Annotated in this window: 51 protein-coding genes, 1 tRNA gene, 1 pseudogene and 1 riboswitch (2 of these 54 running past the window's edge); of the genes and pseudogenes, 27 read left to right on the forward strand and 26 right to left on the reverse strand. The window is 68.3% G+C overall.

The window, feature by feature from the left end; all coding sequences use genetic code 11:
- Together C9E82_RS13945 and C9E82_RS13950 are read left to right on the forward strand one after the other, a co-directional pair.
- On the forward strand, positions 1-878 hold the 3' portion of the coding sequence (locus C9E82_RS13945) for a BMP family ABC transporter substrate-binding protein (RefSeq protein WP_170162013.1). The gene continues 205 nt to the left of window position 1, outside the view; only the last 878 of its 1,083 coding nucleotides appear in the window; its start codon lies beyond the left edge, outside the window; its stop codon occupies positions 876-878.
- 36 nt (positions 879-914) lie between these two features.
- Positions 915-1,220, forward strand: a complete 306-nt coding sequence (locus tag C9E82_RS13950; RefSeq protein ID WP_119897123.1) for an acylphosphatase — start codon at positions 915-917, stop codon at positions 1,218-1,220.
- Between the two features lie 22 nt (positions 1,221-1,242).
- Here the strand turns inward: C9E82_RS13950 and C9E82_RS13955 are convergent, their stop codons facing one another.
- The gene (locus C9E82_RS13955; RefSeq protein ID WP_119897168.1) at positions 1,243-1,932 is read right to left on the reverse strand and encodes an FMN-dependent NADH-azoreductase; all 690 of its coding nucleotides are present in this window, start codon (positions 1,930-1,932) and stop codon (positions 1,243-1,245) included.
- 149 nt (positions 1,933-2,081) lie between these two features.
- On the opposite strand from C9E82_RS13955, the gene C9E82_RS13960 reads away from it, so the two are divergent.
- On the forward strand, positions 2,082-2,957 hold the full coding sequence (locus C9E82_RS13960) for a LysR substrate-binding domain-containing protein (protein ID WP_244936029.1): 876 nt from the start codon (positions 2,082-2,084) through the stop codon (positions 2,955-2,957).
- A 30-nt stretch (positions 2,958-2,987) separates the two neighbouring features.
- On the opposite strand, the gene C9E82_RS13965 is transcribed toward C9E82_RS13960, so the two are convergent.
- Both C9E82_RS13965 and C9E82_RS13970 read right to left on the reverse strand, forming a co-directional pair.
- A complete protein-coding gene (locus tag C9E82_RS13965; RefSeq protein WP_119897169.1) occupies positions 2,988-3,680 on the reverse strand; it encodes a DUF1989 domain-containing protein in 693 nt (230 codons plus the stop codon).
- A gap of 219 nt (positions 3,681-3,899) precedes the next feature.
- On the reverse strand, positions 3,900-5,042 hold the full coding sequence (locus C9E82_RS13970) for an FAD-dependent monooxygenase (RefSeq protein ID WP_119897125.1): 1,143 nt from the start codon (positions 5,040-5,042) through the stop codon (positions 3,900-3,902).
- 161 nt (positions 5,043-5,203) lie between these two features.
- Here C9E82_RS13970 and C9E82_RS13975 point away from each other — a divergent pair, with 161 nt between their 5' ends.
- Positions 5,204-5,641, forward strand: coding sequence for a MarR family winged helix-turn-helix transcriptional regulator (locus C9E82_RS13975; protein ID WP_119897126.1), 438 nt, complete (start codon positions 5,204-5,206; stop codon positions 5,639-5,641).
- 56 nt (positions 5,642-5,697) lie between these two features.
- Here the strand turns inward: C9E82_RS13975 and C9E82_RS13980 are convergent.
- The 5 genes from C9E82_RS13980 to C9E82_RS14000 form a co-directional block, all read right to left on the reverse strand.
- A tRNA-Arg gene (locus C9E82_RS13980) sits at positions 5,698-5,774 on the reverse strand.
- A gap of 50 nt (positions 5,775-5,824) precedes the next feature.
- Positions 5,825-6,679: a metal ABC transporter permease gene (locus C9E82_RS13985; RefSeq protein ID WP_119897127.1), complete on the reverse strand. Its 855-nt coding sequence runs from the start codon at positions 6,677-6,679 to the stop codon at positions 5,825-5,827.
- Complete coding sequence (locus C9E82_RS13990; protein ID WP_119897128.1) at positions 6,676-7,536, reverse strand: metal ABC transporter permease; 861 nt, start codon at positions 7,534-7,536, stop codon at positions 6,676-6,678. Before C9E82_RS13990 ends, C9E82_RS13985 begins: the two co-directional genes overlap by 4 nt.
- Entirely contained in the window at positions 7,533-8,450 is a 918-nt protein-coding gene (locus C9E82_RS13995) for a manganese/iron ABC transporter ATP-binding protein (RefSeq protein WP_240643451.1), read from the reverse strand. The genes C9E82_RS13990 and C9E82_RS13995 overlap by 4 nt, the downstream gene beginning before the upstream one ends.
- Positions 8,451-8,469: 19 nt before the next feature.
- Positions 8,470-9,297, reverse strand: a complete 828-nt coding sequence (locus C9E82_RS14000; RefSeq protein WP_240643450.1) for a metal ABC transporter substrate-binding protein — start codon at positions 9,295-9,297, stop codon at positions 8,470-8,472.
- Between the two features lie 310 nt (positions 9,298-9,607).
- On the opposite strand from C9E82_RS14000, the gene carB reads away from it, so the two are divergent.
- Positions 9,608-12,940, forward strand: coding sequence for a carbamoyl-phosphate synthase large subunit (gene carB, locus C9E82_RS14005; protein ID WP_119897131.1), 3,333 nt, complete (start codon positions 9,608-9,610; stop codon positions 12,938-12,940).
- 131 nt (positions 12,941-13,071) lie between these two features.
- Positions 13,072-14,358 carry a CAP domain-containing protein gene (locus C9E82_RS14010; RefSeq protein WP_119897132.1) on the forward strand — a complete coding sequence of 429 codons (1,287 nt, stop codon included), beginning with the start codon at positions 13,072-13,074 and terminating at the stop codon, positions 14,356-14,358.
- A gap of 32 nt (positions 14,359-14,390) precedes the next feature.
- Here the strand turns inward: C9E82_RS14010 and C9E82_RS14015 are convergent, their stop codons facing one another.
- The 3 genes from C9E82_RS14015 to C9E82_RS14025 are packed head-to-tail and all read right to left on the reverse strand — an operon-like array spanning position 14,391 to position 17,588.
- Positions 14,391-15,083 (reverse strand): thiamine ABC transporter ATP-binding protein, encoded by a 693-nt coding sequence (locus tag C9E82_RS14015; protein ID WP_119897133.1) that lies wholly within the window; start codon positions 15,081-15,083, stop codon positions 14,391-14,393.
- On the reverse strand, positions 15,076-16,617 hold the full coding sequence (locus C9E82_RS14020) for an ABC transporter permease family protein (RefSeq protein WP_119897134.1): 1,542 nt from the start codon (positions 16,615-16,617) through the stop codon (positions 15,076-15,078). Before C9E82_RS14020 ends, C9E82_RS14015 begins: the two co-directional genes overlap by 8 nt.
- Positions 16,593-17,588: a thiamine ABC transporter substrate-binding protein gene (locus C9E82_RS14025; RefSeq protein ID WP_119897135.1), complete on the reverse strand. Its 996-nt coding sequence runs from the start codon at positions 17,586-17,588 to the stop codon at positions 16,593-16,595. Before C9E82_RS14025 ends, C9E82_RS14020 begins: the two co-directional genes overlap by 25 nt.
- Positions 17,589-17,618: 30 nt before the next feature.
- Positions 17,619-17,718, reverse strand: a riboswitch (TPP riboswitch).
- Between the two features lie 69 nt (positions 17,719-17,787).
- Here C9E82_RS14025 and mutS point away from each other — a divergent pair.
- The 8 genes from mutS to phoB all read left to right on the forward strand — a co-directional run bounded on the left by mutS (position 17,788) and on the right by phoB (position 27,630).
- Positions 17,788-20,424, forward strand: coding sequence for a DNA mismatch repair protein MutS (gene mutS, locus C9E82_RS14030; protein WP_119897136.1), 2,637 nt, complete (start codon positions 17,788-17,790; stop codon positions 20,422-20,424).
- Positions 20,421-21,530 (forward strand): chorismate synthase, encoded by a 1,110-nt coding sequence (gene aroC, locus C9E82_RS14035; protein WP_119897137.1) that lies wholly within the window; start codon positions 20,421-20,423, stop codon positions 21,528-21,530. Before mutS ends, aroC begins: the two co-directional genes overlap by 4 nt.
- Before the next feature lie 164 nt (positions 21,531-21,694).
- Positions 21,695-22,720: a substrate-binding domain-containing protein gene (locus C9E82_RS14040; protein WP_119897138.1), complete on the forward strand. Its 1,026-nt coding sequence runs from the start codon at positions 21,695-21,697 to the stop codon at positions 22,718-22,720.
- Positions 22,721-22,801: 81 nt separating this feature from the next.
- Entirely contained in the window at positions 22,802-24,007 is a 1,206-nt protein-coding gene (gene pstC, locus C9E82_RS14045) for a phosphate ABC transporter permease subunit PstC (RefSeq protein WP_119897139.1), read from the forward strand.
- Positions 24,004-25,365 (forward strand): phosphate ABC transporter permease PstA, encoded by a 1,362-nt coding sequence (gene pstA / locus C9E82_RS14050; protein WP_119897140.1) that lies wholly within the window; start codon positions 24,004-24,006, stop codon positions 25,363-25,365. The genes pstC and pstA overlap by 4 nt, the downstream gene beginning before the upstream one ends.
- Before the next feature lie 20 nt (positions 25,366-25,385).
- A complete protein-coding gene (gene pstB / locus C9E82_RS14055) occupies positions 25,386-26,183 on the forward strand; it encodes a phosphate ABC transporter ATP-binding protein PstB (protein ID WP_119897141.1) in 798 nt (265 codons plus the stop codon).
- Between the two features lie 22 nt (positions 26,184-26,205).
- Positions 26,206-26,934: a phosphate signaling complex protein PhoU gene (gene phoU / locus C9E82_RS14060; protein WP_119897142.1), complete on the forward strand. Its 729-nt coding sequence runs from the start codon at positions 26,206-26,208 to the stop codon at positions 26,932-26,934.
- Positions 26,935-26,937: 3 nt separating this feature from the next.
- The gene (phoB, locus tag C9E82_RS14065; protein WP_119897143.1) at positions 26,938-27,630 is read left to right on the forward strand and encodes a phosphate regulon transcriptional regulator PhoB; all 693 of its coding nucleotides are present in this window, start codon (positions 26,938-26,940) and stop codon (positions 27,628-27,630) included.
- Here phoB and C9E82_RS14070 read toward each other — a convergent pair.
- From C9E82_RS14070 to C9E82_RS14105, 8 genes and pseudogenes are all read right to left on the reverse strand, one after another.
- Complete coding sequence (locus tag C9E82_RS14070) at positions 27,627-28,511, reverse strand: ribokinase (protein WP_119897144.1); 885 nt, start codon at positions 28,509-28,511, stop codon at positions 27,627-27,629. The genes phoB and C9E82_RS14070 overlap by 4 nt on opposite strands.
- A gap of 120 nt (positions 28,512-28,631) precedes the next feature.
- Positions 28,632-29,363 (reverse strand): annotated as a pseudogene (locus tag C9E82_RS25375) (cytochrome c1); the annotation flags it as partial.
- Between the two features lie 582 nt (positions 29,364-29,945).
- Positions 29,946-31,265 carry a cytochrome b gene (gene petB / locus C9E82_RS14080; RefSeq protein ID WP_119897146.1) on the reverse strand — a complete coding sequence of 440 codons (1,320 nt, stop codon included), beginning with the start codon at positions 31,263-31,265 and terminating at the stop codon, positions 29,946-29,948.
- A gap of 10 nt (positions 31,266-31,275) precedes the next feature.
- Positions 31,276-31,836 (reverse strand): ubiquinol-cytochrome c reductase iron-sulfur subunit, encoded by a 561-nt coding sequence (petA, locus tag C9E82_RS14085; RefSeq protein ID WP_119897147.1) that lies wholly within the window; start codon positions 31,834-31,836, stop codon positions 31,276-31,278.
- A gap of 236 nt (positions 31,837-32,072) precedes the next feature.
- Positions 32,073-32,870 (reverse strand): RadC family protein, encoded by a 798-nt coding sequence (radC, locus tag C9E82_RS14090; protein WP_119897148.1) that lies wholly within the window; start codon positions 32,868-32,870, stop codon positions 32,073-32,075.
- Positions 32,871-32,940: 70 nt separating this feature from the next.
- The gene (gene dnaJ, locus C9E82_RS14095; RefSeq protein ID WP_119897149.1) at positions 32,941-34,101 is read right to left on the reverse strand and encodes a molecular chaperone DnaJ; all 1,161 of its coding nucleotides are present in this window, start codon (positions 34,099-34,101) and stop codon (positions 32,941-32,943) included.
- 74 nt (positions 34,102-34,175) lie between these two features.
- A complete protein-coding gene (gene dnaK, locus C9E82_RS14100) occupies positions 34,176-36,095 on the reverse strand; it encodes a molecular chaperone DnaK (protein WP_119897150.1) in 1,920 nt (639 codons plus the stop codon).
- Between the two features lie 225 nt (positions 36,096-36,320).
- Positions 36,321-37,115: an ABC transporter permease gene (locus tag C9E82_RS14105; protein ID WP_119897170.1), complete on the reverse strand. Its 795-nt coding sequence runs from the start codon at positions 37,113-37,115 to the stop codon at positions 36,321-36,323.
- 218 nt (positions 37,116-37,333) lie between these two features.
- On the opposite strand from C9E82_RS14105, the gene cysQ reads away from it, so the two are divergent.
- The 8 genes from cysQ (at position 37,334) to C9E82_RS14145 (ending at position 46,283) form a co-directional block, all read left to right on the forward strand.
- Entirely contained in the window at positions 37,334-38,131 is a 798-nt protein-coding gene (gene cysQ / locus C9E82_RS14110; protein WP_170162014.1) for a 3'(2'),5'-bisphosphate nucleotidase CysQ, read from the forward strand.
- A gap of 3 nt (positions 38,132-38,134) precedes the next feature.
- Complete coding sequence (locus C9E82_RS14115; RefSeq protein WP_119897151.1) at positions 38,135-38,935, forward strand: 3-deoxy-manno-octulosonate cytidylyltransferase; 801 nt, start codon at positions 38,135-38,137, stop codon at positions 38,933-38,935.
- A gap of 188 nt (positions 38,936-39,123) precedes the next feature.
- Positions 39,124-40,020 carry a UTP--glucose-1-phosphate uridylyltransferase gene (locus C9E82_RS14120; RefSeq protein WP_119897152.1) on the forward strand — a complete coding sequence of 299 codons (897 nt, stop codon included), beginning with the start codon at positions 39,124-39,126 and terminating at the stop codon, positions 40,018-40,020.
- A gap of 2 nt (positions 40,021-40,022) precedes the next feature.
- A complete protein-coding gene (galE, locus tag C9E82_RS14125) occupies positions 40,023-41,009 on the forward strand; it encodes a UDP-glucose 4-epimerase GalE (protein ID WP_119897153.1) in 987 nt (328 codons plus the stop codon).
- Positions 41,006-42,082 carry a glycosyltransferase family 2 protein gene (locus C9E82_RS14130; protein ID WP_119897154.1) on the forward strand — a complete coding sequence of 359 codons (1,077 nt, stop codon included), beginning with the start codon at positions 41,006-41,008 and terminating at the stop codon, positions 42,080-42,082. The genes galE and C9E82_RS14130 overlap by 4 nt, the downstream gene beginning before the upstream one ends.
- 69 nt (positions 42,083-42,151) lie before the next feature.
- Positions 42,152-43,171: a glycosyltransferase family 2 protein gene (locus tag C9E82_RS14135; RefSeq protein ID WP_420849804.1), complete on the forward strand. Its 1,020-nt coding sequence runs from the start codon at positions 42,152-42,154 to the stop codon at positions 43,169-43,171.
- Positions 43,168-44,889, forward strand: a complete 1,722-nt coding sequence (locus C9E82_RS14140; protein ID WP_119897156.1) for a DUF5927 domain-containing protein — start codon at positions 43,168-43,170, stop codon at positions 44,887-44,889. Before C9E82_RS14135 ends, C9E82_RS14140 begins: the two co-directional genes overlap by 4 nt.
- On the forward strand, positions 44,886-46,283 hold the full coding sequence (locus C9E82_RS14145) for a hypothetical protein (protein ID WP_119897157.1): 1,398 nt from the start codon (positions 44,886-44,888) through the stop codon (positions 46,281-46,283). Before C9E82_RS14140 ends, C9E82_RS14145 begins: the two co-directional genes overlap by 4 nt.
- A 97-nt stretch (positions 46,284-46,380) precedes the next feature.
- Here C9E82_RS14145 and C9E82_RS14150 read toward each other — a convergent pair whose 3' ends face one another.
- The gene (locus tag C9E82_RS14150; protein WP_119897158.1) at positions 46,381-47,772 is read right to left on the reverse strand and encodes a phosphohexomutase domain-containing protein; all 1,392 of its coding nucleotides are present in this window, start codon (positions 47,770-47,772) and stop codon (positions 46,381-46,383) included.
- 191 nt (positions 47,773-47,963) lie between these two features.
- On the opposite strand from C9E82_RS14150, the gene C9E82_RS14155 reads away from it, so the two are divergent.
- The 3 genes from C9E82_RS14155 to C9E82_RS14165 are packed head-to-tail and all read left to right on the forward strand — an operon-like array spanning position 47,964 to position 49,809.
- Entirely contained in the window at positions 47,964-48,365 is a 402-nt protein-coding gene (locus C9E82_RS14155) for a ketosteroid isomerase-related protein (protein WP_119897159.1), read from the forward strand.
- On the forward strand, positions 48,362-48,946 hold the full coding sequence (locus tag C9E82_RS14160) for a GNAT family N-acetyltransferase (RefSeq protein WP_119897160.1): 585 nt from the start codon (positions 48,362-48,364) through the stop codon (positions 48,944-48,946). Before C9E82_RS14155 ends, C9E82_RS14160 begins: the two co-directional genes overlap by 4 nt.
- Before the next feature lie 8 nt (positions 48,947-48,954).
- Positions 48,955-49,809, forward strand: coding sequence for a carbon-nitrogen hydrolase family protein (locus C9E82_RS14165; protein ID WP_119897172.1), 855 nt, complete (start codon positions 48,955-48,957; stop codon positions 49,807-49,809).
- 22 nt (positions 49,810-49,831) lie between these two features.
- On the opposite strand, the gene C9E82_RS14170 is transcribed toward C9E82_RS14165, so the two are convergent.
- The 5 genes from C9E82_RS14170 to C9E82_RS14190 all read right to left on the reverse strand — a co-directional run bounded on the left by C9E82_RS14170 (position 49,832) and on the right by C9E82_RS14190 (position 54,728).
- Positions 49,832-50,155, reverse strand: coding sequence for an antibiotic biosynthesis monooxygenase family protein (locus C9E82_RS14170; RefSeq protein ID WP_119897161.1), 324 nt, complete (start codon positions 50,153-50,155; stop codon positions 49,832-49,834).
- A 103-nt stretch (positions 50,156-50,258) separates the two neighbouring features.
- Positions 50,259-51,449 (reverse strand): glycosyltransferase, encoded by a 1,191-nt coding sequence (locus C9E82_RS14175; RefSeq protein WP_119897162.1) that lies wholly within the window; start codon positions 51,447-51,449, stop codon positions 50,259-50,261.
- Positions 51,450-51,454: 5 nt separating this feature from the next.
- Positions 51,455-52,345, reverse strand: coding sequence for a glycosyltransferase family 2 protein (locus tag C9E82_RS14180; protein ID WP_119897163.1), 891 nt, complete (start codon positions 52,343-52,345; stop codon positions 51,455-51,457).
- On the reverse strand, positions 52,342-53,388 hold the full coding sequence (locus C9E82_RS14185; RefSeq protein WP_119897164.1) for a glycosyltransferase family 2 protein: 1,047 nt from the start codon (positions 53,386-53,388) through the stop codon (positions 52,342-52,344). Before C9E82_RS14185 ends, C9E82_RS14180 begins: the two co-directional genes overlap by 4 nt.
- Positions 53,385-54,728 carry a polysaccharide biosynthesis protein gene (locus tag C9E82_RS14190; protein ID WP_183154084.1) on the reverse strand — a complete coding sequence of 448 codons (1,344 nt, stop codon included), beginning with the start codon at positions 54,726-54,728 and terminating at the stop codon, positions 53,385-53,387. Before C9E82_RS14190 ends, C9E82_RS14185 begins: the two co-directional genes overlap by 4 nt.
- Positions 54,729-54,854: 126 nt before the next feature.
- Here C9E82_RS14190 and C9E82_RS24525 point away from each other — a divergent pair, with 126 nt between their 5' ends.
- The gene (locus C9E82_RS24525) at positions 54,855-55,019 is read left to right on the forward strand and encodes a hypothetical protein (protein WP_170162015.1); all 165 of its coding nucleotides are present in this window, start codon (positions 54,855-54,857) and stop codon (positions 55,017-55,019) included.
- 15 nt (positions 55,020-55,034) lie between these two features.
- On the opposite strand, the gene C9E82_RS14195 is transcribed toward C9E82_RS24525, so the two are convergent.
- The gene (locus tag C9E82_RS14195; RefSeq protein WP_244936030.1) at positions 55,035-55,700 is read right to left on the reverse strand and encodes a sugar transferase; all 666 of its coding nucleotides are present in this window, start codon (positions 55,698-55,700) and stop codon (positions 55,035-55,037) included.
- A gap of 532 nt (positions 55,701-56,232) precedes the next feature.
- On the opposite strand from C9E82_RS14195, the gene C9E82_RS14200 reads away from it, so the two are divergent.
- Positions 56,233-56,559, forward strand: the beginning of a protein-coding gene (locus C9E82_RS14200; protein WP_119897167.1) for a PIG-L deacetylase family protein. 348 nt of this gene lie beyond the right edge of the window; the window shows 327 of its 675 coding nt (coding positions 1-327); it begins with the start codon at positions 56,233-56,235; its stop codon lies off the right edge, out of view.

Here is a 56,559-nt window from a genome sequence, read left to right on the forward strand (position 1 = left end):
AGAACATCCCCGAGGGGCCGGATGCCGGCCGGGTGATGAACCAGCTTGTCGCGGATGGCGCGGATTTCGTGATGCTGGGCTCTTTCGGCTACATGAACGACGGATTGCGGCTGGCGCAGCGCAGCCCGGACGTGGATTTCATCCATGCCAGCGGCTTTCGCCAGGCCGAGAATTTCGGCACCTTCACCGCGCGCGGCTATGAAGGGTTCTATCTGACCGGGCTGGCCGCGGGCATGGTCACCGAAAGCAACACCATCGGCATCGTCGCGGCCTTCGCCATCCCCGAGGTGATCGCCGAGGTCAATGCCGTCACCCTGGCCGCCCGCAAGGAAAACCCCGACGTCAACATCCGCATCGTCTGGGTGAATACCTGGTTCGATCCGGCCCGCGAGCAAGAGGCGGCGCGGGCGCTGATCTCTCAGGGGGCGGACGTGATCTTCTCGCTGCACCAGGACACGCCGTCGGTGGTCAACGTGGCGCAGTCCGAGGGGGTCTATGTGGTCAATACCGGCTCGGACATGAGCGCGCATGGACCCGACGCGGTGCTGGGTTCGGTGGTGACTGACTGGACCGACTATTTCGTCGAGGCCGTCGGCGCCTCGCTGGAGGGCACCTTCACCGGCCATGACGAACGCGGCGGGCTGGCCTCGGGGATGGTGTCGGTCGCGGCCTGGAACGACGTGCTGACCGAAGAGCAGATGGCCCGGATCAACGAGGTCGAGGCGGCGCTGATCAGCGGCGAGGCGCATGTCTTCGCCGGCCCGCTGAACGACCAGCGCGGCACCGAGCGCGTGGCCGAGGGCGAGGTTCTGCCCGATCCCGAGATTTTCGGGATGGACTGGCTGGTGGAAGGCCTGACCGGATCGCTGCCGCAATAGGCGCCCGGCGCGCCACGGCCCGAAAGGAGGCGGAGAGTGGACTATGAAAGCGGCGAATTCGGGCGTGGCGGGCAGAACCTCTGCGCGGTCGAGCTGACCTATCGCGGCACCCTGGGCGAGCCTTTCGTGGCCTTCGCCATCGACCGCGCCCGCCGGCTCAGCCTGAACGGCTGGATCAGCCCCGGCCCCGATGGCGTCAGGATCGCGGCGCAGGGGCCGCAGGCGATGGTCGACGCGTTCGAGATCGTCTGCAGCCTGGGCCCGATCCAGGCTGATGTGCGGGAATGGTGCCGCAGCGACCTGCAGCCCGGCCTGAACCGCGACGGGTTCGAGCGCAGATAGGCCGGCGCGCCAGGCCCCATGGTCAGCTGGCGGCGGCTTCCACGGGCTGCTGGCCGGTGGATGAACTTGCCAGCAGACGCGCCAGATGCCTGGCGCGCCCTTCGGCCCGGGCGATCGATCGAACGTGGCGGGCATCCTTGAATTCCTGGTATTCGATCGCCACGGTTTCGATATCGCCGCCCGCGACGCCCAGATAATGCGCACAGGCCGCGATGCCGGGATCGAGCGCGTTCATGTGGCCGCGCAGCCCGTCCGGCTGGAAGCCGAACTCGCCGCGCGATGACAGCACGACCAGCTTCTTGCCGCCCAGGATCGGCCGGATCGGGAAATCGCCGCGGGCCAGGTCGAACGAGAAGGTGCGCCCGATCCGCGAGACGTGATCGATCCATGCCTTCAATGTCGAGGGCATGCCGTAGTTGTACATGGGTGCGCCCAGCAGGATCACGTCGGCGGCTTCCACCTCGTCGATCAATCGGTCCGACAGCGCCAGCCGCTCGATCATCCACGGCTCTCGCTGCGCGGGCGGCGTGAAGGCGGCGTGGATGAAGCGATGATCGATGGGCGGCAGCGGGTCCTTGCCGACATCGCGGCTCACGACGCGGGCCTCGGGGTTGGCCTCGAGAAACTCGGCGGTGAAGAGCGCCGTCAGCCGTCGCGTCAGCGAGCGGTCTTCCAGTTGGGCGCTTGAATCGATTCGCAACAGGGTCGTCATGTCCATCTCCTGATTCCGGTGGATAAAACCTTGCTGCCCATCGAATTATCCAGTGCGCCGCCAGATTGCCAAATCGAATGTCTCAGGCATAAGATGAATCAGATTCATGCTGATGCGCGCACCCCCGACCGGAGATCCCATTGCGCAGGTTGCCCCCGCTCCACGCCCTGCGCGCCTTCGAGGCCGCCGCACGGCACCTGCATTTCGCCCATGCCGCCGATGAGCTGGGCCTGACGCCGACCGCGATCAGCCACCAGGTGCGCCAGCTCGAGCAGATCCTGGGGGTCGAGCTTTTCCACCGCTATCCGCGGCCGGTGCGCCTGACCGCCGAGGGAGAGAAGCTGTATCCGGTGCTGCGGGAGTCGCTGGACCGGATCGCCGGGACGATCGCCGGGCTTGGCGCCGGGAAAGGCGACGAACCGCTGCGCCTGTCGGTGACGGTCGCCTTTGCAAGCCGCTGGCTGATGCCGCGGCTGCCGCAGCTTCGCCGGCAGACCGGCCTGTCGGTCGCGGTCGAGGCGGATGATGTCGCCGTGGATCTGCATGCCTCGGGCATCGACATCGCCATCCGCTATGCCGAGCAGCCCGGCGCGGAGGCGGAATGGCATCGCCTGTTTCCCGACCGGGTGATCGCCGTTGCCGCCCCCGGCCTTGTCGCGGGACGCGCGGCATTGTCGGGACGCGAGATCATGGACCTGCCGTTGCTGCACTATCGATGGAAGACCCGATCCGGCAAGGCTCCTGACTGGCAACGCTGGCAAGGCCTGGCGGGCCTTGCCGCAGAGGTCCCCGAGATCGCGCAGAATTTCTCGGAAGAGATCCACGCCATCGATGCGGCCGTGGCCGGACATGGCGTCGTTCTGGCGTCCGAGGTCCTGGTGGCGGACCTGCTGCGCAGCCGGCAGCTGGTCGCGCTTTCGGATATCGCCCTGCCGGCGCCGAGCTACTGGGCGGTGTTCCTGCCCGGCAATCCGCTGAGGACGCGGCTGCAGCTGCTGGTGGACTGGATCCGGCGGCAATCGTGATCCCGCTGCGGGCAGGCCGGGGGGCGGGTCTCAGGGCAGGACCGTGACCGACAGGCTGCGGGGAACCGCATCCGCGCCGTTGATCGGCAGCAGGTCCATCGGGCAGGCCGAGATCACCGCCACCAGGTCCATCTCGGCGCGGAAGGTGACATGATCGCCCGGACGCGAGACCGGGGGCAGCCAGGCCATCTCGCCATTCTCGCGCGGCGGCGTGTTCATCCACAGGTTCAGCGGGCAGGGCACCGCCGGCAGGGGGATGCCAAGCGCCGACAGGGCCATCCGCAGGTTGTCGGTGCAGTTGTCGTGATACCCTTCGTGGCCCAGCTGGTGATAGCGGTGGATGTCGCAGGAGGCGACCAGCGTGTCATGCACGCCGGGCGAGCTGTCCTCGACCAGCGTCAGGATCGCCCGGCGGCGGTTCGTCACCAGCGCGTCACCCGGCTCCGGCCTCAGCTTGCGCAGGTCGGGGCGCAGGTGTTCCATCGACAGATGCTCGCCCGGATCCGTCTCGGCGAAGGCCCAGAAGTCGCCGACCTGGCTGCCATGCGTGTTGACGACCCGCAGCCGCTCGCCGCGCCGCAGCCGGATGGCGCGGCCCTGCCGGGCGGGGATCTCGTGGAGGCTTCCCGGTTCCAGGCGCCCGTCATGTCCCAGGACCTCGCGTGCCGAAGCGTTGGTGCCGTCGGGACGGCCGGCGGCGAAGGGGCGGGAGAAATCGATCATCGCTGGAAGCCTTTCATCACTGCCCCGATGCACGGGGATCTCGGTCCACGCGCCGCCGCTGCCCGACGGGATATGCGGCATGTCATCGGCCATCATCGGGAAAGCATAGGTCAGCCCGTGCCGTATGGCGAGGTCGATCGCCCCTGGCGGGAGGTTCTGGACCGGGGCGCGGCGGTCGCGTGGGGGCCGGCCGGCCTTCGCCGCCGCATCCGCCCGCCCTCACTCGGCCCCGGCCAAGAGGCGCGCGACGCGGCGGCGCAGCGCCGGGACCGACGATGCCGCGCGGATGGCCAGGTTGCGCAGCAGGCGCAGCGGCGGCGCGCGCAGGGTCGCCACCGCCGTCAGCCGGTCGGTCATGCGCAGCACCTCGCGGGCCGCCGCCATTCGCGCCGCGGCATGATCGTCCAGCGCGCCTTCCCGCCCCTCGCGCAGCGCGGCGGTCAGGGCCTCGGCCAGCGCGGCGGCGTCGCGCAGGCCCAGGTTCATGCCCTGGCCGCCCGCCGGCGAATGCACATGCGCCGCATCGCCGATCAGCAACACCGGCCCGGCGCGGAAACGCTCGGCCAGCCGATGATGCACGCGAAAGCGCGAGCCCCACAGGACCTGCCGCACCCTCGCGCCGTGCCGGGGGCCGCGCGCGTCGATCACCGCCTGCACATCGGCGACCGAGGGCCGGGGCGGCGCCTCGGGGCATTGCGCGACGACGCGATAACGGTCCTGCGACATCGGCGCGACCACCAGCGTGCCGCCGGCCGAGAAGAACAGCGTCACCTCGTCCTTCGGGATCGGCCAGTCCATGCGCAGATCGGCCAGCATGAACGAGCCATGGGTCTTGCCCGGAAAGTCGATGCCGGCCTGGCGGCGGACCGTGCTGTCCTGGCCATCCGCGCCGACGACGTAGCGGGCGGCGATCCGGCGCCCGTCCGCCAGGGTCACGACGGCCCCCTCTGACACGGTCTCGATCCGTTCCGCCGCGAGGGGGCGCAGCACGGCATGGCCCAGGCCGGCCAGGCGCCGGGTCAGGATCGCCTCGGTCTCGTCCTGCGGGATCATCAGCGCGAAGGGCGGCGCATGGCGCAGCGCGCGGAAATCGGCCCGCAGCAGCACCCGGTCTCGGTCGCGGACCCGAAAGCCGGTCACGCGAAGCCCCTGCGCGATCAGCGGCCCGGCCAGGTCCAGGGGCTCCAGCGCCTTCAGCGTGCCGGCATGGATCACCGCCGCGCGCGAGGTGTTCTGCGCCTCGGGCAGGGCATCGAGGATCACGAAATCCACCCCCCGCCGCGCCAGCCCGATGGCCAGCGCCAGCCCCGCCGGCCCGGCGCCGACGATCGCGACCTCGGTCCGTTCGGGAAATGCGCTCATCGGCCGGCTCGGATGGTTGCCTTGGCCCGTCTGGCGCCGCCTTGCCGGCCCGTGGTGCCGTTTCGCATTTGACCTGTTCCGCCTGTTGCCGGTAGGGATGCTTCGTGTGCGAATGAATTTAGTTCTTATGCGAAGCAGTTTCAACCCCGGAGAAGATCTCGATGACTGAACCCGCCCCGCCCCGGCTGATCTACCTGCTGACCACGGCGCAACGCCGGCTGGAGGCGGCGATCGAGCGCGAGGGAAAAGGCGGGCTGACCCTCTCGCGGATCGGCTTGCTGCTGGCGCTGCCGCCCGAGGGCGGGGTGCCGATGTCCGCGCTTGCCCGCGCGCTGGACCTGCGCGCCCCGGCATTGTCGGGGCTGGTGGACCGGATGGCGAAATCGGGTCTGGTGCGGCGGCTGCCCGATCCGGCCGATGGCCGCGCCTCGCTGGTCGCGCTGACCGGAGAGGGTCGGGTCCTGCGCAGCGAGGCCGTCGCCCGCACGAAACAGGTGAATGCGGCGCTTTGCGAGGGCTTCAGCGCCGACGAGATCGCCGTGGTGGAACGCTGGCTGGAAGCGGTGCGGCAGCGCCAGGCGCCGCCCCCGGCCCGATGAGCTGGCGCCCGGCCCCGGGACCCTCGGGCATGGCAGGGAAGGCCTGGGCGGAGGAATGGCGACCCCGGTAGGACTTGAACCCACAACCTCGGACTTAGAAGGTCCTTGCTCTATCCAGTTGAGCTACGGGGCCGCGAAGGCGCGGCTGGCGCAGATCGCTCTTAGAGGATGGCGCGGGTGAAATCAAAACCCTTCTTGCGCATCAACGCCCTGCAATTCGCGGCGGCGGGTCAGGGCCGTGCGGCGCAGGAAGGCCAGCACGAAGATCGCGGTCAGGATCAGCACGATGGTCGGGGCCGGGGCGCTGTCCAGAAAGAAGCTGGCATAGACGCCGCCCAGCATGGCCAGCAGGCAGACCGCGCAGGCGACGGCCAGCATCCGCCCGAAGCTGCGCACCATCAGGAAGGCGATGGCGCCCGGCGCGATCAACAGGCCCACCGCCAGGATCAGCCCGGTCGCCGACAGCGTCGCCACCACGGTCAGCGACAGGATCGACAGCAGCCCGTAATGCAGCAGGCCCACCGGCAGGCCCGAGGCGCGGGCCTGGGCCGGGTCGAAGGCGTGCAGCATCAGGTCCTTCCATTTCAGCAGCAGCGCCGCGCTGACGAAGATCCCGATCAGCCCGGCGGTCCACAGGTCCTGCGCGCCCACGCCCAGCATGTTGCCGAACAGGATATGGTCCAGGTGGACGTCCGAGCTGATCGAGGTATAGATCACGATCCCCAGCGCGAACATGCCCGAAAACACCACGCCCATGACGGTGTCCTGCTTCACGCGGCTGTTCTGGGCCAGGTAGCCGGTCGCGATCGCCGTCACCATGCCCGCGGCGAAGGCGCCCAGGATCAGCGGAAAGCCCATGACATAGGCCAGCACGATCCCCGGCAGCACCGCATGGCTGACCGCGTCGCCCATCAGCGCCCAGCCCTTCAGGACCAGGAAGCAGGACAGAAGCGCGGTCGGGATCGCGACGATGGCCGCGATCCAGAAGGCGTTCTGCATGAAGGTGAACTGGAAGGGCAGCAGCAGGGTCTCGGTCATGGCGCCACCTCGTCGCGCAGGGCAAGGGCGGCGCGGCGGCGGGCGGCCAGCAGCCCGTGCTTCGGCGCCCAGGCGAAGGCGGCAAGGAAGATCAGCGTCTGCAGGCAGACGATGATGCCGCCCGTCGCCCCGTCGAGGAAATAGCTGGCATAGGCGCCAAGGAAGCTGGTCAGGGTGCCGATCGCCACCGACAGCGCGATCAGCCGCGGGAAGCGGTCGCACAGAAGATAGGCCGTCGCCCCCGGCGTCACCACCATGGCGATGACCAGGAAGGCGCCCACGGTCTGCATCGCCGCCACCACGCAGGCCGACAGCAGCACGAAGAACACCGCCTTCAGCAGGCCCGGCCGCAGCCCGATGGAGCGCGCATGGCTTTCGTCGAAGAACACCACCATCAGGTCCTTCCATTTCAGCGCCAGCACCGTCAGCGACACGAAGCCGATGATCGCCAGCTGGGCGGTGTCCTCGGGCGTGATGGCCAGGATGTTGCCCATGGTGATGGTCTGGACCGAGATCGCCATCGGGTTCAGCGAGACCATGAACAGCCCCAGCCCGAAGAAGCTGGTGAAGATCAGCCCGATCACCACATCGACCTTCAGCCCGGAACGGTCCGACAGGAACAGCATCGCCGCCGCCGCCAGCCCGCCCGACAGGAAGGCGCCAAGTGCGAAGGGCAGGCCCAGGATATAGGCGCCGGCGACGCCGGGCACGACCGAATGGGCCAGCGCGTCGCCGATCAGCGACCAGCCCTTCAGCATCAGATAGGCCGACAGGAACGCGCAGACCCCGCCGACCAGGGCCGAGACCCACATCGCATTGGTCATGTAGCCATAGGTGAAGGGCTCCAGCAGGATCATGCGCCGCCCTCGCCGTCCGGATCGCGTCCGCTTTCGTCGCGCGTATGGGTGCGGCCCGCATATTGGACCAGGGGGCGTTCGTCGTCGGTCAGGATCGAGATGCGGCGCGGGTCGTCATCGTCATGCAGCGCCTCGCCGCCCAGGGTGAAATGGCGCAGCACGCCCCCGAAGGCGCGTTCGAGGTTCTCGCGCGTGAAGGTGGTCTCGGTCAGGCCATGGGCCAGCACCGTGCCCTTGACCAGCACCACCCGGTCGCAGAATTCCGGCACCGAGCCCAGGTTGTGGGTCGAGACCAGCATCACCCGCCCCTCGGCCCGAAGCTCGCGCAGCAGGGCGATGATCTGTTCCTCGGTCTGCACGTCGACGCCGGTGAAGGGCTCGTCCAGCAGGATCACCTGGCCCTCCTGCGCCAGGGCGCGGGCCAGGAAGACGCGCTTCTTCTGGCCGCCCGACAGCTCGCCGATCTGGCGGTTGCGGAAATCCTGCATGTTCACGCGTTCCAGCGCCTGGTCCACCGCCGCGCGGTCGCGGGCCGAGGGGCGGCGCAGGAAGCCCATATGGCCATAGCGGCCCATCATCACCACGTCCTCGACCAGCACCGGGAAGGTCCAGTCCACCTCCTCGGCCTGGGGGACATAGGCGACCAGGTTGCGCTTCAGCGCCTCGCGCACGGTCATGCCCAGCAGCCGGATCTCGCCCGCCGCTGCCGGCACGAAGCCCATGATCGCCTTGAACAGCGTCGACTTGCCCGAGCCGTTCACGCCGACCAGCGCCGTCACCGTGCCGCGCGGGATGGCGAAGCTGGCATGGCGCAGGGCGGTGTGGCCGTTGCGATAGGTCACGGTCACGTCGCGGGCCAGGATGCCGTTCTCCTGCCCCGCCGCGCCCGCTGGAATGGTCTGGCTGTCGCGCATCATGCCCTTTCCGCTGTCATCAGCTGCCGCTTTCCCCGGCGCCCAGCCCGTCGGCGATGGTCTGGGCGGTGACCTTCAGCAGGTCCAGATAGCTTGGCACCCGCCCGTCCGGTTCGGACAGGCTGTCCACATACAGCACGCCGCCATATTGCGCGCCAGTCTCGCGGGCGATCTGCCGGGCGGGGGCGTCGTTCACGGTGCTTTCGCAGAAGACCGCCGGGATCTCATGCGCGCGCACCCCGTCGATCACGCCGCGCACCTGTTGCGGGGTGCCCATCTGGTCGGAATTCATCGGCCACAGATACAGCTCCTTCATGCCGAAGTCGCGGGTCAGGTAACTGAAGGCGCCCTCGCAGCTGACCAGCCAGCGCTGCGCCTCGGGGATGGCGGCGATGCGCTCGCGCAAGGGCTCGATCGTCGCGCGCAGCTGGTCCTTGTAGCTTTCGGCGTTGCTGGCATAAGTCGCGGCATTGTCCGGGTCGTGCTCGGCAAAGGCCGTGGCGATATTGTCGATATAGATCAGCGCATTGTCCAGACCCATCCAGGCATGGGGATTGGGCTTGCCGTCATATTCCCCGCCCGAGACCGGGATCGGCTCGATCCCCTCGGTCAGCGTGACCGAGGGCACGTCGCCCAGATTGGCCAGGAATTGCTGGAACCACAATTCCAGGTTCAGCCCGTTCCACAGGATCAGGTCGGCATCCTGCGCCCCCACGATGTCGCGCGGCGTCGGCTCGTATCCGTGGATCTCGGCCCCCGGCTTGGTGATCGACACCACCTCGGCCGCATCGCCCGCCACGTTCTGCGCCATGTCGGCCAGCACGGTGAAGGTGGTGACGACCTTCATCCGCTCTTCGGCCAGGGCGGCACCGGAAAGCACTGCCGAAACCGACGTGAAAGCAACGAGTTGTGCAATCCTTGGGCGCATGGGCCGATCCTTCCGCTGTTGTTCCGGGTTCAGATGTAGTTGCTATTCATTCGCAAGTGAAGCCCAAATGAGAAACGTTCTCAAAATTGTTCCCGCCGCATCCAGGCGATGGTTGCGGTCGCCCGTGGCGGGCGAAGGGAAGAATGGTCCAGAGTCACCTTGCGCCCCGGCTGCGCATGGCTATAACCCCGGACGATTTAACCGCCGCCAGCCGCCCGAGGACCGCATCATGCCCAAAAGAACCGATATCAAATCGATCCTGATCATCGGCGCGGGACCCATCGTCATCGGCCAGGCCTGCGAGTTCGACTATTCCGGCGCCCAGGCATGCAAGGCGCTGCGCGAAGAGGGCTACCGGGTGATCCTGGTGAACTCGAACCCGGCGACGATCATGACCGACCCGGAAATGGCCGATGCGACCTATATCGAGCCGATCACCCCGGAAATCGTCGAGAAGATCATCGCCAAGGAACGTCCCGACGCGCTGCTGCCGACCATGGGCGGGCAGACCGGGCTGAACACCGCGCTGGCCCTGGCCGATGCGGGCGTGCTGAACCGCTACGGGGTGGAGCTGATCGGCGCGCAGCGCAGCGCCATCGAGATGGCCGAGGACCGCAAGCTGTTCCGCGAGGCGATGGACAGGATCGGGCTGGAAAACCCCAAGGCGACGATCATCGCCGCGCCGAAGCTGGCCAGCGGCAAATACGATGTCTCGGCCGGCGTGGCGCAGGCCATGGAGGCGCTGGAGGAGATCGGCCTGCCCGCCATCATCCGCCCCGCCTTCACCCTGGGCGGAACCGGGGGCGGCGTGGCCTATAACCGCGACGATTACGAACGCATCGTGCGCTCCGGCCTCGACGCCTCGCCCGTCGCGCAGGTGCTGATCGACGAGAGCCTGCTGGGCTGGAAGGAATACGAGATGGAGGTCGTGCGGGACCGCAACGACAATGCCATCATCGTCTGTTCCATCGAGAACGTGGACCCGATGGGCGTCCATACCGGCGATTCGATCACCGTCGCCCCGGCGCTGACCCTGACCGACCGCGAATACCAGATCATGCGCAATGGCTCGATCGCCGTGCTGCGCGAGATCGGGGTCGAGACCGGCGGCTCCAACGTGCAATGGGCGATCAACCCGGCGGATGGCCGCATGGTGGTGATCGAGATGAACCCGCGCGTCAGCCGTTCCTCGGCGCTGGCCTCGAAGGCGACGGGCTTCCCGATTGCGAAGATCGCCGCGAAGCTGGCCGTCGGCTATACGCTGGACGAACTGGACAACGACATCACCAAGGTCACGCCCGCGTCGTTTGAACCCTCGATCGACTATGTCGTTACCAAGATCCCGCGCTTCGCCTTCGAGAAATTCCCCGGATCGAAGCCCGAACTGACCACCGCCATGAAATCGGTGGGCGAGGTCATGGCCATCGGCCGCAGCTTCCACGAATCGCTGCAGAAGGCGCTGGCCTCGATGGAGAACGGGTTGACCGGGCTTGACGAGATCGCCATCCCCGGCGCGCCCGAGAAATCGGCGATCATCAAGGCGATCAGCGCCCAGACCCCCGACCGGCTGCGGCTGATCGCCCAGGCGATGCGCCACGGGCTGAGCGACGACGAGATCCGCGCCGCCACCGCCTTCGACCCCTGGTTCCTGTCGCGCCTGCGCGAGATCGTCGAGGCCGAGGACAGGGTGCGCGAAAACGGCCTGCCCGCCGATGCCGAGGGGTTGCGCGCGCTGAAGATGATGGGTTTCACCGATGCCCGCCTTGCCGCGCTGACCGGCCGCGAGGAAACCGAGATCCGCCGCGCCCGCGCCTCGCTGGAGATCCGCCCGGTCTTCAAGCGCATCGACACCTGCGCCGCCGAATTCGAGGCCCAGACCCCCTACATGTATTCCACCTACGAGGTCCCGGCGATGGGCGACGTGGAATGCGAATCGCGTCCCACGGATGCGAAGAAGGTCGTCATCCTGGGCGGCGGTCCGAACCGGATCGGGCAGGGGATCGAGTTCGACTATTGCTGCTGCCACGCCTGTTTCGCGCTGACCGATGCGGGCTATGAGACCATCATGGTCAACTGCAACCCGGAAACCGTCAGCACCGACTACGACACCTCGGACCGGCTGTATTTCGAGCCGCTGACGCTGGAGCACGTGCTGGAGATCCTGCGGGTCGAGCAGGAAAACGGCACGCTTCACGGCGTCATCGTGCAGTTCGGCGGCCAGACGCCGCTGAAACTGGCCAATGCGCTGGAGGAGGAGGGCATCCCGATCCTGGGCACCACCCCCGACGCCATCGACCTGGCCGAGGATCGCGAGCGGTTCCAGAAGCTGCTGAACGACCTGGGCCTGCGCCAGCCGATCAACGGCATCGCCCATTCCGACGACCAGGCCATCGAGATCGCCGAGCGCATCGGCTTCCCGCTGGTCATCCGCCCCTCCTATGTCCTGGGCGGCCGCGCGATGGAGATCGTGCGCGACATGGACCACCTGAAACGCTACATCACCGAGGCGGTGACGGTCTCCGGCAAGAACCCGGTGCTGCTGGACAGCTATCTGTCGGGCGCCATCGAGGTCGACGTGGACGCGCTGTCGGATGGCGAGAACGTCCATGTCGCGGGCATCATGGAACATATCGAGGAAGCCGGCGTGCATTCCGGCGACAGCGCCTGTTCGCTGCCGCCGCATACGCTGGACGCCGCCACCATCGACGAATTGAAGCGCCAGACCGTCGCCATGGCCCGCGCGCTGCGCGTGGTCGGGCTGATGAACGTGCAATTCGCGCTGAAGAACGGCGACATCTTCGTGCTGGAGGTCAATCCCCGCGCCTCGCGCACCGTGCCCTTCGTCGCCAAGGCCACCGACAGCGCCATCGCCTCGATCGCCGCGCGGCTGATGGCGGGCGAGCCGATGTCGAACTTCCCCGCCCGCGCGCCCTATCCCGAAGGCGTCGGCCCCGAGGACGACCTGCCCTTCGCCGATCCGCTGACGCTGGCCGACCCGATCACCCCCTGGTATTCGGTCAAGGAGGCGGTGCTGCCCTTCGCCCGCTTCCCCGGCGTCGATACGCTGCTGGGGCCGGAAATGCGCTCGACCGGCGAGGTGATGGGCTGGGACCGCAACTTCCCGCGCGCCTTCCTGAAGGCGCAGCTGGGCGCGGGGACCGTGCTGCCGACCACGGGGCGGATCTTCGTCTCGATCAAGGATGCCGACAAGACCGAGGCGCTGGCCGGGGCGGCGCGCGACCTGACCGCGATGGGCTTCACGCTGACAGCCACCCGCGGCACCGCCGATTTCCTGGCCGCCGCCGGGGTCGAGACCGAGCTGGTCAACAAGGTCTACGAGGGGCGTCCGAACATCGTCGACCGCCTGAAGAACGGCGAGATCGCGATGGTGCTGAACACCACCGAGGGCGCCCAGGCCATCGCCGATTCGCGCGAGATCCGCGCCGTCGCGCTCTATGACAAGATCCCCTATTTCACCACCGCCGCCGGCAGCATCGCCGCCGTGGCCGCGATCAGATCGCGCGAGGAAGGCGAGGTCGGCGTCAGAAGCCTGCAGGCCTGATCGCCCATCCCTGAATTGGCCCGGATGCGCGTAACTTCGCGCATTTTGGTAAAATTCGTGCGACTACGCACACAACTCGCGCTCCGGTTGCGTTAACCTGGCTGCAACCTCAACCGCGTGGAGCCCCTCTGATGTCCATCGCCACCCCGGCCGAACGCCATTTCCTGTCCCTGGTGAACCAGGCGCGGGCCAGTGAAGGCCTGGCCCCGCTGCAGCTGGAAACGCATCTGAACGCCTCCTCCGACGCGCATTCGCGATGGATGCTGGCGACGGATACCTTCTCGCATACCGGGCGGGGCGGCAGCAGCGCGACGGATCGGATGCGCGATGCGGGCTTCGATCTGTCGAATGGCTGGCGGACGGCGGAAAACATCGCCTATGTCAGCACCAACAACAATGGCAGCCTGCTGGACGAGGTCGAGCAGCTTCATCGCGGCCTGATGAACAGCCCCGGCCACCGCGCCAACATCATGAACCCGGCCCTGGAAATGATCGGGATCGGGCTGCAGCAGGGCAGCTTCACGGTCGATGGCCGCGCCTATGACGTGCTGATGGCGACGCAGAACTTCGCCACGACCGACGGCCATGTCCGCATCGATGCCGCGCCGGGGATCACCATCGCCACCACCGATTTCGCCACGCTTCCGGTGCAGGCCCCGGCCCGCGCCGTCTGGGAGCCGCTGTTCAACGGCGAGGTCTTCACCTCGTCCCAGCCGGGCACGGTGCTGCGCGGTACGGCGCGGGCCGACGACATCCGGCTGGGCGCGCGCGCCGACACGGTCGAGGGCGGCGCGGGCCATGACTGGATCGCCGGCGGGGCGGGCGCGGACGTGCTGCGCGGCGGCAAGGGCAACGATTTCATCCTGGGGCAGGCGGGCAACGACCGGCTGTTCGGCGGCGAAGGCAACGACCGCATCTCGGGCGGGCAGGGCAATGACACGATCATGGGCGGGCCGGGCAATGACAGCCTGCGCGGCGATGCCGGCAACGACCTGATCGAGGGGCAGGCGGGTCATGACCGCATCTCGGGCGGTGCGGGGGCCGATACGCTGCGCGGCGGGGCCGGCAACGACTGGCTGCAGGGCGATGCCGGCCATGACGTGCTGAACGGTGGCGCGGGGGCCGACACGCTGATCGGCGGCGCCGGCAACGACACGCTGCGCGGCGGCGCGGGGGCCGATACCTTCGTCTTCCGCCCCGGACCGGGCATCGACCGCGTGGCCGACTATCAGCCCGGCATCGACCGGGTGATGATCGCGGAATCGATGATGCGGGGCGACGTGACGGGCTTCGTCCAGAACAACATCCGCGAAACCGCGAATGGCGTCGTGGTCGAGTTCAGCGCGGGCAACCGCATCATCTTCGAGGGGCCGAACCTGACCGTCGAGGACATCGCCGACGACATCTTCCTGTTCTGACGCATCGGCGGGGCCGGGCCCAGGCGGCTGCCTCAGCCCAGATAGGCGCGCAGGCCCGGCGGCGGATCGTCCAGCAGCGGCCCGGTCGGCTGCGGCGGCTGGGCGCGGCCGTCCTCGATCAGGATCGTCTGGGGCGCGAAACGCCGCGCATCGCCGGGATCGTGGCTGACCATCAGCACCGTCGCGCCGGTTTCCTCGGCGATCCGGGCCAGCAGGTCCAGCATCTCGGCCTTCAACGCCGGGCCGAGCGCGGCGAAGGGTTCGTCCAGCAGCAGGACCGGCCGCGCGCGCAGCAGCACGCGGGCCAGCGCGACGCGGCCTTGCTGGCCGCCCGACAGGTCGGCGGGCTTGCGGTCCTCCATCCCGGCCAGCCCGACCTCTTCCAGGACCTGGCCGACCCGGACCCGCTGCGGCGAGGACAGGCGCAGGTCGGGGCGCAGGCCAAGCCCAACATTTTGTGCTGCCGTCAGGTGTGGAAACAAGTTCTGGTCCTGAAACAGCACCGAGACCGGCCGCTTGCCCGGCGGCGTGGCGGTGATGTCGCGCCCCTCCCACAGGATCCGGCCCCGATCGGGCACCAAGAAGCCCGCGATCAGCGACAGCAGCGTCGACTTGCCGGATCCCGAGGCGCCGATCACCGCCACGCGGGCGCCAGGCTCGATGGCAAGGTCGGCGGCCAGGGTGAAGCTGCCGCGGGTCACGGAGAGGTTCTGCAGCTCAAGCAAGGCGGCCTCCGCGGTCGAACAGCCAGAACAGGGCGAAGCTGATCGCCATCAGCAGCACCGCGCAGGCCGAGGCATCGGCCATGCGATAGGAATTCATCAGCTGATACAGCTTCAGCGGCAGGGTCGGCTGGTCGGTGGCGAACAGCGTGATCACCCCCAGGTCGCCCATCGCCAGCGCGGCCGCCAGCCCCCCGGCAAAGCCCAGGGGCCGGGCGAGGCGCGGCAGGACCAGCAGCCGCAGCCGCGCCAGCCCGCGCATGTCCAGCGAATCGGCCAGCCTGCCGAAATCGCCTTCCAGGTCGCGCGCCGCCGGGATCAGCGCCCGCAGCCCGAAGGGCAGCGCCATGATCGCGTTGATCGCGACCGTGACCGGCAGCGCCATCGCCTGCGGAGACGCCACGCCGCGCAGCAGGATGAACAGCCCCGTGCCCAGCACCAGCGGCGAGGCGACCAGCGGCAGCATCCCCGCGGTCTCGATCCAGCGCGCCCCGCCGCGCGCGATGGCCAGCGCCAGCGCCAGCGACAGAAGGATCGCCAGCGTGGCCGAGATCAGCGCCATGACCACCGACCGGACGGCGGCGTCCCAGACCTCGGGCGGCAGCAGGGGGATGCGCGGCAGCCCGCGCAGGGTCACGGCCAGGATCGGCCACAGCAGGAAGGCGGCGGCCAGCGTGATGGCCAGCCCGTCCGCCAGGCGCCGCCAGCCGCCTAGCCCGCGCAGCTGCGAGGGCATGTCCAGCCCCGCGCCGAAGGCCGCCGGGATCGCGATCCAGCGCGCCAGCGCCATCGCCGCCACGCAAAGCGCGATCTGCACCAGCCCCAGCATTGCCGCCCGGCCCAGATCGAAATCGAAGCGGAACGCCTGGTAGATCGCCAGCTCGACCGTGGTGGCGCGCGGGCCGCCCCCCAGGGCCAGCGCGACGGTGAAGCTGGTCAGGCAGACCAGGAACACCGCCAGCCAGACGCCGGGCAGCACCGCGCGCAGCATCGGGCGTTCCAGGTGGCGGGCGATGTCGCGCGGCGCGAAGCCCAGGCTTTCGGCCAGCCGGAATCGTTCCGCCGGGATCGCCTGCCAGCCCTGCAGGATCAGCCGCACCGACAGCGGCAGGTTGAAGAACACATGCGCAAGGATCACCCCCTGCCAGCCATAGATCGAGATCTCGGGCAGGCCGGCCGCGCGAAGCGCGTCGTTCAGCACCCCGCCGCGCCCGAAGACCGAGATCAGCCCCATGATCGCCACGATCACCGGCAGGATGAAGGGCGCGCCCAGCAGCGTGACCAGCACCGCCCGGCCGGCAAAGCGCCGCCGCGCCAGCGCGCGGGCCACCGGGATCGCCAGGATGGCCGAGACCGAGGCCGAGACCACCGCCTGCCAGATCGTGAACCAGACCGCGCGCCAGTCCCAGGGCCCCAGCGCCGACAGCCCGCGCGCCTGCCATGCGACCGCGGCCAAGGTGCCGAGGACCAGCGCGGCCAGCGCGGCGGCGATCGCCGCCCCGCCCGGCTGCCTTATCGGGAAAACGCCCGCAGCCATTCGTCCAGCGCCGGCTGGCGCAGCGCCTCGGCCTCTGCTTCGTCATAGAACAGCGTCTTTTCGGGGCGGGGCAGATCGCGCATGACCTCGGGCCAGTCGTCCTGCGGCAGCTTGGCGGGCAGCGACCAGTTGGCCAGCGGGATGGTCGCCTGGAATTCCGGCGTCAGGATCCAGTCCATGAATTGCTGCGCCAGCTCCGGCTGGTCGGTCGAGGCGAGTTGCGCGGCCAGCTCGGTCATGAAGTAATGGCCCTCGGGGAAGATCGCGGCCTTCTTGGTCAGGTCCTCCTCGGCGGCGATGTGATAGGCGGGCGAGGTGGTGTAGGACAGCACCATGTCGGCCTCGCCCTCGGTGAACATGCCGTAGGATTCGGACCAGCCGCGCGTCACCGTCAGCACCTTGGGCGCCAGCTTCGCCCAGGCGTCCGGCGCGTCCTCGCCATAGATCCCCTTGACCCACAAGAGCAGCGCCAGCCCGGAAATCGAGGCGCGCGGGTCCTGGATGACGATCTTCAGGTCGTCGGGGGCCTCCAGCAGTTCGGCGAAGCTGGCGGGGGGATTTTCCAGCCGCGTTTCGTCATAGATGAAGGCGGTCTCGCCCCAGTTGTAGGGCAGGAAGATCGGGTCGGTCCATTCGACCGGCAGCGACATGTCGGACGTGTCCTGCCCATGCGGCGCGAACAGCCCGGATGAGCGGGCGCGCGCGGTCACGTCGGTGTTCAGGCCGAAGACGATATCGGCCTGGGTGCCCTCGCCCTCCATCAGGATGCGGGGCAGGATGTCGCCGGTCACGAAGCGCAGCTCGCAGTCGCAGAAGGCCTCGAACCCCGCCTTGATCTGCGGCCCCGGCCCCCATTCGCTGGCGACGTAATCGCCGGCATAGACGGTCAGCACCGGGCGGTCCTGCGCGGCGGCGGGGGCGACGGCCAGCAGCGAGGGGACGATCATCGCGGCGATCAGGCGGGATTTCATCGCTGTTCCTCCTTCGGTTCGTGTCGAAAGAAAGGGCAGCGATACCTTCCCTCCGCCGGTATGAGCCGGATCAGGTTCAACGGGTCCGCGTCATGCGTCTCAGCCCGGCCGGGCTCCCCGAGGTCGTGAATGAATGTAGTGGTTTCGCAGCCCGGCGCAAGCGGCTAGAAACGCGCCAGACCACAGGCGAAGGACATCCATGAGCGACCAGCCCACACCGATGATGGCGCAGTATCTGGCGATCCGCGAGGCCAATCCCGGCGCGCTGCTGTTCTATCGCATGGGCGACTTCTACGAGATGTTCTTCGAGGATGCCGTGGCGGCCGCGGCGGCGCTGGACATCGCGCTGACCAGGCGCGGCACCCATCTGGGCGAGCCGATCCCGATGTGCGGCGTGCCGGTCCATGCCGCCGAATCCTACCTGCTGACGCTGATCCGCAAGGGTTTCCGCGTCGCCATCGCCGAGCAGATGGAGGACCCGGCCGAGGCGAAGAAGCGCGGCTCGAAATCCGTGGTCGCGCGCGACGTGGTGCGGCTGGTCACGCCCGGCACGCTGACCGAGGAATCGCTGCTGGAGGCGCGGCGGCACAATTTCCTGGCCGCCTTCGCCCAGGTGCGCGAGGAGGCGGCGCTGGCCTGGGTGGATATTTCCACGGGCGCCTTCCAGGTGATGGACTGCCCGCCGGCGCGCCTGTCGCCGGAACTGGCGCGCCTGGCGCCGCGCGAGCTGCTGGCCGTGGACGGGTCGGGCCTTGACGAGCTGGCCGCCGATGCCGGCGCGGCGCTGACCGACCTGCATGCCAGCGCCTTCGACAGCGGCGCGGGCGCGCGGCGGCTCTGCGCGCTCTACGGGGTCGAGACGCTGGACGGATTCGGCGCCTTCAGCCGGGCCGAGCTGTCGGCCATGGGCGCCATCGTCGACTATCTGGAGCTGACGCAGAAGGGCAAGCTGCCGCTGCTGCGTCCGCCGGTCCGCGAACGCGCGGGCGGCGCGATGCAGATCGACGCCGCCACCCGCCGCAACCTGGAGTTGACCCAGGCCCTGTCGGGCGGGCGCGAGGGATCGCTGCTGGCCGCCATCGACCGCAGCGTGACGGCGGCGGGGGCGCGGCTGCTGGAACGCCGGATCAGCGCGCCGTCGCGCGATCTGGCGCTGATCCATGCCCGCCATGACGCGGTGGCGCAACTGGTCGACGATCCGCGCCTGGCGGCCGATCTGCGCGCGGCCTTGGCCCGCGTGCCGGACATGGACCGCGCGCTGTCGCGGCTGGCGCTGGAACGCGGCGGCCCGCGCGATCTGGCCGCGATCCGCGCCGGGCTGACGCAGGGCGCGGCCATCGCCGCCCGCCTGCCCGACGATGCCGCCCCGGTCCTGCGCGAGGCCGCGCGCGACCTGACCGGCCATGACCCGCTGACCGGCCTGCTGGACCGGGCGCTTGTGGCCGAGCCGCCGCTGCTGACTCGCGACGGCGGTTTTGTGGCGCCGGAATACGACCCCGACCTGGACCAGACCCGCCGCTTGCGCGACGAGGGGCGCGGCGTCATCGCCGGGATGCAGGCGGATTACGCCGCCCTGGCCGGGGTGCAGAGCCTGAAGATCAAGCACAACAACGTGCTGGGCTATTTCATCGAGACCACCACCACCCATGCCGAGCGGATGCTGGCCCCGCCGCTGTCCGAGACCTTCATCCACCGCCAGACCACCGCGAACCAGATCCGCTTCACCACGGTCGAGCTGTCGGAGCTGGAGACCCGCATCCTGAACGCCCGCGACCGCGCGCTGGAGATCGAGCGCGGCATCTTCGAGCAGCTGCGCGCCGCCGTCCTGGACCGCGCGCCGCAGATCGGCCAGGCGGCCCGCGCCCTGGCCGAGATCGACCTTGCCGCCGCCTTCGCCGACATCGCCTCGGGCGAGGGCTGGGTGCGGCCGCGCGTCGACGACAGCCGCGCCTTTGCCATCGAGGGCGGCCGCCACCCGGTCGTGGAACGCGCGCTGAAGCGCAAGTCGGAAAGCTTCGTCGCCAATGACTGCGACCTGACCACGGGCGCCACCCCGGCGATCTGGCTGCTGACCGGGCCGAACATGGCCGGGAAATCCACCTTCCTGCGCCAGAATGCGCTGATCGCCGTGCTGGCCCAGGCCGGGGCCTTCGTGCCCGCGTGCCGCGCCCATATCGGTCTGGTCAGCCAGCTGTTCAGCCGCGTCGGTGCCGCCGACGACCTGGCGCGCGGGCGCTCGACCTTCATGGTCGAGATGGTGGAAACCGCGGCGATCCTGAACCAGGCCGACGACCATGCGCTGGTGATCCTGGACGAGATCGGCCGCGGCACGGCGACCTGGGACGGGCTGTCCATCGCCTGGGCGGTGATGGAGCATCTGCACGAGGTCAACCGCTGCCGCGCGCTGTTCGCCACCCATTACCACGAGATGACCGCGCTGTCGGCGCGTCTGGACGGGGTGGAAAACGCCACCGTCAGCGTGCGCGAATGGGAGGGCGAGGTGATCTTCCTGCACGAGGTCAGGAAGGGCGCCGCCGATCGCAGCTATGGCGTGCAGGTCGCCCGGCTGGCGGGCCTTCCGGCCAGCGTCGTGGACCGCGCGCGCGAGGTGCTGGACGCGCTGGAATCGGGCGAGCGCGAGGGTGCGGCCCGCCCCGCCGCGCTGATCGACGACCTGCCGCTGTTCCGCGCAGCACCCCCCGCGCCTGCGCCCGCGAAGGCCAGGGAAAGCGCGCTGGACGCGCGGATGAAACAGGTGCATCCCGACGCGATGACCCCGCGCGAGGCGCTGGACCTGATCTATGAACTGAAAGCCCTCAGCGGAGAAACGGCATGAGCTACAACACCTTCGGCCGCGAATTCCGGTTCACCACCTGGGGCGAAAGCCACGGCCCCGCCCTTGGCGCGACCGTCGACGGCACGCCCCCCGGCGTGGCCCTGGACGAGGCGTTCATCCAGCAATTCCTGGACCGCCGCCGCCCCGGCACCAGCAAGCACACCACCCAGCGCAAGGAACCCGACCAGGTCCGCATCCTGTCGGGCGTCTTCGAGGGCCGCACCACCGGCACGCCGATCCAGCTGATGATCGAGAATACCGACCAGCGCAGCAAGGATTACGGAGAGATCGCCCACAGCTTCCGGCCCGGCCATGCCGATATCGCCTATCACCTGAAATACGGGATCCGCGACTATCGCGGCGGCGGGCGCTCCTCGGCGCGCGAAACGGCGGCGCGGGTGGCGGCGGGGGCCGTGGCGCAGGCGGCGCTGCGGCATCTGCTGCCCGATCTGAAGATCACCGGCTACATGGTGCAGATGGGCGCGCTGCACCTGGACCGCGCGAATTTCGACAGCAGCGCCATTTCCGAAAACCCGTTCTTCCTGCCCGATCCGGGCGCGGTGCAGGCATGGTCGGATTACCTGGACGGCATCCGCAAGGACCAGAACAGCGTCGGCGCCGCGATCGAGCTGCTGATCGAGGGCTGCCCGCCCGGCCTGGGCGCGCCGGTCTATGCCAAGTTGGACACCGACCTGGCCGCCGCGATGATGTCGATCAATGCCGTCAAGGGCGTCGAGATCGGCGAGGGCCTGGGCGCCGCCGGGCTGACCGGCACCGACAATGCCGACGAGATCCGCATGGGCAATGACGGCCCGTTCTTTTTGTCGAACCACGCTGGCGGCATTCTTGGCGGGATCAGCACCGGGCAGGACATCGTGCTGCGCTTCTCGGTCAAGCCGACCAGTTCCATCACCACCCCCCGCCGCACGATCAACCGCCACGGCGAGGAGATCGAGCTGATCACCAAGGGCCGCCACGATCCCTGCGTGGGCATCCGCGCCGTGCCGGTGGCCGAGGCCATGGCGGCCTGCGTGATTCTGGACCACCTGCTGATGGACCGCGCCCAGACCGGCGGCATCCGCGGCCGGATCGGCCCCGAGGACTGATCGCGCGGACTGATCGCGGGGCAAAGCCGGCGGATTCCGGCGCCTGGAACGGGGCCGCGGGGGCGTTGTCGCAAAACCGTCACATTATGTTCGCATAAGTGTCGCGCGCGACGTTTAGGTCACGCACATGCCCCCCTCGGGCCATTTTGATTCAGGAGTGATCCATGAAAACCGCGAAATTCACCGTCTCGGCGCTGGCCATCGTTGCGGCTTCGGCCGTTGCCGCTCAGGCGCGCGAGCAGATCCAGATCTCTGGTTCCTCGACCGTGCTGCCCTATGCCACCATCGTCGCCGAAGCCTTCGGCGAGAACACCGACTACCGCACCCCGGTCATCGAATCGGGCGGCACCGGCGCCGGGCTGCAGAAATTCTGCGAAGGCGTGGGCACCAACACCATCGACATCGCCAATGCCAGCCGCCAGATCCGCGAGGGCGAGCTTGCCGCCTGCCAGGGCAATGGCGTGACCGAGATCATGGAAGTCCGCATCGGCTATGACGGGATCGTCTTCGCCAGCTCGGCCAACGGGCCGGATTTCGCCTTCACCCCGGCCGATTGGTTCAACGCCCTGTCCGCCAAGGTCGTCGTGGACGGCGCCGTCGCCGACAACAGCGCGACCAACTGGAGCCAGGTGAACCCCGATCTGCCCGACCAGGAAATCCTGGCCTTCGTGCCCGGCACCAAGCACGGCACCCGCGAAGTCTTCGAGGAAAAGGTGATCCTGGCCGGCTGCGAGGAATCGGGCGCGCTGGAGGTCTTCACCGCTGAGCTGGGCGAGGATGCCGCCCATGAGGCCTGCATGACGCTGCGCACCGACGGCCGCGCGGTCGACATCGACGGCGACTATACCGAGACGCTGGCCCGCATCGACAGCTCGCCCAACGGCATCGGCGTCTTCGGCCTGGCCTTCTACGAGAACAACACCGACAAGCTGTCGGTCGGCACCATCTCGGGTGTCACCCCCTCGACCGAGACCATCGCCTCGGGCGAATATCCTGTGTCGCGCCCGCTGTTCATCTATGTGAAGAAGGCGCATTTCGAGCAGGTCGACGGGCTGAAGGAATTCGTCGAGTTCTTCGTCTCGGACGACCTGGCCGGTCCCGACGGCCCGCTGGCCGAATACGGGCTGGTCTCGGATCCCGAGCTGGCCGACATCCAGGCCGCCGTCGCCGACGAAACCGTGATGCAGTGACGAAAAGGACGGGCGGCGCGAAATAAGGCGCCGCCCGTCTGCGTTCTCTGTCCAGATCGTTCCTACGCAAGGAAAGCGCCTATGCCGTTATCCTGGGCCCTGATCGCCAGTTTCATGCTGGCCATCGCCGGATATTTCGTCGGCCGCCAGCGGATCTACGCCTCGGCCGGTCCCGACATCCGCCTGTTGCACAGCCGGCCGGTCTATCACGGGGCAAGCGTGGCGCTGACCACGCTGATCCTGCCGCTGGCGGTCTTGGCCATCGCCAGCTTCATGCGCATGGGCGGCGTGATCGGGGCCAGCGCCGGCCCGGTCGCCGGGCTTGTCGCCCTGGGGGCCGCCGTCCTGGGCCTGGGCTGGGGCGTCAGCCGCGTCGGCCAGGGCTTCCAGGCCCGCAACGCGGTCGAGAAGATCGTGCTGGGCATCCTGATCCTGTGTTCGGTCATCGCCATCGCCACGACCGCGGCCATCGTGCTGTCGCTGCTGTTCGAGACCGGGCATTTCCTGCAGCTCTACGACTGGAAGACCTTCTTCTTCGGCACCGAATGGACGCCGCGCTTCCAGGGGAATTCGCAGCTGGGCGTCCTGCCGCTGCTGTGGGGGACGCTCTATGTCTCGCTGATCGCGCTGCTGGTGGCGGTGCCCATCGGGCTGTTCGCCGCGATCTACATGTCGGAATATGCCTCCAAGCGCGTGCGCGGCATCGCCAAGCCGGCGATCGAGGTCCTGGCCGGCATCCCGACCATCGTCTACGGCCTCTTCGCGCTGATCACCGTCGGGCCGATGCTGCGCGACTATTTCGCCCAGCCGATGGGGCTGGGGAATTCGGCCTCCTCGGTGCTGACCGCCGGCCTGGTCATGGGCATCATGCTGATCCCCTTCGTCAGCTCGCTGTCCGACGACATCATCAACGCCGTGCCGCAAAGCCTGCGCGACGGCGCGCTCGGCCTCGGCTCGACCCCGTCCGAGACGATCCGCCAGGTGGTGCTGCCCGCCGCCCTGCCGGGCATCGTCGGCGCGGTTCTGCTGGCCGCCAGCCGCGCCATCGGCGAGACGATGATCGTCGTCCTCGGCGCCGGGGCCGCCGCCAGGATGAGCCTGAACCCCTTCGAGGCGATGACCACCATCACCGTCAAGATCGTCAGCCAGCTGACCGGCGACAACGACTTCAGCTCGCCCGAGACGCTGGTTGCCTTCGCCCTCGGGCTGACGCTGTTCGTCATCACGCTGGGGCTCAACATCGTCGCGCTTTATATCGTGCGCAAATATCGCGAGCAGTACGAATGACCGATCTTCCGATGCCGCAGAACCCCGCCGCCGCGCAGCCCGCGCAGAAATCCTCGCTGCTGTCGCAGGACGACCGGACCCGCCGCCGCAACGCCGCCGAGAAACGCTTCCGTTCCTATGGCGCCGCGGCGATCGGGCTGGCCCTTGCCGCGCTGGTGGTGCTGATGATCACCATCATCAGCGCCGGATCGGGCGCCTTCCGGCAGACCTATCTGTCGATCCCGGTGGCGCTGAATGCCGAACAGCTGGACCCCGAGGGCAATCGCGACCCGGCCGAGATGTCGAAGGTGCTGACCCTGCGCTATGGCAGCGTGCTGGACAGCGCGCTGGCGGCCGCGGTCGAGAATACCGGCATCCAGATCGAGGGGCTGAGCGACCGGGAAATCAAGGGCCTGATCTCGCGCGAGGCGGCGGCGCAGGTGCGCAACCGGGTGCTGGCGGACCCCGAGCTGGTCGGCCAGACGATCGAGCTGGACGTGCTGGTGAACGGCCGCGTCGACGGCTATTTCAAGGGCCGCGTCACCATGGCCAGCGCCGCGCGGGACGCCAATACCTCGCCCGAGCAGCTGATGCTGGCCGATGCGCTGGCCGAACGCGGGATGCTGGTCACGCGCTTCAACTGGAACTTCGTGACCAATCCCGACGCCTCGGACCAGCGGCCCGAAGCCGCCGGGGTGGGCGTGGCGATCCTGGGCTCGCTCTACATGATGCTGGTGGTGCTGTTCCTGGCGGTGCCCATCGGCGTCGCGGCCAGCATCTATCTTGAGGAATTCGCCCCCAAGAACCGCTGGACCGACATCATCGAGGTCAATATCTCGAACCTGGCCGCGGTGCCCTCGATCGTCTTCGGGATCCTGGGCCTGGCCGCCTTCATCAACTTCGCCGGGTTGCCGCAATCGGCGCCCATCGTCGGCGGGCTGGTGCTGACGCTGATGACGCTGCCGACGATCATCATCTCGACCCGCGCGGCGCTGAAGGCGGTGCCGCCCTCGATCCGCGACGCGGCGCTTGGCGTCGGCGCCTCAAGGATGCAGTCGGTCTTCCACCACGTCCTGCCGCTGGCCATGCCGGGCATCCTGACCGGCACCATCATCGGCCTCGCGCAGGCCCTGGGCGAGACCGCACCGCTGCTGCTGATCGGCATGGTGGCCTTCGTGCGCGAATTCCCCGGCGCCCCGCCCGAGGGGCTGTTCGATCCCGCCTCGGCCCTGCCGGTGCAGGTCTACAACTGGACGCAGCGCGCCGACCCGGCCTTCATCGAGCGGGCCTCGGGGGCGATCATCGTGCTGCTGGTCTTCCTTCTGTGCATGAACCTGCTGGCCATCTGGCTGCGCCGCCGGTTCGAGCGCCGTTGGTAATGCGGCCCAAGGAGGCTTACATGAACGACATGAGTGTTTTGGAGAGAGCCGTGAGTCAGCAGGACATCAAGATCTCGGCGCGGAAGGTGCAGGTCTATTACGGCGACAAGCACGCGCTGAAGGATGTCGACGTGGACATCCTGGACAAGACCGTGACCGCCTTCATCGGCCCCTCGGGCTGCGGGAAATCGACCTTCCTGCGCTGCATCAACCGGATGAACGACACCATCCCGGCGGCGCGGGTCGAGGGCGAGATCCGGCTGGACGGCGAGGATGTGTATGACCGCCGCGTCGATCCGGTGCAGCTGCGCGCCAAGGTCGGCATGGTGTTCCAGAAGCCGAACCCCTTCCCGAAGTCGATCTATGACAACGTGGCCTACGGCCCGCGCATCCACGGGCTGGCCCGCAACCGCGCCGAGCTGGACGAGATCGTGGAGAAATCCCTGCGCGGCGCCGCGCTGTGGAACGAGGTCAAGGACCGCCTGGGCGAACCCGGCACCGGCCTGTCGGGCGGCCAGCAGCAGCGTCTGTGCATCGCCCGCGCCGTCGCCACCAGCCCCGAAGTGCTGCTGATGGACGAGCCCTGCAGCGCGCTGGACCCGATCGCGACCGCGCAGGTCGAGGAACTGATCGACGAGCTGCGCTCGCGCTTCTCGGTCGTGATCGTCACCCATTCGATGCAGCAGGCCGCGCGGGTCAGCCAGAAGACCGCCTTCTTCCACCTGGGCAACCTGGTGGAATATGGCGAGACCGACGACATTTTCACCAAACCGCAGGACAGCCGGACCGAGGCCTATATCTCGGGCCGGATCGGCTGACGGGGCAGGGAGACAGCCCGACATGAATCGCGAAAAGCATATTTCCTCGGCCTTCGACCGCGACCTGGAAACGATCCAGGCGCAGGTCGTGCGCATGGGCGGCATGGTCGAGGCGGCCATCTCGGACGCCGCCGCCGCGCTGGAATCCCGCGACGAGGAACTGGCCGAAGAGGTCCGGCGCCGCGACAAGGGGATCGACGCGCTGGAGGCCCAGATCAACGAGGAATCGGCCCGCCTGATCGCCCTGCGCGCGCCCACCGCCACCGACCTGCGCATGGTCCTGGCGGTGATGAAGATCGCCGCCTCGCTGGAGCGCGTCGGCGATTATGCCAAGAACATGGCCAAGCGCACCCATGTGCTGTCGCAGCTGCCCGCCATCGAGGGCGCGGGCATGGCGCTGCGGCGGATGTCCTCGGCGGTGGACAAGATGCTTCAGGACGCGCTGGACAGCTATATCCGCCGCGACGCGGACCTGGCCGAGGACGTGCGCCAGCGCGACCTGGAGGTGGACCAGATGTATAACGCGCTGTTCCGCGAATTCCTGACCCACATGATGGAGGATCCGCGCAACATCACCCCCTGCATGCACCTGCATTTCATCGCCAAGAACGTCGAGCGGATGGGCGATCACGCCACCGCCATCGCCGAGCAGGTGATCTATCTGGTCACGGGCGAGCTTCCCGACGATGCCCGCCCGAAAAGCAACAGCGTGCCGGCCGATCCCGTGCCGGCCCCCGAAGGCGAGGGATAAGCAATGGCGTCACGTCAGGCCCCCTGTGTTCTGGTCGTCGAGGACGAGGGTGCGCAGCGCGAAGTGCTGCAGTACAACCTCGAGGCCGAGGGTTTCGATGTGGTGGTTGCCGATAACGGCGAGGATGCGCTTCTTCTGGTCCAGGAAGAGCAGCCCGATCTTCTGGTTCTGGACTGGATGCTGCCCAAGGTCAGCGGGATCGAGGTCTGCCGCCAGGTCAAGGCCGATCCCGCGACCCGCGGCATCCCGATCATCATGCTCTCGGCCCGCAGCGAGGAAACCGATCGCGTGCGCGGGCTGGAGACCGGCGCCGACGACTATGTGGTGAAGCCCTATTCCGTGGTCGAGCTGATGGCCCGGCTGCGCACCCAGCTGCGCCGCACCCGCCCGGCGACGATGGGCGAAAGGCTCAGCTTCGCCGACATCATCCTGGATGCGGCCGAGCATCGCGTCTTCCGCGCCGGCCAGCCGCTGCATCTGGGCCCGACCGAGTTCCGGCTGCTGTCCACGCTGATGGAAAAGCCCGGCCGGGTCTGGACGCGCGAGCAGCTTCTGGACCGGGTCTGGGGGCGCGACATCTATGTCGACACCCGCACCATCGACGTCCATGTCGGACGGCTGCGCAAGGCGCTGATGCAGAATGGCGGCGACAACCCGGTCCGCACCGTGCGCGGCACCGGCTATTCGCTGGGTTAGGCGGGATCGGGTCGGTCCTTCAGGAACGCCTCGACCTCGGCCCGCGTGGGCATCGCGTCGCCGGCACCGCTGCGCGTGACCTGCAGGGCGGCGGCCGCCGCCGCCAGGCGCAGGGCCTGCGCCACTGATTCGCCGCCATCCAGCGCGGCGGCGAAATAGCCCGCGAAACAGTCCCCCGCCCCGGTCGTATCGACGGGCGTGACCGGGAAGGCCGGCTGATGCAGCGATTCGCCGCTGCGCAGGTCGCGGAATTCGGCACCCTTCGCCCCACGCGTGATCAGCATCTGCGCGACCGGCAGGGCGCCGGGCATGGCCGCGAACAGCTGCTCGGCCTCGCCCTCGTTCAGCGCCAGGATCGAGACATGCGGCAGCACCTCGCGCAGCGCGTCCAGATCGAAGGGGGCGGCGGAATAGATGACCCGCGCGCCCGCCTCCTGCGCCAGCCGCGCGGCCTCGGCCTGCAGGCTGGTCTCGTTCTGGATCAGCAGGGTGTCGCCCGCCGCGATCCCGGCGCAGGCCCCGCGCAGCCAGTCCGGGTCCAGCGCGCGATTGGCGCCGGCATGGATGACGATGGCGTTTTCCGCATCCGCGTCGACCATGATGATGGCGTGGCCGCTGGAGCTGTCGGGCAGGATGCGGATGCCTTCGGTCGCGACGCCGCTGGCCTGCAGCCGGGCGATCACCCAATCCGCGCCCGGCCCCAGCGCGCCCAGATGCCGCACCGTCGCGCCGGCGCGCGCGGCGGCGACCGACTGGTTCGCGCCCTTGCCGCCCAGCCCCTGGTCGTGGCCCGTTGCGGCCAGCGTCTCGCCCGGTCGGGGCAGGTGGTCCAGCCGGTAGACATGGTCGATATTGATCGAGCCCAGATTCCAGACGGTCATCGCATCCCTCCGCTTCGCGCCCATCAGAGCCGCCTTGCCGCCGCTTGTCCAGCGCCTGCCACTGCTACGAAAAACGCGCCCCCGAAGGGGCGCGTTCCGTTCGCTTCGACCGATCCGGGATCAGTCCTCTTTCTTCGGCAGCTTGCCCTTGTGGGGCGCCCAGAGCCGCTTGTTGGTCAGGTAGAGCAGCGCGCTGAGCAGGACCAGGAACAGCACCGAGACGAGGCCGACCTGCTTGCGGTCCATCATCTTCGGCTCGGCCGTCCACATCAGGAAGGCCGAGACGTCCATCGACATCTGGTCCACCGTCGCCGGGGTGCCGTCGGCATAGCTCACCATGTCGTCCGACAGCGGCTCGGGCATGCTGATCATGCCGCCGGGGAAGGCGGTGTTCTCATACAGCGTCGTGCCGGCCTGTTCCGAGGTCTCGCCGGTATAGCCGGTCAGGACCGCGTGGATGTATTCCGGCCCGCCGATGCCGCGGAACAGCTGGCTGATGCCGGTGCCGTAGGGGCCGTGGAAGCCCGCGCGGGCCTTGGCCATCAGCGACAGGTCCGGCCCCATGCCCATGCCCGAAACTTCCGGGAAATGGTCGGTGGGCAGGCGGTCGCGCTCTTCCTCGGTCTCGGGATCCAGCACCGGGTTCAGGCCCGCCGCATAGGCGCGCACCTGGTCCTCGGGCAGGCCGGGGCCGCCCGGATCCGCCAGCGTGCGGATCGGCACGAACTTCATGCCGTGGCAGGCCGCGCAGACCTCGGTATAGACCTGCAACCCGCGCTGCAGCTGGAACTGGTCGTATTTGCCGAAGGGTCCCTCGAAGCTGAACGAGACGTCCTCGATATGACCCGCGCCATGGCTGTCGCCGCCGGCATGGTCATCCTCGGCGTGATCCTCGCCGGCCGGTTCCTCGGCTTCGGCGGCGGGGTCTTCCGCGGCGGCCGGTTCCTCTGCCGCGGCGTCCTCGGCAGGCGCTTCGGCCTCATCCGCCGCCGGTTCTTCCGCCGATTCCTCGGCAGGTGCTTCCGCGTCGGCGGCCGCATCGGCATCCGTAGCTGCCTCTGCCGGCTCCTCGGCGGCGGGTTCCTCGGCGGCCTCGTCGGTCGCCGCATCCTCTGCCGCCGGCTCTTCGGCGGCAGGCTCCTCGGCGGGGGCCTCCTCGGTCACGGTCTCCTCGGGCGCGGCCTCTTCGGCATCAGCTCCCTCGGCGGCGGGCGCTTCGCCCTCCGCTTCGGTGGCCTCGGCCTCGCCGGCCTCTTCCGTCCCGGTCGCGGCCGGGGCGGTGTCGTTTTCGGGCGTGGCCTGCGTCTCGGTCGCGGGCTGGTCGGCCGGGACAGCGGTGTCGCTGTCCTGCGCAAGCGCGAAGCCGGCCGCAGAGATCGTCAGGGCCACGACGGCCGTGAGCGTCTTGGTTCTCAGGGTCATGTCTGGCTCTCCTTACTCGGCCGGTTGCGCGGGTTTGTAGTGATGGTCGAAGTCCTCCTCGATGGTCGAGGGCATCGGATCGGGCTTCTCGATCACGCCAAGCAGCGGCAGAATGACAAGGAAATAGGCGAACCAGTAGGCCGCGCCGGCCAGCGCGATATAGGGATAGATCCCCTCGGCCGGCATCGCCCCGGCCCACATCAGGACCACGAAATCGACGACCAGCAGCCAGAACCACCACTTGAACAGCGGCCGGTAACGGCCCGAGCGCACGCGGCTGGTGTCAAGCCAGGGCACCAGCGCCATGACCAGGATCGCGCCGAACATCGCCAGGACGCCGAAGAACTTGGCGTCGATGATGCGGAAGGACAGGAAGCTGACCAGCTGGACCAGCCAGACATCGCCGTCGAAGGCCCGCAGGATCGCGTAGAAGGGCAGGAAATACCATTCCGGCACGATATGGGCCGGCGTCATCAGCGGGTCGGCCTCGATATAGTTGTCGGGATGGCCCAGATAGTTCGGCATGAAGCCGATCACCGCGAAGAAGACCACCAGGATCACGGCCAGCGCGAACAGGTCCTTGATCACGAAATAGGGCCAGAAGGGCAGGGTGTCCTTCTCGGCTTCCTCTTTCGAGCCGCGCCGCACCTCGACACCCGTCGGGTTGTTATTGCCGGTGGTGTGGAAGGCCCAGATATGGACGATCACCAGCGCCGCGATCACGAAGGGCAGCAGGTAATGCAGCGAGAAGAAGCGGTTCAGCGTGGCATTGTCCACCGCGGGTCCGCCCAGCAGCCAGGTCTGGATCGGCTCGCCGATGCCGGGGATCGCGCCGAACAGGCCGGTGATCACCGTGGCGCCCCAGAAGGACATCTGCCCCCAGGGCAGCACGTAGCCCATGAAGGCGGTGGCCATCATCAGCAGGTAGATCAGCATGCCGACGATCCAGGTCACCTCGCGCGGGGCCTTGTAGCTGCCGTAATAGAGGCCGCGGAAGATGTGGATATAGACCGCGAAGAAGAACAGCGAGGCGCCGTTGGCGTGCAGGTAGCGCAGCATGTAGCCGCCGTTCACGTTGCGCATGATATGCTCGACGCTGGCGAAGGCCAGGTCCACATGCGGCGTGTAATGCATCACCAGCACGATGCCGGTCACGATCTGCAGCGCCAGGCAGAAGGCCAGGACGATGCCCCAGATCCACCACCAGTTCAGGTTCTTGGGGGTGGGGATCATCAGCGTGTCATAGACAAGGCTGACCACCGGCAGACGGCGATGCAGCCACTTCTCGAAGCCCGATTTGGGCTCGTAATGGTCGTGCGGAATTCCGGCCATGATGCCCTCCTCAGCCCAGTTGGATGGTGGTGTCGTTGATGAACGCCGCGACCGGGATCGGCAGGTTCTTCGGGGCGGGGCCCCGGCGGATGCGCCCGGAAGTGTCGTAGTGAGAGCCGTGGCAGGGGCAGAACCAGCCGCCGAAATCGCCGGCGCCGTCGCCGATCGGCACGCAGCCCAGATGGGTGCAGACGCCGATCTGCACCAGCCATTCGCCGGCCTCGTCCAGGGTGCGGTTCTCGTCCAGGGCGGGTTCGCCGGGCCTGTTGGCGTTCTCGGCGCCCTGGTCGATCAGCTCGTTCAGCTGGACGGCGCGGGCGGCTTCGATCTCTTCGGGGGTCCGGCGGCGGATGAACACGGGCTTGCCCAGCCACTTCACCGTCAGCTGAGAGCCGACGGTGACGCCGCTGACATCGACCTGGATCGAGGCCAGAGCCTGGACATCGGCCGAAGGGTTCATCTGGTTCACAAGCGTCCAGGCGGCGGCTCCTGCAGCCACCGTACCTGCGCCCGCCGTGGCATAGTAGAGGAAATCCCTACGGGTGCCTACGTGGTCATCTGCGTGGGACACGGGTAATTCTCCAATTCGGGCCATGGAATTGGCCGATACGACAATCCGGGCCACGTTTGATCGCAGCCTTCGCGAGGGCGGTTCTAGCGTTCAATTCCTTGTCAGTCCAGCGTGTAAGCCTGCGGCGAAAGGCGCAAAAGGCGGCAGCTGTTGGAAATCTGCACCCATCGTCTTACGCCGCGCGCCGCCTGGACCGTCGCCTTCGGCAAACTGTTGCCGGCTGATTCCGTCGCGGGCTACAGCAAACCTTCCGCGCGGAAGCTCAGCTCGCGGGATTTGCCGATGATCAGGTGGTCATGGACGGTGATTCCCATGCTGTCGGCCGCCTGCGCGATGCGCGCGGTCATGGTAATGTCGGAATCCGAGGGCGTGGGATCGCCCGAGGGATGGTTGTGGACCAGAATCAGCGCCGAGGCGTTCAGTTCCAGCGCGCGGCGGATGATCTCGCGCGGATAGACCGGGACGTGATCGACGGTGCCCTGCGCCTGTTCCTCGTCCGCGATCAGGACGTTCTTGCGGTCCAGGTAGAGGACGCGGAACTGTTCGGTTTCGCGATGGGCCATGCTGGTATGGCAATAGTCCAGCAGCACCTGCCAGCCCGACAGGACCGGGCGATGCAGCACGCGGGCGCGGGCCAGGCGCTGCGCGGCGGCCTCGACGATCTTCAACTCGGTGACGACGGCGGGGCCGACGCCCTCCACCTCGGCCAGCCGGGCGGGATGGGCCGAGAGGACCCGGTTGAAATCGCCGAACCGCTCGATCAGGCGGCGGGCCAGCGGCTTCACGTCCTGCCGGGGAATGGCGCGGAACAGGACCAGCTCCAGCATCTCGTAATCGGGCAGGGCGGCGGCACCGCCCTGCATGAAGCGTTCGCGCAGCCGGGCGCGGTGATCGGCCAGATATGACGGCGCGGCCTTGCCGGCCCCGGACGATCTGCGGCCTGGCGGCGGCGCGCCGGCTGGCAGCAGCACGTCGTCGGGGGCGGGATCAAAGAGGGGCATCGGCATTTCGCCGAAAGTGCGATTCGGGTCCATGGCGCCAGCATGGGCCCGATCGGTGAAGAAGGCGTTAACGCGGAAGCGCCAGGATGTCTTGCGGCACGCCTCAGCGCGTCATGTCGTCCCAGAAGCCCTTGACCTTGTTGAAGAAGCTGTCCGATTGCGGGCTGTTGTCGGCCTTCTCGGCCTCGAATTCCCGCAGCAGCTCCTTCTGCCGCGCGGTCAGGTTGACCGGGGTTTCGACCAGCAGTTCGATCAGCATGTCGCCGGGATCGCCCGCCGCGCCGGGGCCGTGGCGCAGGGGCGGCATGCCCTTGCCGCGCAGGCGCATCTGGCGGCCCGACTGGCTGCCGGCCGGAACCTTCACGCGCGAACGGCCGCCGTCGATGGTCGGCACCTCGACCTCGCCCCCCAGGGCGGCGGTGGCCATGCTGACCGGGACCTGGCAGGCCAGGACCTTGCCGTCGCGCAAGAAGATCGGATGCTCCCTGACCTCGATGAAGATGTAGAGATCGCCCGCGGGACCGCCGCGCATCCCGGCCTCGCCCTCGCCGGCAAGGCGGATCCGGGTGCCGGTCTCGACCCCGGCCGGGATGTTGACCGACAGCGTGCGCTCTTTCTCGACCCGGCCGATGCCGCCGCAGGACTTGCACGGATTCTTGACGATCTGGCCCTGGCCGCCGCAGGTCGGGCAGGTGCGTTCGACGGTGAAGAAGCCCTGCTGGGCGCGGACCTTGCCCATGCCGGCGCAGGTCGGGCAGGTGGCGGGCTGGGTCGCGCCCTCGGCGCCGGTGCCGTTGCATTCGCCGCAGGCGACCGAGCCCGGAACGGTGATCGTCTTCTGCAGCCCCTTGTAGGCCTCTTCCAGCGTCACGCGCAGGTTGTAGCGCAGGTCCTGCCCGCGTTGCGCGCGCGCGCGCCCGCCGCCGCCCCGGCGGCCGCCCATCATGTCGCCGAACAGATCCTCGAACACATCGGCGAAGGCCGAGCCGAAATCGCCCGGAGGCGCGCCGCGGCCGCCGCCGAAGCCGCCGCCGCCATTTTCGAAGGCCGCATGGCCGAAACGGTCATAGGCGGCCTTCTTCTGCTCGTCCTTCAGGCAGTCATAGGCCTCGTTGACTTCCTTGAAGCGCGCTTCGGCGCCGTTGTCGCCATTGTTGCGATCCGGGTGAAGCTCTTTCGCCTTCTGGCGGAAAGCTTTCTTGATTTCATCCGGTGCGGCTCCGCGAGCGACGCCCAGAACCTCGTAATAGCAACGCTTGCCCATGTCGTTTCCTGTTCACGAGCCCTACGAAATCGGCCGGCCCGAGGGGGGCCGGCCAGAGGGCGAAGCGGCCCGGATCAGCCGCGTTTCTTGTCTTCGCCGAGATCCTCGAAATCGGCGTCCACGATATCTTCATCGACGTCGCGGGGGGCGTCGGAATCGGCCTCGCCCTCGCCTTCGGCCGAGGACTGCTGCGCCTTGTAGATCGCCTCGCCCAGGCGCATCGACGCATCCATCACGTTCTGGATGCCGCTGCGGATCTTGCCGGCATCATCGGATTTCAGCGATTCCTCCAGCGCGCCGACGGCCAGCTCGATCGCCTCGACGGTCGAGCCGTCGACCTTGTCGCCATGCTCTTCCAGCGACTTCTTGGTCGAGTGGATCAGGCTTTCGGCCTGGTTGCGGGCCTCGACCAGTTCGCGGCGCGACTTGTCGGCATCGGCATTGGCCTCGGCATCCTTCACCATCCGCTCGATATCCTCGTCGGACAGGCCGCCCGAGGCCTGGATGGTGATGTTCTGCTCTTTCCCGGTGCCCTTGTCCTTGGCGGAAACCGAGACGATGCCGTTGGCGTCGATGTCGAAGGTCACCTCGATCTGCGGCATGCCGCGCGGCGCGGGCGGGATGTCCTCCAGGTTGAACTGGCCCAGCATCTTGTTGTCCGCGGCCATCTCGCGCTCGCCCTGGAAGACCCGGATCGTCACCGCGTTCTGGTTGTCCTCGGCGGTCGAGAAGATCTGCGACTTCTTGGTCGGGATCGTGGTGTTGCGGTCGATCAGGCGGGTGAAGACGCCGCCCAGGGTCTCGATCCCCAGGGACAGGGGCGTGACGTCCAGCAGCACCACGTCCTTGACGTCGCCCTGCAGCACGCCGGCCTGGATCGCGGCACCCAGCGCCACCACCTCATCGGGGTTCACGCCCTTGTGCGGCTCCTTGCCGAAGAACTCGCTGACCGCCTCGATCACCTTGGGCATCCGGGTCATGCCGCCGACCAGCACGATCTCGTCGATGTCGGATTTCGAGCAGCCGGCATCCTTCAGCGCGTCCTGCACCGGCTTCATGGTGCGCTTGATCAGGTCGCCGACCAGGCTTTCCAGCTTGGCGCGGGTCAGCTTCATGACCAGGTGCAGCGGCGTGCCCGAATTGGCGTCCATGCTGATGAAGGGCTGGTTGATCTCGGTCTGGGACGAGCTGGACAGCTCGATCTTGGCCTTTTCCGCCGCCTCTTTCAGCCGCTGCAGCGCCATCTTGTCCCGGGTCAGGTCGACGCCGTGTTCCTTCTTGAACTCGTCGGCCAGGTAGTTGACGATCCGCATGTCGAAGTCCTCGCCGCCGAGGAACGTGTCCCCGTTGGTCGATTTCACCTCGAACAGCCCGTCGTCGATTTCCAGGATGGTGATGTCGAAGGTCCCGCCGCCGAGGTCATAGACGGCGATGGTCTTGGTGTCCTTCTTGTCCAGGCCGTAGGCCAGCGCGGCGGCGGTCGGTTCGTTGATGATGCGCAGGACTTCCAGGCCCGCGATCTTGCCCGCGTCCTTGGTCGCCTGGCGCTGCGCGTCGTTGAAATAGGCGGGGACGGTGATGACGGCCTGCGTCACCGGCTCTCCCAGATAGCTCTCGGCGGTTTCCTTCATCTTCTGAAGGATCATCGCGCTGACCTGCGCGGGCGAATATTTCTCGCCCCTGACTTCGACCCAGGCGTCGCCATTGCCGCCGTCCACGATCGCATAGGGGACCAGCTTCTTGTCCTTCTCGACCGCGTCGTCGCCGATGCGGCGGCCGATCAGGCGCTTGACGGCGAAGACGGTATTGGTCGGGTTGGTCACGGCCTGGCGCTTGGCGGGCTGGCCGACCAGGCGTTCGCTGTCGGTGAAGCCGACGATCGAGGGCGTGGTGCGCGCACCTTCGCTGTTCTCGATGACCTTCGGCTGGCTGCCGTCCATGATCGCGACGCAGCTGTTCGTGGTGCCGAGGTCGATCCCGATGACTTTTGACATAGATATAACCTTTCTTGCGGCGATATTCCGGCCTTGGGTCCGTTATGGCCCCCGCGGCCGATCCCTTGCTGAGTTGGCCATTGCGAGAGTTCGCCCGGAATGAACCGGACGGCTTCGGGGGTGTATATAGGGATGCTTTCGGGCCCCGCAAGCGTCCCTAAGGGGCAAAATCGGTTGGCGATACGACGTATTTTCAGCAATCCGCCGCTTCCGGCCCGGCCGCGATCAGCTTGCCGCGCTCCAGCTGAGCGATTCGTATTTGCGGGTGGTGAAGTTGATCAGCAGCCCGATCATCAGCGCCGCAAGCGAGAACCACAGCGCATAGAGCGGGTCGGTCTTCTGCGGCGTGTAGTTGATGAAGGCGAAGCCGCGGGCCTGGTCGATGATGTGGAACAGCGGGTTCCACAGGAACCAGGGCAGCATGATGTTCGGCAGCACGTTGGCCACGAACATCTTGCCCGAGGCGAACATGTTGACGCGCTGATAGACCGTCGTCAGCAGCTTCGAGCCCTTCGGCGTCCAGGGCCGGATGCCCAGGAAGACCAGCCCCACGCAGGCGCCCGAGAACCAGGCCAGCAGCAGCATCAGCAGGCAGCCGATCGGATCCTCGATCTGCACCGGATTGACCAGCATGTGATAGCCCCACAGGATCGCCAGGATCGCCACCAGCTGCCGGTAGAGCACCGCCAGCGCCCCGGCCGCGATCAGGATCGCCGGGTTCAGCGGCTGGTGGCGGGTCAGGCCCGAGGCCAGGTTGTGGCTGGCCGAGACCGCCCCCACGGTCTGCACATGGGTCATGAACAGCATGATGCCGGACATGATGAACAGCATGAAATCGGCACGGATGGGCGAGCTGCGCACCCCGATCACCAGGTAGATGACCAGGAAGGCCATGATGAAGACGGCGGTCTGGGCGATGGTCAGCAGCAGCCCGATCACCGCGTTGCGATGCTCGGTCCGCAGGTTGTAGACGGTCTGGTGATAGATCAGCGCCAGCGTGGTGCCGGCGGCCTGGATCATGTTGCGGTTCTGGCGCTGCGAGAACAATCCGGCCCGGTCCCGATCTGGCCCCGTGGGGCGCTGGCTTGCATCCTGCCGGCAGGGTCCCGCAAACGGGGCCCGGCGGCGCTTCGACAGGCGGGTGCTTGCCCCATCCCTCTTGTCGCATCATAAGGAGGCCAGAGCCGTGACACAATCGGCGGATGCGGCGCGGGGCGCCTCAGCCAAGGGGAATCTTGATGCAATTTGACCGACTCACCGTCGAAATGCGCAGGCTGGCGCTTCAGGCCGGCGCCGAGATCATGCGGATCTACGAGGCCGAGGATTTCGACGTGCGGGCGAAATCGGACGACTCGCCCGTGACCGAGGCCGACGAGGCCGCCGATGCGCTGATCTCGGCCGGGCTGCGCGCGGCCTTCCCGGACATCCCGCTGGTGACCGAGGAACAGGCCGCGACCCATGACCAGGTGGCCGCGACCTTCCTGATCGTCGACCCGCTGGACGGCACCAAGGAATTCGTGCAGCGGCGCGGCGATTTCACCGTCAACATCGCCTATGTCGAAGACGGCGTGCCGCTGCGCGGCGTCGTCTATGCCCCGGCCAAGGGGCGGCTGTTCTATACCACCGCCGACGGCCGCTCGGTCGAGGAGCGCGGCCCCTTCGGCGAGCAGCCGGGCGAGACCCATCCCATCGGCGTCAACCCGACGCCGGACAATCGCGCGCTGATGGTCGTGGCCTCGAAATCGCATCGCGACCAGGCGACCGACGACTATATCGGCCGCTACGGGGTACGCGACATGACCAGCGCCGGATCGTCGCTGAAATTCTGCCTGGTCGCGACCGGCGAGGCGGATCTCTATCCCCGGCTGGGCCGGACGATGGAATGGGACACGGCGGCGGGCGACGCGGTGCTGCGCGGCGCCGGCGGAGAGGTGGTGCGCTTCGACGACCACACCCCGCTGGCCTATGGCAAGCCGGGTTTCGAGAACCCCTTCTTCATCGCCTTCGCGCCGGGCGTGCTGCTGGTCAAGGACTGACCCATGCCGGTCCTGCTGGTGATTCCCGCCCGCTATGCCTCCAGCCGCTATCCGGGCAAGCCGCTGGTCGAATTGCGCGGCGCCTCGGGGCAGGCGCGCAGCCTGATCCGGCGCAGCTGGGACGCGGCGATGGCGGTCTCGGGCGTGGACCGGGTGGTGGTCGCCACCGATGACGGGCGCATCCGCGACCACGCGGAAGGCTTCGGCGCCGAGGTGGTGATGACCGCCACCAGCTGCCGCAACGGCACCGAGCGTTGCGCCGAGGCCGTGGCCAACCTGGGCCTGTCGCCGGAAATCGTCGTGAACCTGCAGGGCGACGCGCCGCTGACCCCCGCCTGGTTCGTCGAGGATCTGGTGGCGGGGCTGCGCGCCGCGCCGGATGCCGATGTCGCCACGCCGGTGCTGCGCTGCTCGGGGCGGATGCGGGCCGACCTGATCGCCGATCGCATGGCGGGCCGGGTCGGCGGGACCACCGCGGTCTTCGGCCATGACGGCCGGGCGCTCTATTTCTCGAAGGAGGTGATTCCCTTCGCGGCGGGCGATTACGGCGACGACCAGCCCAGCCCGGTCTTCCACCATGTCGGCGTCTATGCCTATCGCCCCGGCGCGCTGGCCGAATATCCCGGCTGGGACGAGGGCCGGCTGGAACGGCTGGAAGGATTGGAGCAGCTGCGTTTCCTGGAACGGAACCGTTCGATTCTCTGCGTCGAGGTCGAGGCGCGCGGACGCCAATTCTGGGAACTCAACAATCCCGAGGACGTTCCACGTCTGGAAACAATGATGCGTGATATGAACCTGGACTAAGCAGGAAGCTGCTTCCTGCTGCTGCAAAATAGGCAAAATTCGTTCGATTCACGCCGGTGTCATGGCATAGTGCGACAGAGGCGAGTATTCTCTGACTTGCACATGGAGAATACATGCGGTCTGTAAGCCGCGCGGCGTCTTAATTGCTTGGATGCCAAGAACTTAACGGAAGGACGAAGGTGCCAGATATGAGTCGCAAGGTGACGAAGGCAATTTTTCCGGTGGCTGGTTTGGGGACGCGTTTTCTTCCCGCAACGAAAAGTATCCCGAAAGAAATCATGACGCTGGTGGATCGCCCGCTGATCCAATACGCGATCGACGAGGCGCGCGAGGCCGGAATCAAGGAGTTCATCTTCGTCACCTCGCGCGGCAAGGGCGCGCTGGAGGATTATTTCGACCACGCGCATGAACTGGAATCCAGCCTGAAGAAGGCCGGCAAGAACCAGCTTCTGGACATCCTGCGCGCCACCAACATGGAATCGGGCGCCATCGCCTATATCCGCCAGCACAAGGCGCTCGGCCTCGGCCACGCGGTCTGGTGCGCCCGCCGCCTGCTGGCCGATGACGAACCTTTCGCGGTGATCCTGACCGACGACGTCATCATGGGCGAGCCGCCCTGCCTGCAGCAGATGATCGAGGCCTATCGCGAGACCGGCGGCAGCATGGTCGCCACGATGGAGGTCGCGCCCGAGAAGGCCTCGGCCTATGGCGTGCTGGACGTGGCCGAGGACATGGGCGCCATCGTCCGCGCCAAGGGCATGGTCGAAAAGCCCGCCGCCGGCACCGCGCCCTCGAACCTGGCGGTGATCGGGCGCTATATCCTTGCGCCGACGGTCATGCAGAACCTGAACAAGCTGAAGCAGGGCTCGGGCGGCGAGATCCAGCTGACCGACGCCATCGCCGACGACATCCAGGCCGGGCGCGGCGTCTATGGCCTGCGCTTCCGCGGCCAGCGTTTCGACTGCGGCTCGAAGGCGGGCTTCCTGCAGGCGACCGTGGCCTTCGGCCTGGCGCGCGACGAGCTGAAGGAGGAATTCGCCGAATATCTGCATGATGTCATGGCGATGCGCCGGGCGGCCGAATAAGCATGGCTGACAAGGTATTGGTGACCGGCGGCGCCGGTTATATCGGCTCGCATGCCTGCAAGGCGCTGGCGGCGGCGGGCTACGTTCCGGTGACGCTGGACAACCTGTCCACCGGCTGGCGCGACGCGGTGAAGTTCGGCCCGCTGGTCGAGGCCGACCTGATGGACCGCGCCGCGCTGGATGCGGCCTTCGCCCAGCACAAGCCCGTCGCGGTCTTGCATTTCGCGGCGCTGAGCCAGGTGGGCGAAGCCATGGCCGAGCCGGGCAAATACTGGCGCAACAATGTCGCGGGATCGCTGAACCTGATCGAGGCGGCGGTGGCGGCGGGCTGCATGGATTTCGTCTTCAGCTCGACCTGCGCGACCTATGGCGACCGCGACGGCGAGGTGCTGGACGAGGACACCCCGCAGGCGCCGCTGAACGCCTATGGCGCCTCCAAGCGCGCGATCGAGGACATGCTGGTCGATTTCGAGGCCGCCCACGGGCTGCGCCACGTGATCTTCCGCTATTTCAACGTCGCGGGCGCCGACCCCGAGGCCGAGGTGGGCGAATTCCACCGCCCCGAGACCCATCTGATCCCGCTGATCCTGGATGCGGTGGATGGCAAGCGCGATGCGCTGACCATCCATGGCATCGACTATCCGACGCCGGACGGCACCTGCATCCGCGACTATGTCCATGTGATGGACCTGGTCGATGCGCATGTGAAGGGGCTGGAATGGCTGCGCGCGGGCAGGGGCAGCCGGGTGTTCTGCCTGGGCACGGGCGACGGCTTTTCCGTCCGCGAGGTGGTGGATGCGACGAAGCATGTCACCAACCGCGCCGTGCCGATGGTCGACGGGCCGCGCCGCGGCGGCGATGCCGTCAAGCTGGTCTGCGGCAGCAAGCGCGCCAAGGAGGAACTTGGCTGGCAGCCCGACCGCTCGACCATGAAGCAGATGATCGGCGACGCCTGGCGCTGGCACCAGTCCGGGCATTACGACAGGTGAGCCGGCCCGACCGGCGCGGCTGGCCCCGGCGGCTCTGGTCGGCATATCGGCTGCGCTGGAAGCGGCGCGAACTTCTGTGGCGCGCGATCCGTTCGGGTCGCGCGCTGTCGCCTGTCCGCGACCGGACGGCGGCGATCCGCAAGGGCGACATCCTGGCCTTTGTCTGCCTGCGCAACGAAGCCGAGCGGCTGCCAGAGTTCCTGGCCCATTACCGCGCGCTTGGCGTCGGGCATTTCCTGGTCGTGGACAATGACAGCGACGACGGCTCGGACCGGCTGCTGGCAGGGCAGCCGGACGTGTCGCTGTGGCGCACCGGCGCCTCCTATCGCGCCGCGCGCTTCGGGATGGACTGGCTGGGGGCGCTGCTGTTCCGCCATGGCCACGGGCATTGGTGCGTGACCGTCGATGCCGACGAATTGCTGGTCTATCCGGGCCACGATACGCGCGACCTGGCGGCGCTGACCGCGCATCTGGACGCGCGCGGCATCCGGGGCATGGGCGCGCTGATGCTGGACCTGTTCCCCGAGGGCCCGCTGGACCGCCCGGCCGAGGGGACGGTGCTGCAGCAGCTGCCCTTCTTCGATCCCGGCCCCTATCGCTGCCAGGTCATGCAGCCGCGCCGCAACCGCTGGGTGCAGGGCGGCACGCGCGAGCGCGTCTTCTTCGCCGACCGCCCGCAGCGCGCGCCGACGCTGAACAAGCTGCCGCTGATCCGCTGGCATCGCAGCCATGTCTATGTGAACTCGACCCATTCCATGCTGCCGCCGCGGATGAACGACCTGTGGGACGGGCCGGGCGATCCGCGCCTGTCGGGCGTGCTGCTGCACAGCAAGTTCCTGCCTTCCATCGCCGCGCGCTCGGCCGAGGAATTGCGCCGCCGCCAGCATTTCGCCGATCCCGACGCCTATGCGGGCTATCACCATGCGCTGACCCAGGCGCCGGTCCTGTGGCACGAGGGGGCGCTGCGCTATGAGGGCTGGCGGCAGATGGTCGATCTGGGGCTGATGGGGCAGGGGGACTGGATGGCGGAAGGGGGGCCTAAGACACGAAAACCCTTGCCAAATATCGCATAAACCCGCATGTCGGACAGCGATGAGCCGTGCCCGTGACCCTTGCCCGCCGGATGGAGCGCCGTGTCAGGATTGAAACGCCTTCCCATCTGGAAACGCCTGCGCAGGCGGGCCGAGCGGCAATGGCTGATCGCCCGTGCCGCGCGCCGCCGCAAGGTGCTGCATCCGGTCGCCGACCGCACCGGGCAGATCCGCAGCCGCGACATCCTGGCCTTCGTCACCCAGCGCAACGAGCGGATCCGCCTGCCCTGGTTCCTGAAGCATTACCGCGACCTGGGCGTCCAGCATTTCCTGTTCGTGGACAATGACAGCGACGACGGCAGCCTGGACTACCTGAAGGACCAGCCCGACGTGTCGGTCTGGTGGACCGATGCCGGCTACAAGCAGGCGCGCTTCGGCATGGACTGGATCAACTGGCTGCTGATGCGCCACGGCTCGGGCCATTGGTGCGTGACGGTCGATCCCGACGAATTCCTGATCTATCCGCATTGCGAGACGCGGCCCCTGCGGGCGCTGACCGACTGGCTGGACGGCTCGGGGCGGCGGTCGTTCTCGGCGATGCTGCTGGACATGTATCCCAAGGGCCCGATCGAGGCGCAGCCCTATCACGAGGGGCAGGACCCGTTCCAGATCGCCCGCTACTTCGATCCGGCGAACTACACGATCCGCAAGAACCCGAAATACGGCAACCTGTGGATCCAGGGCGGGCCGCGCACCCGCGCCTTCTTCGCCTACGACCCGCTGGCCGGGCCGGCGCTGAACAAGATCCCGCTGGTGAAATGGCACTGGCGCTATGCCTATGTCAGCTCGACCCACATGCTGCTGCCGCGCAGCCTGAACCTGACCTATGACGAGGACGGGGGCGAGCTGGCCTCGGGCTGCCTGTTGCACGCGAAGTTCCTGTCCAGCTTCTCGCAGAAGGCGGCCGAGGAGCTGGACCGCCGCCAGCACTATGCCAACAGCCAGGAATATCGGGCCTATCACGCCGGCTTGCAGGGCGAGGCCGATCTGTGGTGCCCCGAATCGCGCGAATACCAGGATTGGCAGCAGCTGGAGGAACTGGGGCTGATCTCTCGGGGGAACTGGGCATGAGCAGCGCGGATGAGGGGGCCGAGCAGATCCGGCTGGGCGTCGTGCTGCTGTGCCATGCCGACCTGGTGATGGCCGCGCGCATGGCCCGGATCTGGCTGGACGGCGGCGCCCGCGTGGCGATCCATGTCGATGCCAAGACCCCCCAGGCCGAGCTTGACGCGATGCAGCAGGCACTGGCCGATTGCGAGGGCGTGCTGTATTCGCCGCGCCATCGCTGCGACTGGGGGCGGTTCTCGCTGGTGCAGGCGACGCAGGACGCGGCCGAGATGCTGCTGGCCGCGCATCCCGATCTGACCCATGTCTACCTGGCCTCGGGCGCCTGCCTGCCGTTGCGCGACATCTCCGAACTGACCGCCTGGCTGGCCCGCGACCCGCAGCGCGACCATATCGAAAGCGTCAGCGCCCATGATGTCGGCTGGACCGTCGGCGGGCTGAACGAGGAACGTTTCAGCCTGTATTTCCCCTTCGACTGGCGCCGCCAGCGCAAGCTGTTCGACCGTTTCGTCGACCTGCAGCGGCGGCTGCGCATCCGGCGGCGGATGCCGCGCGGGCTGTCGCCGCATCTGGGCGCGCAATGGTGGTGCCTGACGGCCGCGACGCTGAGGGCGATCCTGGACGATCCGCGCCGGGCCGAGTTCGACCGCTTCTTCCGCAGCGTCTGGATCCCGGACGAAAGCTATTTCCAGACCCTGGTGCGCCGCCATTCGGTGCGGATCGAAAGCCGTTCGCTGACGCTGGCGAAATTCGACCACAAGGGCCGGCCCTATCAGCTGTATGACGACCATATCCGCATGCTGGAGGATTCGCGCTGCTTCGTGGCGCGCAAGGTCTGGCCGGGATCGTCGCGGCTGCTGACCCATTTCCCGCGCCCGGCCTCGGACCAGGCGCGGACGCTGCCGCCCGATCCGGTGCGGATCGAGAGGCTGATCAACCGCACCGTGCGGCGCCGGATCTATGGCCGGCCGGGCCTGCTGATGCAGAGCCGCTTTCCCCGCAAGGATGCCGAGAACGGCAAGACCTCGGCGCCCTATGCGGTGTTCCAGGGCCTGACCGACCTCTACCCCGATTTCGAATCCTGGCTGGCGCGGCATGTCTCGGGCGATGTCCACGGGCACCTGTTCGGCCCCGAAGAGGTCGAGTTCGCCGGCCGGGTGCGGGTCGGGCCGGGGGCGATCTCCTCCAGCGCCATCGTGCGCGACCACGATCCGCAGGGCTTCCTGACGGCGCTGATCCGCATCAGCCCGAAGATGCAGGTCTTCCAGTTCGGGCCGCGCGACAACCAGGCGCTGAACTGGTTCATGGCCACCGATCCCAACGCGCATATCTTCGTCGTCACCGGCGCCTGGATGCTGCCCCTGCTGCATTCCGGGATGCCCTTCGACGATGTCCGCCGGGTCGCGGCGACCCTGCAGCGGTCGGAACTGCACCAGCTGGACATCCTCAACTCCATCTGGGTCAAGGCGCGGGTGCATGTCTGGGACATGACCGATTTCCTGGCCCGGCCGCAGGCGCTGCTGGACAATGCCTTCTGGCAGATCGACCCCGATGCCGAACTGGTCCGCGACCTGCCCCCGATGCGCGACATGGCCGGGCTGGACCAGCTGCTGCGGCGGCTGCGCAATGCCGGCTTGCGCCCGCTTCTGACCGGTGATCTGAGCGGGCTTGCCCCGGTGCCCGACGGCGCGGCACCTCAAAGCGAAAGGAACGGCCCCCGATGAGCGATGCTTTCCGCAGCTTCGTGATCTTCGCCGAGATGCGCACCGGCTCGAACCTGCTGGAGGCGACGCTGAATGCCGTCAAGCGCGTCACCTGCTTCGGCGAGGCCTTCAACCCCTACATGATGGGCTGGCCCGACAAGGACGAATTGCAGGGCATCACCCGCGCCGAGCGCGAGGCCGACCCGATGCCGCTGTTGCGCAAGCTGACCGACAAGCCGGGGCACTTGCCGGGCTTTCGCTATTTCCACGACCACGACCCGCGGGTCTTCGACGCGATCATGCAGGATCGCGCCTGCGCCAAGATCGTGCTGACCCGCAATCCGCTGGACAGCTATGTCTCGACCCGGCTGGCCTGGGAGACGAACCAGTGGAAGCTGAACGAGACCGAGACCCCGATCCCCGCCGCCATCACCTATGACGGCGCCGAGTTCCGGCAGATGCTGTCGGCGATCGAGGAATTCCAGCTGCGGGTGATGCACGGGCTGCAGGCGACCGGGCAGACGGCGTTCTGGCTGGGATACGAGGACCTGCGCGACGCCGAGGTGATGACCGGCCTGCTGCACTGGCTGGGCCGGCGCGACGTCCAGCGGCTGGAGCCCGCCAGCGACCAGGTCCCGCAGAACCCCCGCGAACTGGCCCAGAAGGTGCGGAACTTCCCCCGGATGGAGAAGGACCTGCAGCAGCTGGACCCGTTCCAGCTGCGTCGCATCCCGAATTTCGAGCCCCGCCGCGGCCCGGCCGTGCCCAGCTTCCTGGCCGTCGAGGCCGGGGCCGGGCTGATCCACATGCCGGTCAAGGGCGGGCCGGCCGATCTGGTGGCGGGCTGGATGCGGGATCTGGGCGCGGTCTCGGGCGATTTCACCCAGTCCAGCCTGCGCCAGTGGAAGCGCGACCATCCCGGCCATCGCAGCTTCACCGTGCTGCGCCATCCGCTCTATCGCGCCTGGGACGCCTTCCTGCACCTGCTGGCCGCCGCCCGGCCCGAGATGCGGCAGCTGATGCGCGAGGTCCATCGCGTGCCGCTGCCCGAGGACGAGGCGCTGATGGATCTGTCGGATCAGGACAGCGCCCGGCTGTTCCATGATTTCCTGGGTTTCCTGCGCCGCAACCTCAACGGCCAGACGACGCTGCCGACCCATCCGGGCTGGGCCAGCCAGTCCGAGGTGCTGGCCGGTTTCGCCCGTTTCGCGGTCCCCGACCTGATCGCGCGCGAGGACCGGCTGGCCGAGGATCTGGCGGCGCTCTGCGCCTCGGCCGGGATCGTGGGGGACATCGCCGCCGGGCTTGCGCCCGAGCCGCAGCCGGACTTCCTGCGCGACCCGAAACTGGCCGCCGCCGCCCGCGCCGCCTATCTGCGCGACTATATCGCCTTCGGCTTCGACGACCCACGCTGAGACGGGCCACGCTGACAGGGGCCGCGCTAAGCCCGGCACCGGCCCGACGAGAAAGGGCGCCGCGGATCGCGACGCCCTTCATGGGTTTCGGGGGGGCTCAGCCCTTCAGCAGCGCCGCCAGCTCGGCCTGTTTCTCGGCCACCAGCGCGGGATCGCCATCGGCCTCGACATTCAGCCGCACGACCGGCTCGGTATTCGACTTGCGCAGGTTGAAGCGCCATTTACCGAAATCCAGCGACACGCCGTCCAGGTCGTCGCGCGAATTCGCCTTGTCGCCAAGCGTGGCGATGACCCGCTGGATCGAGGCGTCGGGGTCTGCCAGCTCGTAATTCGTCTCGCCCGAGGAGGGATAGAGCCGCATCCGTTCCGACAGCAGCTCGGCCAGCGTCTTGCCCTTGCGCGCCAGCAGTTCGACCACCAGCAGCCAGGGGATCATGCCGCTGTCGCAGTAATAGAAGTCGCGGAAATAGTGATGCGCCGACATCTCGCCGCCATAGATCGCGCCGACATCGCGCATCTTGCGCTTGATGAAGGCGTGGCCGGTCTTGCTGACCACGGCCTCGCCGCCCGCTTCGCCGATCATGGCGCGGGTGTTCATGATGACGCGCGGGTCGTGGACGACCTTCTCGCCCGGCGATTTTTCCAGGAAGGCGGCGCCCAGCAGCCCGACGATATATTCGCCGGGAATGAAGTCGCCCTTGTCGTCGAAGAAGAAGCAGCGGTCGAAATCGCCATCCCAGGCGACGCCCAGATCGGCGCCCTCGGCCCGGACGGCGTCCGAGGTGCGGGGCTGGTTTTCCGGCAGCAGCGGGTTCGGGATGCCGTTTGGGAAGCTGCTGTCCACGTCGTGATGCATCCGCACGAAGGTCAGCGGCGCGCCGCGGCGTTCCAGTTCGGCGGCGATGGCGTCGAAGGTCGGGCCGGCGGTGCCGTTGCCGGCATTGACCAGGATCTTCATCGGCTTCAGCGCCGCGACATCGACGAAATCGGCCATGGCGCTGGCATAGTCGGCGCGGGCATGGCGGTAATCGGTGACGCTGCCCTTCTTCGCGACCGGGGTGAATTCGCCCGATTGCGCCAGCTCCACGATCGGCGGCAGCTCGGTCGCCGGGTCCAGCGGGGCCGAGCCGCGCCCGACGATCTTCATGCCGTTGTAATTGATCGGGTTGTGCGAGGCAGTGACCTCGATCCCGCCATCGGTGTCCTGGAAGCCGGTGTGGAAATAGACCTCCTCGGTGCCCGCAAGGCCCAGGTCCAGCACATCGGTGCCGCCATCGGTCAGCCCCTCGATCAGGGCCTTGGCCAGTTCCGGCGAGGAGGCGCGGCTGTCGCGGCCGACCACGACCCGCTTCGCCTGCCGGGCCTCGGCGAAGGCGCGGCCGATCCGGTAGGCCACGTCGGGGTCGAGGTTCTTGCCCAACTCGCCCCGAACGTCATAGGCCTTGAAGCAGGTGATGGCACGCTGGCCAAGCCGGTCTTGTGCGTTCATGCGCGCAACTCCTCTACCGCGTTTCGCCTGTTGAGCGCTAGCATCTCCACGGGAAAACTCAAGGGCCTGCACGCCCGGCGCCGGCCCGACCGGCGGGTTCCGGCATCGCGCCCGCCGGCATCGTCCTTTGGGTTGAGGTGACGGACGCGCTGCGACAGGCTAAGGGAGAGGCCACATCAAGGAGACCGCCGATGGACACCAAAGCCCTGATCGCCGCTTATTACGAGGCCTTCAACGCCGGCCAGACCGACCGCATGATGGAGATGCTGCATGACGAGGTCGAGCATCACGTCAACGAGGGCCAGATCCGCAAGGGCAAGGAGCTGTTCGCCGAGTTCAACCGCCACATGGCCGAGTCCTATCGGGAAAACCTGACCGACATGGTGATCTTCGCCAATGAGGCGGGGGACCGCGCGGCGGCGGAATTCGTGGTGAACGGGACCTATCTGAAGACCGATCCCGGCCTGCCCGAGGCGAAGGGCCAGACCTATCGGCTGCCCGCCGGGGCCTTCTTCACCATCCGCGACGGCAAGATCGCGCGGGTAACGACCTATTACAACCTTGCCGACTGGATCGCCCAGGTCAGCGCATGAGCGTCACCACCCGCATCCTGACCGGCGAGGCCCTGGCCGCGGCGCTGGACGACGTGGCGCGGCTGCGCATCGCCGTGTTCCGCGACTGGCCCTATCTCTATGACGGGGACCTGGATTACGAGCGGAGCTACCTGACCGCCTATCAGTCGCCCGGCGCGGTGGTCGTGGTGGCCGAGGATGGCGGGCGGATCGTCGGCGCCTCGACCGGGGCGCCGATGGCCGATCACGCGGGCGATTTCGGCGCCGCCTTCGCGGAGCGTCCCGAGCCGCTGTCGCAGATCTTCTATTGCGCCGAATCGGTGCTGCTGCCGGACTGGCGCGGGCATGGGCTGGGCCATGCCTTCTTCGATGCGCGCGAAGACCACGCCCGGCGGCTGGGCTTCCGGTATTCGGCCTTCTGCAGCGTGCAGCGGCCGGCGGACCATCCCCTGCGCCCGGCGGATTATCGCCCGCTGGACGGTTTCTGGCGCAAACGCGGCTATGCGCCCCTGCCGGGCGTGGTCGCCAGCTTTTCATGGAAGGATGTCGGCCAGGCCGAGGCCACCGACAAGCCGCTGCAATTCTGGATGAGGGCGCTGTGACCCGGATCGTGAAAATCGCCGCCGCCGCCTATCCGATCGACTGGTTCGAGGATTTCGGCCAGTATCGGGCCAAGATCACCCGCTGGGTTGAGGATGCGCAGGGCGCCGATCTGCTGGTCTTTCCCGAATATGGCGCGATGGAGCTGGCCTCGCTTGGCGGGCGCGCGGTGGCGGGCGACCTGGAGGCATCGCTGCACGAGGTCGCCAGGCACCGGGACCGCGTGGCGGCGCTGCACGAGGATCTGGCGCGGCGGCATGGCTGCCATATCCTCGGCGCCTCGGGTCCGGTCTTCGAGGGCGCGCGTCCGGTGAACCGCGCGGTGCTGTTCGGGCCGGATGGCCGGATCGGGCATCAGGACAAGCAGATCATGACCCGGTTCGAGCGCGAGGAATGGGATGTCGCGGGCGCGCCGGGGCTGCGGGTCTTCGACACCGCGCTGGGACGGATCGGCATCCTGATCTGCTATGACAGCGAATTCCCGCTGCTGGGCCGGCTGCTGGCCGAGGCGGAGGTGGAACTGATCCTGGTGCCCTCCTGCACCGACACGGTGGCGGGGTTTTCGCGCGTGCGCATCGGGGCGATGGCGCGGGCGCTGGAAAGCCAATGCGTGGTGGTCCATGCGCCCACGGTGGGCGATTGCGACTGGATGCCGGCGCTGGACGAAAATCGTGGCCGGGCGGCGATCTATGGCCCGCCGGACGGCTTCTGGCCCGAGACCGGCATCATCGCCGAGGGCGGGATGGACCGCCCCGGCTGGGTCGTCGCCGAGATCGACCTGTCGCGCGTCGAGCAGAGCCGGCGGGACGGCGCGGTCCTGCCCTTCGCCCATTGGCCCGAATCGCGCGCGCCGAAGCTGATCTGAGCCCGCCGCGCGGCGATAGGGTTCAGGCGGGTTCGGCGGCGATGTGCTGGATGGCGCTGAACCCCTCGAAGCGCGGGGCGCCGACATGCAGCTTGCGGCTGTCGCCGGCGCGCTGATGGGCGGCGCGGAACTGGTCGCTGCGGGTCCAGTTGCGGAAATCCTCCTCGCTGCGCCAGACCGTGTGCGAGGCATAGAGCCGGTTGCCGTCCTCCTCGGGGCCCTTCAGCATGTGGAATTCGACGAAGCCGGGCAGTTCCTTCAGGTGGCTGTCGCGGCTCAGCCACAGCGCCTCGAATTCATCGGCATTTTCCAGCGGCACGGTGAAGCGGTTCATCGCAAGATACATCGGGCGTCCTTTCGCGGTTGCACGCCGCTTGCCGGGCGTCCGGTCCATGGCGGCGGTCGTCGGTTCTGGCTGACGCGGTGGGCCACGCTGGCTGAAAATCTGGCTATACCTTCGCTGTCGCCCCGTCAAAGGCGGCGTCAAAACCGGCGGCCGGCGCCAGCATCGGGTGCAGGTCCTCGGGCGACAGGACGAAATCGCCGGCCGGGCGCGCCAGCAGGCGCTGGCGGGTGGCCTGCAGCTGGGCGCCGGGCAGGTGGCGCAGGAAATCGGCCAGCAGCTGGGGATCGGCGCGCTCGATCACATAGCCCAGCCCATCCGCGACGATCCGCCGCCCGGTCTGCGTGCCGGCCAGCGCGACCGAGGGGCAGCCGCACCAGCTGGCCTCATAAATGCGGTTCGGCAGCAGCCAGTCGGAGTTCGTGCCGCCCTGCCACAGGTCCTGCGCCCAGACCAGGTCGCAGCCGGCATAGACCTGCGCCAGGTCCTGCGGATAGGCATAGGGGCCGGTCCATTCGACATTGTCGCGCGCGGCGACGGCCTGGTGAAAGCCCCGCACCGCGTGGTCGTGCAGCTGGCCCGCGAAACGCAGGCGCAGCGCCGCGCCCATGCGGTCGGCGGTGGCCAGCAGCAGGTCGACCGAGCGCTGGCAGCGGATCGCGCCGACCAGCCCGATGGTCAGCGGCGCGGCCATGCGCGGCCGGGGACAGGGGCGCGGCGGCATGGTGGCCGGATCGGTGCCCAGCCACAGCTTGTTCTCCACCAGCGCCACCGGGCCGCGCCAGCCCTGCATCGGCGTGAAATAGTTTTCCATGAAACCGGGCGAGGACAGCACCAGCAGCGCCGACCGGGCAAGGACCAGCCGCTCGGCCCGGCGCATGGCCATGCCGATCGGATCGCGCCGGGTCATCATCCCGTGGATGTCCAGGCATTCATAGACCAGCGGCGCGGGCGGCCGCCCGCTGCGCTGCGCCGCCAGGCGGCAGGCGGCCAGCGCGATCAGCGCAAGGTCCAGGTTGCGCGCGATCACTAGCCGCGCCGCGGCCAGCCGCTGCCATTCGCGCATTACCCGGCGCACCGCGCCCGCCAGCCCCAGCGCCCGGCCCGCGATGTCGTTGTGGCGCACCTCACCCAGGTCGACATTCACCCAGTCGGGCGTGAAATCCGGCCCGCCCGCGCGGCGCTGGCAGAAGGACGTCACCTCGCAGCCCAGTGCCTCCAGGGCGCGGATGCGGCGGATCTGCGAGGCTTCCGCCACATCGAAGCCGAAGACCGCGACCGGCAGGGGCTGGCGCATGTCCCTCATACCGGGTCGCGTCCGTAAAGCTGCGGCTGGCTGCGGTCGAACAGCCCGGCGCAGACGCCGCGATGCAGCTGGCCGCGCAGATACCAGAAGTTGCGCCGCGTCTCGCCCGAGGCCAGCGCCTGGCGCAGCCGGCAATATCCCGCCTTGGCCGCCGCGCGGACCAGCAGCGATGCCCGTTCCGGGGCCGAGCGGGCGGTGACGATATGGGTCTGCCCCATGCGATAGCGGCGCACCGCCAGCCATTCCAGCGTCTGGCGCGCGGGCGGCACCGGCTCGGTCACGACCGCCAGGGGGGCGGGGACGATCTGCGCGCCCATCCGGGTCAGGCGCAGGAAGAACTCGGTATCCTCGCCCCCGGTCTGGCCGCGCGACAGGTCATAGCGCTGGCCCTGCCAGGGCATCCCCTTCCAGCGCAGCAGGACATTGCCGCTGTTGGCGATCGGGCGCTTGGTCCGTGCCGGATGGGTGGAATGCAGGTCCAGCTCGCGCAGCCAGGCGGGCGCGTCCTCGGGATAGATGGCCCGGACGGTTCCCAGCGCCCCATCCGCGCCGCTGGCCTCGGCCGCCTTGAGGATCTGCACCAGCCAGTCGGGGGCGACGGTCTCGTCATCGTCCAGGCTGGCGATCCAGTCGGCGTCAGCGGCCGCCTCCAGGCAGGCGTTGCGGGCGACCGAGATGTTGCGGGCGGGCGCGTGGAGATAGAGGCAGGGAAAGGGCAGCGCCCGCGCCGCCGCCTCAACCGTGGCGCGGGCGCTGTCGGTATCGTCGTTGTCGGCGACGACCAGCCGCAGATCGGCCGGCACCGGATGCAGGCGGGCGATGGCGGCGATGGCCTCGGCCACCTGCGGGCGGCGGAAGGTGCACATCACGATGTCGATACGCGTCATGCCGCGGTCCTTCTTGCAATTCCGGTCAGAAATCCCGCCCCCCAGGGCAGGTGCATCGCGGCCAGCGCCGGACCCGCCAGCAGCCCGCAGGCGCTGCGATGGCGCAGCGCCATGGCCGCCGAGGCCCCCGCTAGCAGCGCCAGATAGGCCAGCGGCCAGATCAGCCCCGCCCCGGCCAGCAGCGGCAGGCCCGCCGCCAGCCCGGCGGCGGCCGTGGCCAGCCCGGCCAGCAGCAGCACCAGGTTCAGCGCCGGGGCGATCTGACGCGGCCGGGGGCGGATGCCGTGCTTGCGGCAGGTGCGGGCGCGGCCGCGGCCATAGTTCCAGTATTGCCGCGCCAGCGACCGCAGGCCCGGCCGCATCCGGTAATCCAGCCGCAGATCGTCGGCCATCCAGATCCGCCCGCCGGCCTGCCGGAGGCGGTGGTCCAGCTCGGCATCCTCGTTATGGCTGAAGCGCGGGTCATAGCCGCCGACATGGCGAAACCAGGTCAGCTCCATCGCCGCGTGATGGCCGTGATCCACCTCGCCGGAACGGCGCCCGCCGCGATGCGCCGACCCGCCCGAGCCCAGCCTCGTGTCCACGATCCACGCCGCGGCCCGCGAAAAGCAGCCCCGGCCGCGCGAATCCATCGGCACCACGACCGAGGCATGCCCCGTCTGCACCAGCCGGTCGGCCACCCGCATCGCGAAGCCGGGCGGATAGGTCGCATGGGCATCGGCGCGGACCAGGATCCGGTGCCGGGGTTCGGCGCATAGCCGGACCGCGCGGTTGATGCCGGCCGATTGCAGGCGCTGCGGATTGTCGATCAGGCGGATCTGCGGAAACTGCCGCGACAGGGCTGCCACGATGGCGCGTGTGGCGTCGGAACTGCCGCCGTCGGCGACGACCAGATCGGCCTGTGCCAGGCGCGGATCGCCGGCCAGAAGCGAGCGCAGGCAGGCCTCGATCCCGGCGGCCTCGTTCAACGTAGGCACGACGATCAGCACTTCGGCGCCGGTCAGGGCGGTGCCGGTCGCGGCCGGGGGAAGCGGCCGGTTCATGACGCACCGCCTGCTGCTGCGGGCCGGGCGAACAGGTGGCGGATCGTCAGGATCGAGGGGTCGATCTGCAGCCTCGCGCGGCAGAACCAGGCCATGATCGCCTGCGCCGCGGCATAGCCGATCACCGCGCCCGCTGCGGCGCCCTCCAGCCCGCCAAGCGCGCCCAGCCCGCAGATGGCCGCCACGGTGACGGCGCCGCCGATGACATTGCCCAGGAAATCCTCGCGCCCGCGCCCCGCGCTGGTCAGCAGGACCGCGCCCGGCCCGGCCAGCACCGCCGAGACGGGCAGCAACAGCAGGACCAGCATCGCGGGCAGGGCCGGGGCATAATCCGGCCCGAACCAGCCAAGCGCCATCTCGCCCGCCAGCAGGACCAGCGCCACGCCCAGGCCCAGCCCGCCCAGCTTGATCGCGGCCGAGCTTGCCAGCAACCGGTCGCGCCGCCGCGGCTGGCCGGCCACCATGGCCCGTGCGATCGGCTGGCTGAAGGCGACATCCACGGCCACCACGCCGAAATTGAGGATGTTGATGATCGAGAAGGCGACCGTGAAGCGGCTCAGGTCGTCGCCCGCCAGCACCAGCGCCGCCATCGCGATCAGCAGCGACTTGCGATATTCGCTCATGATCAGGCCGGGGGTCATCCACAGGCCCAGCCCGACCCATTGCCGCCGGTTCCGGGCGCGGGCGCCTGGTCCCGCCAGCGGCGCGAAGGCGCCGCGCAGCAGCCATTGCTGGATCAGCGCTGCCGTCAGTTCGGACAGCGCGAAAAGCGCGACCACATGCCAGGCCTGCAGCGCCAGCCCCGCCGCCCAGGCCAGGCCCAGCCCCAGCGACAGCACCACCGGCCCGGCCAGCAGCCGGGGCAGCAACCCCTGCCGCATCGCGCCAAGCGCGGTCGCGTGCCGCCCCGTCGCCCGCGCCATCGCCGTCGCCGCCATCGCGACGATGACCGCGGCGATCATCCCCGCGCCGCCCTGCTGGACCATGGCGATCCCCAGCGCGACGGGCGGCAGCATCAGCGGGATGGTCAGCCGGTTGAAGCGGATGAAGCCGGCGGCCTCGGCCCGGCGCCCGTCATGCAGGGCCGGCACCAGAAAGCGCATCGAGGCCGATTCGACGTTGAACGTCAGCAGGATCGAGGCGATCTGCGCGACCGCGATGGCCTGGAAGACGGCGCCCGAGTCCTCGGGCCGGACCAGCCGCACCAGCAGCATGGTCCAGACCAGCGCCAGAAGATTGCTGCCGATCCGCGCCGCGACCAGCAGCAGCGAATTCAGCAGCCCGACGCCGTGATCGCCCTTGGCGATTCTTTTGATAAAATTTTCAGCTTTCGGTTGCATCACGGGCATCGGCATGTCAGCCATGACGCGGTCCGGGCAGGGATGTCGCGGGCATTGTTTCGCGGTCTGGGTAAAGCAATCGGTTCACTTGTGGTTTGTCTGGAAAATTCATGCTCATATGATGCCATGACATTGGGGCATCTGATCATCGGGCTTGTGGCGGGCGGCATCATCGGTGCCTGTGCCTCTCTGGTTTTCGGTCTGGGTCTCTGGGGCAGCCTGGGGGTCTTCGTGGTCGCGGCCAACCTGGCGGCGCTGCTGTCGATGTGGCGCGACGGCAGCCGGCGCTGAGGCGTCAGGCGCGGCCTACTTGCCGGTCGCGCCCAGGACCACCAGCGCCGTGCGCGCGATGATCGCCAGATCGCCGGCAAGGGTCAGCTCGCGCGCATAGGCCTCGTCCATGGCGACCCGCGCCGCATAGCTGATGTCGTTGCGCCCGCTGACCTGCCAGCGTCCGGTCAGCCCCGGCCGCACCGACATGTAGGCCTCGCGCGCCGGACCATAGAGATCCAGCTCGGCCTCGGGCACGGGGCGGGGGCCGACCAGGCTCATCTCGCCGCGCAGCACGTTCAGCAGCTGCGGCAGCTCGTCCAGGCTGGTCTTGCGCAGGAAGCTCCCGATCCCGGTGATCCGGGGGTCGTCGGCCAGCTTGCGGCTGCTTTCCCATTCCCGGCGCGCGCCGGGATCCTGCGCCAGAAGCTCGGCCAGGCGGCGATCGGCATCGGGCACCATGGTGCGGAATTTCAGGCAGGTGAAGGGCTGGCCGTCGCGGCCGATGCGGCGGTGCCCGAACAGCACCGGCCCGCGTTGCCATGACAGCCCGGCGGAAAGCAACATGATCAGCGGCGCGAAGACCGCGATCAGCACCAGCGCGCCGGTCACGTCCAGCAGCCGCTTTCCCCAAGCTGCGTAGAAGCTGGCAGAGGCATCCATGCCGGCATGGTCGGGCTGGCGGCGCCCCCACTTCTTCATCGCATCAGACAACATCAAAACACTCTCCTCGGAATGAGGAACAACACGAAAAAAACACGCGCGACCGGAAATATGACGGCCCACAAGTCCCGCGGCGGGCGGGTGCAAGTCAATTCAGGCTCTCCGGCCCGCAATGCTGCTGCGCAGAAAATTGCCGGTTTTACAGAGATGCAGCCCCCGGGATCACCAGCAGCTATCGCGCTGGATGAGCCGGCCCTGTGACGGCGTCCAGCCCGTTTCTGCCCTGCGCGGAAATTGTGCGGACAATTTCAGGAATCGTGATCCGGCAGACAAGGACCCTGCAGCTTCAAGTTGTTTTCTGGGAATCCCCGAATCGGCGGAAAATCGCCGATGAGGCGTCCCGCCACCCCCGGCCGCCGATGCTTTCGGCGTGAACCCCTGACCGCTGGCGGGCGGGTGCGGATCGGCGGGCCACCGGGGAATTGAAACGCCCGGCCGGTTTGCGTAGGCAGTCGGCTGCTGCCGGAGGTTTTCCGCCGGACCTTGTTCCAAGTAAGACGATTGTTGTTTCATGTTGCAGTTTTCGGCGGCGGACGCCGGTTCGACCGTCATGGCGGTCTTCGCTCATCCCGATGATGCCGAGCTGTCCTGTTTCGGCCTGCTCTCCAAGCTGCGCGATGCGGGCTGGACGGCGATCATCGTGATCGCCACCCGGGGCGAGAACGGCGCCGATGCCAGCCAATGGGACCGCGTGGCCGAGGCGCGGCAGGCCGCCGGGCTGATCGGCGCCCAGGTCGTCTTCGGCACCTTCGCGGATGGCAGCGTCCCGGCGACGCGGGCGCTGACCGCCTGGGTCGAGGAGCTGCTACAGGCCCATCGCCCGGCGCTGGTCGTCACC

This window comes from Paracoccus sigandri (assembly GCF_003709565.1).
Taxonomy (GTDB): domain Bacteria; phylum Pseudomonadota; class Alphaproteobacteria; order Rhodobacterales; family Rhodobacteraceae; genus Paracoccus; species Paracoccus siganidrum.

Excerpts from the sequence above, each read along its gene's own strand:
- C9E82_RS13955 (WP_119897168.1), bottom strand. The coding sequence starts at position 1,932 with ATGACGACCCTGTTGCGAATCGATTCAAGCGCCCAACTGGAAGACCGC.
- C9E82_RS13965 (WP_119897169.1), bottom strand. The coding sequence starts at position 3,680 with ATGATCGATTTCTCCCGCCCCTTCGCCGCCGGCCGTCCCGACGGCACC.
- C9E82_RS13970 (WP_119897125.1), bottom strand. The coding sequence starts at position 5,042 with ATGAGCGCATTTCCCGAACGGACCGAGGTCGCGATCGTCGGCGCCGGG.
- C9E82_RS13975 (WP_119897126.1), top strand. The coding sequence starts at position 5,204 with ATGACTGAACCCGCCCCGCCCCGGCTGATCTACCTGCTGACCACGGCG.
- C9E82_RS13985 (WP_119897127.1), bottom strand. The coding sequence starts at position 6,679 with ATGACCGAGACCCTGCTGCTGCCCTTCCAGTTCACCTTCATGCAGAAC.
- C9E82_RS13990 (WP_119897128.1), bottom strand. The coding sequence starts at position 7,536 with ATGATCCTGCTGGAGCCCTTCACCTATGGCTACATGACCAATGCGATG.
- C9E82_RS13995 (WP_240643451.1), bottom strand. The coding sequence starts at position 8,450 with ATGCGCGACAGCCAGACCATTCCAGCGGGCGCGGCGGGGCAGGAGAAC.
- C9E82_RS14000 (WP_240643450.1), bottom strand. The coding sequence starts at position 9,297 with ATGAAGGTCGTCACCACCTTCACCGTGCTGGCCGACATGGCGCAGAAC.
- carB (WP_119897131.1), top strand. The coding sequence starts at position 9,608 with ATGCCCAAAAGAACCGATATCAAATCGATCCTGATCATCGGCGCGGGA.
- C9E82_RS14010 (WP_119897132.1), top strand. The coding sequence starts at position 13,072 with ATGTCCATCGCCACCCCGGCCGAACGCCATTTCCTGTCCCTGGTGAAC.
- C9E82_RS14020 (WP_119897134.1), bottom strand. The coding sequence starts at position 16,617 with ATGGCTGCGGGCGTTTTCCCGATAAGGCAGCCGGGCGGGGCGGCGATC.
- C9E82_RS14025 (WP_119897135.1), bottom strand. The coding sequence starts at position 17,588 with ATGAAATCCCGCCTGATCGCCGCGATGATCGTCCCCTCGCTGCTGGCC.
- mutS (WP_119897136.1), top strand. The coding sequence starts at position 17,788 with ATGAGCGACCAGCCCACACCGATGATGGCGCAGTATCTGGCGATCCGC.
- aroC (WP_119897137.1), top strand. The coding sequence starts at position 20,421 with ATGAGCTACAACACCTTCGGCCGCGAATTCCGGTTCACCACCTGGGGC.
- C9E82_RS14040 (WP_119897138.1), top strand. The coding sequence starts at position 21,695 with ATGAAAACCGCGAAATTCACCGTCTCGGCGCTGGCCATCGTTGCGGCT.
- pstC (WP_119897139.1), top strand. The coding sequence starts at position 22,802 with ATGCCGTTATCCTGGGCCCTGATCGCCAGTTTCATGCTGGCCATCGCC.
- pstA (WP_119897140.1), top strand. The coding sequence starts at position 24,004 with ATGACCGATCTTCCGATGCCGCAGAACCCCGCCGCCGCGCAGCCCGCG.
- pstB (WP_119897141.1), top strand. The coding sequence starts at position 25,386 with ATGAACGACATGAGTGTTTTGGAGAGAGCCGTGAGTCAGCAGGACATC.
- phoU (WP_119897142.1), top strand. The coding sequence starts at position 26,206 with ATGAATCGCGAAAAGCATATTTCCTCGGCCTTCGACCGCGACCTGGAA.
- phoB (WP_119897143.1), top strand. The coding sequence starts at position 26,938 with ATGGCGTCACGTCAGGCCCCCTGTGTTCTGGTCGTCGAGGACGAGGGT.
- C9E82_RS14070 (WP_119897144.1), bottom strand. The coding sequence starts at position 28,511 with ATGACCGTCTGGAATCTGGGCTCGATCAATATCGACCATGTCTACCGG.
- petB (WP_119897146.1), bottom strand. The coding sequence starts at position 31,265 with ATGGCCGGAATTCCGCACGACCATTACGAGCCCAAATCGGGCTTCGAG.
- radC (WP_119897148.1), bottom strand. The coding sequence starts at position 32,870 with ATGGACCCGAATCGCACTTTCGGCGAAATGCCGATGCCCCTCTTTGAT.
- dnaJ (WP_119897149.1), bottom strand. The coding sequence starts at position 34,101 with ATGGGCAAGCGTTGCTATTACGAGGTTCTGGGCGTCGCTCGCGGAGCC.
- dnaK (WP_119897150.1), bottom strand. The coding sequence starts at position 36,095 with ATGTCAAAAGTCATCGGGATCGACCTCGGCACCACGAACAGCTGCGTC.
- C9E82_RS14105 (WP_119897170.1), bottom strand. The coding sequence starts at position 37,115 with ATGATCCAGGCCGCCGGCACCACGCTGGCGCTGATCTATCACCAGACC.
- cysQ (WP_170162014.1), top strand. The coding sequence starts at position 37,334 with ATGCAATTTGACCGACTCACCGTCGAAATGCGCAGGCTGGCGCTTCAG.
- C9E82_RS14115 (WP_119897151.1), top strand. The coding sequence starts at position 38,135 with ATGCCGGTCCTGCTGGTGATTCCCGCCCGCTATGCCTCCAGCCGCTAT.
- C9E82_RS14120 (WP_119897152.1), top strand. The coding sequence starts at position 39,124 with ATGAGTCGCAAGGTGACGAAGGCAATTTTTCCGGTGGCTGGTTTGGGG.
- galE (WP_119897153.1), top strand. The coding sequence starts at position 40,023 with ATGGCTGACAAGGTATTGGTGACCGGCGGCGCCGGTTATATCGGCTCG.
- C9E82_RS14140 (WP_119897156.1), top strand. The coding sequence starts at position 43,168 with ATGAGCAGCGCGGATGAGGGGGCCGAGCAGATCCGGCTGGGCGTCGTG.
- C9E82_RS14145 (WP_119897157.1), top strand. The coding sequence starts at position 44,886 with ATGAGCGATGCTTTCCGCAGCTTCGTGATCTTCGCCGAGATGCGCACC.
- C9E82_RS14150 (WP_119897158.1), bottom strand. The coding sequence starts at position 47,772 with ATGAACGCACAAGACCGGCTTGGCCAGCGTGCCATCACCTGCTTCAAG.
- C9E82_RS14155 (WP_119897159.1), top strand. The coding sequence starts at position 47,964 with ATGGACACCAAAGCCCTGATCGCCGCTTATTACGAGGCCTTCAACGCC.
- C9E82_RS14160 (WP_119897160.1), top strand. The coding sequence starts at position 48,362 with ATGAGCGTCACCACCCGCATCCTGACCGGCGAGGCCCTGGCCGCGGCG.
- C9E82_RS14170 (WP_119897161.1), bottom strand. The coding sequence starts at position 50,155 with ATGTATCTTGCGATGAACCGCTTCACCGTGCCGCTGGAAAATGCCGAT.
- C9E82_RS14175 (WP_119897162.1), bottom strand. The coding sequence starts at position 51,449 with ATGCGCCAGCCCCTGCCGGTCGCGGTCTTCGGCTTCGATGTGGCGGAA.
- C9E82_RS14180 (WP_119897163.1), bottom strand. The coding sequence starts at position 52,345 with ATGACGCGTATCGACATCGTGATGTGCACCTTCCGCCGCCCGCAGGTG.
- C9E82_RS14185 (WP_119897164.1), bottom strand. The coding sequence starts at position 53,388 with ATGAACCGGCCGCTTCCCCCGGCCGCGACCGGCACCGCCCTGACCGGC.
- C9E82_RS14190 (WP_183154084.1), bottom strand. The coding sequence starts at position 54,728 with ATGCAACCGAAAGCTGAAAATTTTATCAAAAGAATCGCCAAGGGCGAT.
- C9E82_RS24525 (WP_170162015.1), top strand. The coding sequence starts at position 54,855 with ATGACATTGGGGCATCTGATCATCGGGCTTGTGGCGGGCGGCATCATC.
- C9E82_RS14195 (WP_244936030.1), bottom strand. The coding sequence starts at position 55,700 with ATGAAGAAGTGGGGGCGCCGCCAGCCCGACCATGCCGGCATGGATGCC.